This is a genomic window from Mycobacteriales bacterium (genome assembly GCA_035504215.1).
Lineage (GTDB): Bacteria > Actinomycetota > Actinomycetes > JAFAQI01 > JAFAQI01 > DATAUK01.
The window spans coordinates 1-57,671 of record DATJSI010000025.1 but is presented as its reverse complement, the minus strand read 5'-3'; the positions used below and the strand labels follow the sequence as shown (position 1 = coordinate 57,671).

General features: G+C 71.2%; 58 protein-coding genes and 1 rRNA gene (1 of these 59 running past the window's edge). All 59 read left to right on the top strand.

Annotation, left to right across the window (positions count from 1 at the left end; translation table 11 throughout):
* Window positions 1-835, top strand: partial view of a type IV pilus assembly protein PilM gene (gene pilM / locus VME70_02490; protein ID HTW19062.1) — the 3' portion only. Its footprint begins 245 nt before the window's first position; 835 of the gene's 1,080 nt are visible here — the last part of the coding sequence; its start codon lies beyond the left edge, outside the window; it ends in the stop codon at window positions 833-835.
* Window positions 832-1,518 (top strand): PilN domain-containing protein, encoded by a 687-nt coding sequence (locus VME70_02485; GenBank protein ID HTW19061.1) that lies wholly within the window; start codon window positions 832-834, stop codon window positions 1,516-1,518. Before pilM ends, VME70_02485 begins: the two co-directional genes overlap by 4 nt.
* A 1-nt stretch (window position 1,519) precedes the next feature.
* Window positions 1,520-2,335, top strand: a complete 816-nt coding sequence (gene pilO / locus VME70_02480; GenBank protein HTW19060.1) for a type 4a pilus biogenesis protein PilO — start codon at window positions 1,520-1,522, stop codon at window positions 2,333-2,335.
* Window positions 2,336-2,347: 12 nt separating this feature from the next.
* Window positions 2,348-3,073: a hypothetical protein gene (locus tag VME70_02475; GenBank protein ID HTW19059.1), complete on the top strand. Its 726-nt coding sequence runs from the start codon at window positions 2,348-2,350 to the stop codon at window positions 3,071-3,073.
* A 96-nt stretch (window positions 3,074-3,169) separates the two neighbouring features.
* Complete coding sequence (gene aroC / locus VME70_02470) at window positions 3,170-4,345, top strand: chorismate synthase (protein HTW19058.1); 1,176 nt, start codon at window positions 3,170-3,172, stop codon at window positions 4,343-4,345.
* Window positions 4,342-4,839, top strand: a complete 498-nt coding sequence (locus tag VME70_02465) for a shikimate kinase (protein HTW19057.1) — start codon at window positions 4,342-4,344, stop codon at window positions 4,837-4,839. Before aroC ends, VME70_02465 begins: the two co-directional genes overlap by 4 nt.
* Window positions 4,836-5,906, top strand: a complete 1,071-nt coding sequence (gene aroB, locus VME70_02460) for a 3-dehydroquinate synthase (protein ID HTW19056.1) — start codon at window positions 4,836-4,838, stop codon at window positions 5,904-5,906. Before VME70_02465 ends, aroB begins: the two co-directional genes overlap by 4 nt.
* Window positions 5,903-6,331: a type II 3-dehydroquinate dehydratase gene (locus tag VME70_02455; protein ID HTW19055.1), complete on the top strand. Its 429-nt coding sequence runs from the start codon at window positions 5,903-5,905 to the stop codon at window positions 6,329-6,331. The genes aroB and VME70_02455 overlap by 4 nt, the downstream gene beginning before the upstream one ends.
* A gap of 1 nt (window position 6,332) precedes the next feature.
* Entirely contained in the window at window positions 6,333-7,406 is a 1,074-nt protein-coding gene (locus VME70_02450) for a Xaa-Pro peptidase family protein (protein HTW19054.1), read from the top strand.
* Window positions 7,407-7,456: 50 nt separating this feature from the next.
* Entirely contained in the window at window positions 7,457-8,641 is a 1,185-nt protein-coding gene (locus VME70_02445; GenBank protein ID HTW19053.1) for a hypothetical protein, read from the top strand.
* Between the two features lie 75 nt (window positions 8,642-8,716).
* On the top strand, window positions 8,717-9,280 hold the full coding sequence (efp, locus tag VME70_02440) for an elongation factor P (GenBank protein ID HTW19052.1): 564 nt from the start codon (window positions 8,717-8,719) through the stop codon (window positions 9,278-9,280).
* Between the two features lie 9 nt (window positions 9,281-9,289).
* The gene (gene nusB / locus VME70_02435) at window positions 9,290-9,694 is read left to right on the top strand and encodes a transcription antitermination factor NusB (GenBank protein HTW19051.1); all 405 of its coding nucleotides are present in this window, start codon (window positions 9,290-9,292) and stop codon (window positions 9,692-9,694) included.
* Between the two features lie 118 nt (window positions 9,695-9,812).
* On the top strand, window positions 9,813-11,090 hold the full coding sequence (locus VME70_02430; protein ID HTW19050.1) for a glycosyltransferase 87 family protein: 1,278 nt from the start codon (window positions 9,813-9,815) through the stop codon (window positions 11,088-11,090).
* Between the two features lie 134 nt (window positions 11,091-11,224).
* Window positions 11,225-11,860, top strand: coding sequence for a bifunctional pyr operon transcriptional regulator/uracil phosphoribosyltransferase PyrR (gene pyrR, locus VME70_02425; GenBank protein ID HTW19049.1), 636 nt, complete (start codon window positions 11,225-11,227; stop codon window positions 11,858-11,860).
* Window positions 11,857-12,810, top strand: coding sequence for an aspartate carbamoyltransferase catalytic subunit (locus VME70_02420; GenBank protein ID HTW19048.1), 954 nt, complete (start codon window positions 11,857-11,859; stop codon window positions 12,808-12,810). Before pyrR ends, VME70_02420 begins: the two co-directional genes overlap by 4 nt.
* Window positions 12,807-14,081 carry a dihydroorotase gene (locus VME70_02415; GenBank protein HTW19047.1) on the top strand — a complete coding sequence of 425 codons (1,275 nt, stop codon included), beginning with the start codon at window positions 12,807-12,809 and terminating at the stop codon, window positions 14,079-14,081. Before VME70_02420 ends, VME70_02415 begins: the two co-directional genes overlap by 4 nt.
* Before the next feature lie 12 nt (window positions 14,082-14,093).
* The gene (locus tag VME70_02410; GenBank protein ID HTW19046.1) at window positions 14,094-14,246 is read left to right on the top strand and encodes a hypothetical protein; all 153 of its coding nucleotides are present in this window, start codon (window positions 14,094-14,096) and stop codon (window positions 14,244-14,246) included.
* Window positions 14,239-15,342 (top strand): glutamine-hydrolyzing carbamoyl-phosphate synthase small subunit, encoded by a 1,104-nt coding sequence (gene carA / locus VME70_02405; protein ID HTW19045.1) that lies wholly within the window; start codon window positions 14,239-14,241, stop codon window positions 15,340-15,342. The genes VME70_02410 and carA overlap by 8 nt, the downstream gene beginning before the upstream one ends.
* Complete coding sequence (gene carB, locus VME70_02400; protein HTW19044.1) at window positions 15,342-18,653, top strand: carbamoyl-phosphate synthase large subunit; 3,312 nt, start codon at window positions 15,342-15,344, stop codon at window positions 18,651-18,653. Before carA ends, carB begins: the two co-directional genes overlap by 1 nt.
* Entirely contained in the window at window positions 18,653-19,510 is an 858-nt protein-coding gene (locus VME70_02395) for a dihydroorotate dehydrogenase electron transfer subunit (GenBank protein ID HTW19043.1), read from the top strand. The genes carB and VME70_02395 overlap by 1 nt, the downstream gene beginning before the upstream one ends.
* Entirely contained in the window at window positions 19,507-20,616 is a 1,110-nt protein-coding gene (locus tag VME70_02390) for a dihydroorotate dehydrogenase (GenBank protein HTW19042.1), read from the top strand. Before VME70_02395 ends, VME70_02390 begins: the two co-directional genes overlap by 4 nt.
* On the top strand, window positions 20,616-21,332 hold the full coding sequence (gene pyrF / locus VME70_02385; GenBank protein HTW19041.1) for an orotidine-5'-phosphate decarboxylase: 717 nt from the start codon (window positions 20,616-20,618) through the stop codon (window positions 21,330-21,332). The genes VME70_02390 and pyrF overlap by 1 nt, the downstream gene beginning before the upstream one ends.
* Before the next feature lie 92 nt (window positions 21,333-21,424).
* On the top strand, window positions 21,425-21,763 hold the full coding sequence (mihF, locus tag VME70_02380; GenBank protein ID HTW19040.1) for an integration host factor, actinobacterial type: 339 nt from the start codon (window positions 21,425-21,427) through the stop codon (window positions 21,761-21,763).
* Window positions 21,753-22,319 carry a guanylate kinase gene (gene gmk / locus VME70_02375; GenBank protein ID HTW19039.1) on the top strand — a complete coding sequence of 189 codons (567 nt, stop codon included), beginning with the start codon at window positions 21,753-21,755 and terminating at the stop codon, window positions 22,317-22,319. The genes mihF and gmk overlap by 11 nt, the downstream gene beginning before the upstream one ends.
* Before the next feature lie 66 nt (window positions 22,320-22,385).
* Window positions 22,386-22,649 carry a DNA-directed RNA polymerase subunit omega gene (gene rpoZ, locus VME70_02370; protein HTW19038.1) on the top strand — a complete coding sequence of 88 codons (264 nt, stop codon included), beginning with the start codon at window positions 22,386-22,388 and terminating at the stop codon, window positions 22,647-22,649.
* Between the two features lie 19 nt (window positions 22,650-22,668).
* Window positions 22,669-23,892 carry a bifunctional phosphopantothenoylcysteine decarboxylase/phosphopantothenate--cysteine ligase CoaBC gene (gene coaBC, locus VME70_02365; GenBank protein HTW19037.1) on the top strand — a complete coding sequence of 408 codons (1,224 nt, stop codon included), beginning with the start codon at window positions 22,669-22,671 and terminating at the stop codon, window positions 23,890-23,892.
* Window positions 23,889-24,482, top strand: coding sequence for a GNAT family protein (locus VME70_02360; GenBank protein HTW19036.1), 594 nt, complete (start codon window positions 23,889-23,891; stop codon window positions 24,480-24,482). The genes coaBC and VME70_02360 overlap by 4 nt, the downstream gene beginning before the upstream one ends.
* A gap of 50 nt (window positions 24,483-24,532) precedes the next feature.
* Window positions 24,533-25,735 (top strand): methionine adenosyltransferase, encoded by a 1,203-nt coding sequence (gene metK, locus VME70_02355; protein ID HTW19035.1) that lies wholly within the window; start codon window positions 24,533-24,535, stop codon window positions 25,733-25,735.
* Between the two features lie 137 nt (window positions 25,736-25,872).
* Window positions 25,873-27,810 carry a primosomal protein N' gene (locus VME70_02350; GenBank protein ID HTW19034.1) on the top strand — a complete coding sequence of 646 codons (1,938 nt, stop codon included), beginning with the start codon at window positions 25,873-25,875 and terminating at the stop codon, window positions 27,808-27,810.
* A 75-nt stretch (window positions 27,811-27,885) separates the two neighbouring features.
* Window positions 27,886-28,434 carry a peptide deformylase gene (gene def / locus VME70_02345; protein ID HTW19033.1) on the top strand — a complete coding sequence of 183 codons (549 nt, stop codon included), beginning with the start codon at window positions 27,886-27,888 and terminating at the stop codon, window positions 28,432-28,434.
* A gap of 13 nt (window positions 28,435-28,447) precedes the next feature.
* Window positions 28,448-29,377: a methionyl-tRNA formyltransferase gene (locus VME70_02340; protein ID HTW19032.1), complete on the top strand. Its 930-nt coding sequence runs from the start codon at window positions 28,448-28,450 to the stop codon at window positions 29,375-29,377.
* Entirely contained in the window at window positions 29,374-30,738 is a 1,365-nt protein-coding gene (locus VME70_02335; GenBank protein ID HTW19031.1) for a transcription antitermination factor NusB, read from the top strand. The genes VME70_02340 and VME70_02335 overlap by 4 nt, the downstream gene beginning before the upstream one ends.
* A 38-nt stretch (window positions 30,739-30,776) precedes the next feature.
* Window positions 30,777-31,457: a ribulose-phosphate 3-epimerase gene (rpe, locus tag VME70_02330; GenBank protein HTW19030.1), complete on the top strand. Its 681-nt coding sequence runs from the start codon at window positions 30,777-30,779 to the stop codon at window positions 31,455-31,457.
* On the top strand, window positions 31,454-32,401 hold the full coding sequence (locus VME70_02325) for a response regulator (GenBank protein ID HTW19029.1): 948 nt from the start codon (window positions 31,454-31,456) through the stop codon (window positions 32,399-32,401). The genes rpe and VME70_02325 overlap by 4 nt, the downstream gene beginning before the upstream one ends.
* 264 nt (window positions 32,402-32,665) lie before the next feature.
* Window positions 32,666-33,850, top strand: a complete 1,185-nt coding sequence (gene ribD, locus VME70_02320; protein HTW19028.1) for a bifunctional diaminohydroxyphosphoribosylaminopyrimidine deaminase/5-amino-6-(5-phosphoribosylamino)uracil reductase RibD — start codon at window positions 32,666-32,668, stop codon at window positions 33,848-33,850.
* Window positions 33,850-34,464, top strand: coding sequence for a riboflavin synthase (locus VME70_02315; GenBank protein HTW19027.1), 615 nt, complete (start codon window positions 33,850-33,852; stop codon window positions 34,462-34,464). The genes ribD and VME70_02315 overlap by 1 nt, the downstream gene beginning before the upstream one ends.
* Complete coding sequence (locus VME70_02310) at window positions 34,461-35,873, top strand: bifunctional 3,4-dihydroxy-2-butanone-4-phosphate synthase/GTP cyclohydrolase II (protein ID HTW19026.1); 1,413 nt, start codon at window positions 34,461-34,463, stop codon at window positions 35,871-35,873. The genes VME70_02315 and VME70_02310 overlap by 4 nt, the downstream gene beginning before the upstream one ends.
* A 9-nt stretch (window positions 35,874-35,882) precedes the next feature.
* Window positions 35,883-36,389: a 6,7-dimethyl-8-ribityllumazine synthase gene (gene ribH / locus VME70_02305; protein HTW19025.1), complete on the top strand. Its 507-nt coding sequence runs from the start codon at window positions 35,883-35,885 to the stop codon at window positions 36,387-36,389.
* Window positions 36,390-36,440: 51 nt separating this feature from the next.
* Window positions 36,441-37,316 (top strand): ATP phosphoribosyltransferase, encoded by an 876-nt coding sequence (gene hisG, locus VME70_02300; protein HTW19024.1) that lies wholly within the window; start codon window positions 36,441-36,443, stop codon window positions 37,314-37,316.
* A 15-nt stretch (window positions 37,317-37,331) separates the two neighbouring features.
* Window positions 37,332-38,258, top strand: coding sequence for a DMT family transporter (locus VME70_02295; protein HTW19023.1), 927 nt, complete (start codon window positions 37,332-37,334; stop codon window positions 38,256-38,258).
* Window positions 38,255-38,629: an SseB family protein gene (locus tag VME70_02290; GenBank protein HTW19022.1), complete on the top strand. Its 375-nt coding sequence runs from the start codon at window positions 38,255-38,257 to the stop codon at window positions 38,627-38,629. The genes VME70_02295 and VME70_02290 overlap by 4 nt, the downstream gene beginning before the upstream one ends.
* A 198-nt stretch (window positions 38,630-38,827) precedes the next feature.
* On the top strand, window positions 38,828-39,505 hold the full coding sequence (infC, locus tag VME70_02285) for a translation initiation factor IF-3 (GenBank protein ID HTW19021.1): 678 nt from the start codon (window positions 38,828-38,830) through the stop codon (window positions 39,503-39,505).
* 76 nt (window positions 39,506-39,581) lie between these two features.
* Window positions 39,582-39,776 (top strand): 50S ribosomal protein L35, encoded by a 195-nt coding sequence (gene rpmI, locus VME70_02280; protein HTW19020.1) that lies wholly within the window; start codon window positions 39,582-39,584, stop codon window positions 39,774-39,776.
* A gap of 51 nt (window positions 39,777-39,827) precedes the next feature.
* Window positions 39,828-40,208, top strand: coding sequence for a 50S ribosomal protein L20 (gene rplT / locus VME70_02275; protein ID HTW19019.1), 381 nt, complete (start codon window positions 39,828-39,830; stop codon window positions 40,206-40,208).
* 32 nt (window positions 40,209-40,240) lie between these two features.
* A complete protein-coding gene (locus tag VME70_02270) occupies window positions 40,241-41,065 on the top strand; it encodes an RNA methyltransferase (protein ID HTW19018.1) in 825 nt (274 codons plus the stop codon).
* Between the two features lie 23 nt (window positions 41,066-41,088).
* The gene (locus VME70_02265; protein HTW19017.1) at window positions 41,089-42,144 is read left to right on the top strand and encodes an ATP-binding protein; all 1,056 of its coding nucleotides are present in this window, start codon (window positions 41,089-41,091) and stop codon (window positions 42,142-42,144) included.
* A 97-nt stretch (window positions 42,145-42,241) separates the two neighbouring features.
* Entirely contained in the window at window positions 42,242-43,351 is a 1,110-nt protein-coding gene (pheS, locus tag VME70_02260) for a phenylalanine--tRNA ligase subunit alpha (GenBank protein HTW19016.1), read from the top strand.
* A gap of 4 nt (window positions 43,352-43,355) precedes the next feature.
* Complete coding sequence (gene pheT / locus VME70_02255) at window positions 43,356-45,812, top strand: phenylalanine--tRNA ligase subunit beta (GenBank protein ID HTW19015.1); 2,457 nt, start codon at window positions 43,356-43,358, stop codon at window positions 45,810-45,812.
* 54 nt (window positions 45,813-45,866) lie between these two features.
* Window positions 45,867-46,895, top strand: coding sequence for an N-acetyl-gamma-glutamyl-phosphate reductase (gene argC / locus VME70_02250; GenBank protein HTW19014.1), 1,029 nt, complete (start codon window positions 45,867-45,869; stop codon window positions 46,893-46,895).
* Window positions 46,892-48,040, top strand: a complete 1,149-nt coding sequence (argJ, locus tag VME70_02245; GenBank protein ID HTW19013.1) for a bifunctional glutamate N-acetyltransferase/amino-acid acetyltransferase ArgJ — start codon at window positions 46,892-46,894, stop codon at window positions 48,038-48,040. The genes argC and argJ overlap by 4 nt, the downstream gene beginning before the upstream one ends.
* Complete coding sequence (argB, locus tag VME70_02240; protein HTW19012.1) at window positions 48,037-48,915, top strand: acetylglutamate kinase; 879 nt, start codon at window positions 48,037-48,039, stop codon at window positions 48,913-48,915. Before argJ ends, argB begins: the two co-directional genes overlap by 4 nt.
* Window positions 48,912-50,120: an acetylornithine transaminase gene (locus VME70_02235; GenBank protein ID HTW19011.1), complete on the top strand. Its 1,209-nt coding sequence runs from the start codon at window positions 48,912-48,914 to the stop codon at window positions 50,118-50,120. Before argB ends, VME70_02235 begins: the two co-directional genes overlap by 4 nt.
* 23 nt (window positions 50,121-50,143) lie before the next feature.
* Window positions 50,144-51,073 (top strand): ornithine carbamoyltransferase, encoded by a 930-nt coding sequence (gene argF, locus VME70_02230; GenBank protein ID HTW19010.1) that lies wholly within the window; start codon window positions 50,144-50,146, stop codon window positions 51,071-51,073.
* A gap of 4 nt (window positions 51,074-51,077) precedes the next feature.
* Complete coding sequence (locus tag VME70_02225) at window positions 51,078-51,587, top strand: arginine repressor (protein ID HTW19009.1); 510 nt, start codon at window positions 51,078-51,080, stop codon at window positions 51,585-51,587.
* Window positions 51,588-51,621: 34 nt separating this feature from the next.
* Complete coding sequence (locus VME70_02220; protein ID HTW19008.1) at window positions 51,622-52,827, top strand: argininosuccinate synthase; 1,206 nt, start codon at window positions 51,622-51,624, stop codon at window positions 52,825-52,827.
* Window positions 52,824-54,242: an argininosuccinate lyase gene (gene argH / locus VME70_02215; GenBank protein ID HTW19007.1), complete on the top strand. Its 1,419-nt coding sequence runs from the start codon at window positions 52,824-52,826 to the stop codon at window positions 54,240-54,242. The genes VME70_02220 and argH overlap by 4 nt, the downstream gene beginning before the upstream one ends.
* Before the next feature lie 19 nt (window positions 54,243-54,261).
* The gene (locus tag VME70_02210) at window positions 54,262-54,909 is read left to right on the top strand and encodes a DNA-3-methyladenine glycosylase (GenBank protein ID HTW19006.1); all 648 of its coding nucleotides are present in this window, start codon (window positions 54,262-54,264) and stop codon (window positions 54,907-54,909) included.
* The gene (gene tyrS, locus VME70_02205; protein ID HTW19005.1) at window positions 54,910-56,187 is read left to right on the top strand and encodes a tyrosine--tRNA ligase; all 1,278 of its coding nucleotides are present in this window, start codon (window positions 54,910-54,912) and stop codon (window positions 56,185-56,187) included. It abuts the gene before it with no gap.
* 331 nt (window positions 56,188-56,518) lie between these two features.
* A 16S ribosomal RNA gene (locus tag VME70_02200) occupies window positions 56,519-57,671 on the top strand; the annotation flags it as partial.

The window sequence follows — 57,671 nt, the reverse complement described above, 5'->3', positions numbered from 1 at the left end:
CGTCCGGCAGGTCGATCTCCCCTGGATGCAGCCGGACGAGCTGCGCAAGTCGTTGCCCCTGCAGGTCCAGGACTTCCTGCCGATCCCGATCGAGCAGGCCATCCTCGACTTCCACCCGATCTCGGAGATCATGGCCGAGGGCGGCAACCGCATGCTGCGGGTGCTCGTCGTCGCCGCCGCCCGGGACATGGTGCTCACCGCCCTCGAGTCGGTGAAGCGGGCCGGGCTGCGCGCCACCCAGGTCGACCTCACGCCGTTCGCGGTGCTGCGGGCCCTGGGCCGGGTCGACGAGATCGGCGGTGCGCCCGGGTCGCAGGCCGGCACCGAGGCCTTGATCGACGTCGGCGCCAAGGTCACCAACATCGTCATCCACGAGAACGGCAACCCGCGCTTCGTGCGCATCCTGCTGATGGGCGGCGACAACGTCACCGAGGCCGTGAGCGAGCGGCTGGGCGTTCCGTTCGACCAGGCGATCGGCGTCAAGCAGCAGGTGGGGATGTCTCCGGTTCGCGGCGAGGCGGTCAGCGACCACCCGGCCGCGCGGGTCATCGAGGCCTCTGCCGGCAGCTTCGTCGAGGAGATCCGCGGATCGCTCGACTACTACCTCGCGCAGCCATCGTCGGTGCCGCTGCAGCGAATCGTGCTTTCCGGTGGAGGCGCCCGCCTCACCGGTCTGGGTCAGCGGCTCGCCGCCGCAACCCGTCTCCCGGTCGAGCCGGGCGCCGCTACCGCGGCGCTGACCATCGGCAAGACCGGACTCACCGATGAGCAACTGAGCTACGTCGAGCCGCAGATCGCAGTGCCGGTCGGGCTCGCCCTGGGGGTGGCGTCGTGACCACGCAGACCGAGCTGGCGACCGGCGTTGCGGCGATGCCGCGCGTCAACCTCATGCCGCCGGAGATCGCGGAGGCAGAGCGGTTCCGCCGGCTGCAGCTCGCGATGGGCGCCGCCGTCCTCGCGTCGTTCGTCATCGTCGGGGCGCTGTTCGTCCACGCACGCGGCGGCATCTCATCGGCGCAGGCCGAGGTCAGTGCGGCCCAGGCTCAGCAGACCAGCCTGCAGGGCAAGCTGAACAGCCTCGCCAATGTCAAGGCGACCTTCGCCCAGGTGCAGGCCAAGCAGGGTGTGCTCCAGGAGGCGATGGGCCAGCAGGTGCTGTGGTCGTCCGTGCTGAACGACCTGTCGCTGCGGGTGCCGAGCAACGTGTGGCTGACCGCGGTCGCTGCGAACGAGAACACCGTTGGCGTCGGCGAGCCGAACTCGAGCTCGACCACGACGCTGCCTGGTGCCGCCACCAACACGATCGGGACGATCTCGTTCTCCGGCGTCGGCTTCAAGCACGACGACGTCGCGGCTTGGCTCGACTCGATCGCCAAGGAGAACTCGTTCTCGCAGCCGGTCTTCACCTCGTCGGTCGAGGGTGTGATCGGAACCCGTCCCATCGTGACCTTCGGCAGCAGCGCCAACCTCACGACCAAGGCCTACTCAAACCGATTCGTCCAGAAGGCGGGCAGCTGACATGACCAAGACGCGCCAATGGACTGTGTTCACAGCGATCGCTGTGCTCGCCGTCCTCGTCGTGGGCTGGTTCCTGCTGGTGAAGCCGCAGAACTCGAAGGTCTCGACCCTCAAGTCGCAGGCGGCGACTCAGCAGTCCTCCAACGCGGTCCTGCAGTCGCAGATCGCCTCTCTGGAGAGCGAGCAGCGCCAGCTCCCGCAGCAACAGGCAGCTCTGCAGAAGTTCGCCAGCGAAGTGCCGCCGAACGCCTCCGAGCCGATGCTCATCCGCCAGCTGTCCGCGGCGGCGGCGGGCGCCGGCGTCGACCTGGTCTCCATCACGCCTGGAGCACCGACGGTGGTGTCCGGTACATCCACGACGAGCGGTGGCACCACGAGCCTCGCGCCGGCGACGAGCACGGCGAACCAGCTGGTCCAGCTGCCGGTCTCGCTGGCCATCACCGGCACGTTCCCGAACGTCGAGTCGTTCTTCCAGGCGCTGGAGAAGCTACGCCGGTCCACGCTGGTGACCAACTGGTCGCTCTGCCCGGACCCGGCGGTGGCCGGCTCGAGCGGGTCGGTCAGCTGCGCGCTGCCGGCGACGCCGAGCACCGACGTGCTGCCGCCCAACGCCATCGGCGGAACGCTGTCGGCGTACGTCTTCTACTCGCCGCCCGCCGGCACGTCGACGACGACCACGCCGACGACCGCGACGGCACCGGCTCCGACCACGACGCCGAGCGCGACCACCACGCCGGCTCCGGGCACGTCCACCCCGGCCACGTCGACCGCGACCACGCCATCAACCACTGGGGCCTCCTCGGCCCCGGCGAGCTAGGAGCAGGGCGCCATGACTGAGTCCACAACGATGCCCCCGGCCGGCGCGGCAACCGACGAAGGCGTCGGGATGCTTCCGGTGCAGCCGGACGGTGACGGTCCTGAGGGCGGCAACCGGCGTCGGCTGCTGATCCTCGGTGGTGCGGCGGGTGTCATCGTGCTTGCCGCGGCAGCCTTCCTGCTCCTGCACAAGGGCGGCTCCTCCACGCCGACCGCCGCGGTCGTTCCCCACGCGACCGTCTCGGCACAGGCCTCGTCGCAGCCGTCCTCGACCGGCAAGACCCACAAGGGCGGTACGACGACGCTGCCGAAGGTCAACAAGCACCCCGCCGCACGCGACCCGTTCATCCCGCTGATCACCGCACCGGTCGACACCGGCGGCTCGCCCGTGTCGCAGTCCACGGTGCCGGCGAGCAGCCCGTCGTCGACCCCCTCGAGCGGCACCTCGCCGAGCCCCAACCCGTCGTCGTCCCACTCGGGTGGCGGCACCAAGGCTGCCGGTGGCCCGCTCTGGATCGAGCTGACCGGGACCAAGGGTCAGACCGCGAAGTTCAAGGTCGGCTATGCCCACCACAAGTTCCGCGAGTACACCGTCCAGGCGCCGGGTCCGAGCAGCGACCAGGGCACGGTCTTCGACAAGATCTTCGCGCTGATCTCGGTCCAGAACGGCGAGGCAACCGTGCAGATCGGTGACGCCGCCCCGTTCGTCCTCACCACAGGTGTCGCCCACGCTGCGTGATCCCCGTTTGCTTCGACCCCGCCGCGGCCATCCCGTGGCGGGGTCGTTGCATGTCGCGATCGGTCGCCGTGATCACCGGACCGGCAGAATGGACGGGTGTTGCGGTGGCTGACGGCAGGGGAGTCGCACGGGCCGGCGCTGGTCGCCGTCCTTGACGGGCTCCCGGCCGGCACCCGGGTCAGCACCGCCGACCTGGCCGACGAGCTCGGGCGCAGGCGGGCCGGCTACGGGCGGGGCGCGCGGATGTCGTTCGAGCAGGACGCGGTAGAGATCCTCGGCGGCGTGCGGCATGGGCAGACGCTCGGCTCGCCGATCGCCGTACTCGTGCGCAACACCGAGTGGCCGAAGTGGGAGGCCGTGATGTCGGCCGACCCGGTCGACCCGGCCGAGCTCGAAGGGTTGGCCCGCGCCGCACCGCTCACCCGCCCGCGACCCGGGCACGCAGACCTGGTCGGCATGCAGAAGTACGGCTTCGACGACGCCCGGCCGGTGCTCGAGCGAGCGAGCGCGCGAGAGACCGCGGCGAGGGTCGCGATCGGCGCGGTCGCGAAGGCATTCCTGGAGCAAGCGCTGGGGGTCACGGTGCTCAGCCACGTCGTCGCGATCGGCAGTGTGACCGCGCCTGCAGCCGTGCCTACGCCCGGTGACCGGGACCGCATCGACGCAGATCCCGTGCGCTGCTTCGACGCGAACGCGAGCGCCGCGATGGTGGCCGAGATCGATGCCGCCCGCGCCGATGCCGACACCCTGGGCGGGGTGGTCGAGGTGGTCGTCCACGGGCTGCCGCCGGGACTCGGCAGCCACACCCACTGGGACCGCCGGCTGGACTCGCGGCTGGCCGGTGCCTTGATGGGCATCCAGGCGATCAAAGGTGTGGAGGTGGGCGACGGTTTCGCGACCGCGGCCAGCCGGGGCAGCCGCGCGCATGACGAGATCGAGCAGACCGCGGACGGGCTGCACCGGCGCACGGGTCGCTCCGGTGGCACCGAGGGTGGCATGAGCACAGGCGAGGTGCTGCGGGTGCGGGCCGCGATGAAGCCGATCTCCACCGTGCCGCGGGCGCTCGACACCGTCGACGTGCGCACCGGCGAGCCCGCGAAGGCGATCAACCAGCGCTCCGACGTCTGCGCGGTGCCCGCATCGGGCGTCGTCGCAGAGGCGATGGTCGCGCTCGTGCTCGCCGACGCCGCGCTCGAGAAGTTCGGTGGCGACTCGACCGAGGAGACCCGGCGCAACCACGCGGCCTACCTCGACGCACTGGTCGTGCGGTGACGCCGTTGGTCGTCCTGGTCGGACCGCCCGGCGCCGGCAAGTCAACCGTCGGTCGGCTGGTCGCGGAGCGACGTGGCGCAGAGTTCCGCGACACCGATGCCGATGTGGAGGCAGCGGCGAGCATGCCGATCGCGGACCTGTTCGTGGAGCGCGGCGAGCCGGTGTTTCGCGAGCTCGAGCGAACCGCGGTGAAACGGGCGGTTGCCGAGCACGCGGGCGTTCTTGCCGTCGGGGGCGGCGCAGTCGTCGACCCGGAGACCCGGGCGTTGCTCAAGGGCGAGCGGGTCGTGTTCCTCGACGTCGGGCTGACGGATGCGGTCGCACGGATCGGGTTGAACCGAGACCGGCCGCTGTTGATCGGCAACCTGCGGTCGCAGCTGCGGTCGATGCTCGAGGAACGCCGGCCGTGGTACGCCGAGGTCGCGAGTGCAACCATCCGGACCGACGGCCGCACACCGGACGAGGTCGCTTCCGAGGTAGAGGCCGCGCTGTGAGCACCGTCGTCCCGGTCGGTGGGGCAACGCCGTACGACGTCGTCGTCGGGCATGGGCTCGCATCGGAGCTCCCCGCTCTGGTGTCGGGCGCGACGACGGTCGCGATCGTCGTCGACCCGACGGTGCGCGACCGGATCGCCGGCCTGGTCGCGGCGTTGCACGCCGCGGGCCACCGCGTCGAACGCCTCGACATCGCGGCCGGCGAGGCGGCCAAGTCCGTCGCCAGTGTCGAGACGTTGTGGGTAGAGCTGGCTGCACTGCGCATGACGAGATCCGATGCATTGGTGGCGGTGGGCGGCGGTGCAACGACCGACGCGGCCGGCTTTGCCGCCGCGACCTGGCTGCGCGGCATTCGCGTCGTGCACGTGCCGACCACGTTGCTGGGCATGGTCGACGCGGCCATCGGTGGCAAGACCGCGATCAACATCGCCGCCGGAAAGAACCTGGTAGGGGCATTTCACGCACCGGCCGGCGTTCTCGTCGACCTGGATCTGCTTGCGACCCTGCCCGATGCGCAATGGGTCAACGGGATGGCGGAAGTCGTGAAGACCGGCTTCATCGCGGATCCTGCGATCCTCGACCTGATCGATCGCGATCCGGCCGCAGCGACCAGCCCGCGCGGTCCGAGTGCCCGCGAGCTGGTCGAGCGGTCGATCGTCGTGAAGGCCGCGGTCGTGTCGAAGGACCTTCGCGAGTCGGGACCGAGAGAGTTTCTCAACTACGGGCACACATTGGGCCACGCGATCGAACAGGTCGAAGGATTCCGCATCCCGCACGGGCACGCCGTGTCGATCGGCCTGGTCTTCGCCGCAGCGCTCGGGCGGTTGTCCGGCCGGCTCGACGAGGCAACGGCGACCCGGCACGCCACCGTGTTGAGGGCACTCGGGCTGCCGGTCAGCTATCGTCCCGACGCGCTGGCCGAGCTCACCGCGGCGATGCGGATCGACAAGAAGGCGCGCGGTGACCATCAGCGGTTCGTCGTGCTCGACGGTCTCGGATCGCCTGGCATCCTTGAAGATCCGGAGCCCGCGCTGGTGGCTGCGGCATACTCGGAGGTGGCCGCATGACCACGCGTGTGCTGGTTCTCAACGGGCCGAACATCGCCCAGCTCGGATCGCGCGAACCCGCGATTTACGGAACCGCGACGTACGACGACCTCGTGACGACGTGTGTCGAGGCGGCCGGAGCTCTCGGCATCGAGGTGGACGTTCGGCAAACCGATGACGAGTCGACGTACCTCGACTGGCTGCACGGCGCGGACGCGGCCGGACTGATCCTGAACCCCGGCGCGTGGACGCACACCAGCGTTGCCGTTCGTGACGCGGCGGCCGCCTTGACGGTGCCGTTCGTGGAAGTGCATCTGTCGAACCCGCTCGCTCGCGAGGAGTTCCGCCATACCTCGTTCACCGCCGGGCTGGCGCTCGGTCTGGTCGCCGGTTTCGGGCTCGACTCCTACCGGCTGGCGTTGCTGGCCATCGCGACGAGGATCTGACATGACGTCGTATGCCGATCGGCGTTCCGCGGCGGGTGCCGCACTTCCCGACGACGTGGACGCGTTGCTGGTGAGCCTGGTCGTCAACGTCCGCTACCTCACCGGCTTCACCGGGTCGAACGCCGCGCTACTGGTCCGCCCGGACGGCTCCGCGACGTTTGCGACCGACGGCCGCTACCTGACGCAGGCGGCGGAGGAGGTCCCCGACCTGGAGTGCGTGGATGCGCGCTCGAGTGCTGCGGCGCTGGTCGGCCGCGCGGCTGCGGACGGTGCGCACCGGCTCGGCATCGAACGATCGGCGGTCACCCTCGCCGAAGCGGAGCAGTTCCGCGCCGCAGCCGACGGCCGGCTCGACCTGGTCGAGACCGAGTCGGTGGTCGAGCGCCTACGAGCGGTCAAGGACGAGGCCGAGATCGAGCACCTGCAACGAGCCTGCGCAATCACTGATGCGGCCTTCGCTGCCGTGCTCGGCCGGTTGCGCCCCGGGGTGACCGAGCGCGAGATCGCCTGGTTCCTCCACGGCTGCATGCGCGAGAACGGCGCGGACGGCCTCGCCTTCGACACGATCGTGGCGTTCGGATCGCACAGCGCGATCCCGCATCACCGGCCCACCGACCGGGCGCTCGAGGCGGGTGATCTCGTCAAGCTCGACTTCGGCGCTCGCAGCGGCGGCTATCACGCCGACATGACGCGCACGGTCGTGGTCGGGCCGGCGGCCGACTGGCAGCGCGAGCTGCACGCATCGGTGCAGGCGATCCAGGCCGAGTGCCGTGCCGCAGCGGTGGCAGGGGCGAGCCCGCGCGAGCTTGACGGCCTCGCCCGGTCGGGCATCGAGGCGGCCGGCAGCCACGCCGCGCACGGGCTGGGGCACGGCGTAGGGCTCGAGGTTCACGAGCTGCCGTTCCTGTCCGCGAGCTCGCACGACACCCCGCTTGTCGACCGAACGGCGGTCACCATCGAGCCCGGCATCTACCTGCCCGGCCGCGGGGGCGTCCGGATCGAGGACAGCATCGTGATCGACGGCGCTGCGCCACGCTCGCTGACCGCCTCCGACCGTTCGTTGCTGGAGTGCTGAGACCACCCGTTCGGCTCAAGCGAGGACGGCTTCGGTTCGACATTTCCTAGGTGGACGCACTGCGCCGGCTCGCCCATGCTGCCCAGCGCCACCGGTACGCCGTGCTCTTCGGCTGGGGCGCCGGAGCATTCGTGGTCGCCTATCTCACCCGGCCGAAGGGCGTCCTCACCGACTGGGCGTTCTTCGAGTTCAGCGCCCGCACGCTGATCCATCTCAACGCGCACTACGACACGGGGGCGCTCGGGCTTTACGCACACAACCCGCAGATCCAGATCGGCCCTCCACCGATCGTGCTCGTGGCCGCACTTCAATGGCTGCCGCCCTCGGTCGTCGACCTGCTGATGACCGCCCTCATGACGCTGGCGGGTCTGTGGTGCCTGCGGTGCGGCGAGCAGATCGCCCGCCGGCTGCACCTGGTGGGCGGCGCCGAGCCGACGGGGTTCGGGGCGAATGCGGCCTCGGTCGTGTTGCTTTCCGGGCTGGTCATCCTGCCGATCTGGGCCGCCGAGGCCGCCCGATGGGCGCACCTCGACGACGTCATGGCGATCACCGGCACGCTGACCGCGATGGCGATCATCGCCCGTGGGCGGCGATGGTGGCTCGCCGGCCTCGTCCTCGGGATCGCGATCGCGTCCAAGCCTTGGGCGATCGTCGCCGCACCCGTTGTGCTCGGGCTGCCACGCGAGGATCGTGCGCGGGCGACGCTCGTGGCGATCATCACGGCCGGCCTGTGCTGGGCGCCGTTCGTCATCGGCGACCCGCAGACCGTACACGCGCTGAGCAGCTTCCAGTTCCCCGTCGTAGCAGGCTCGACCATGCACTTGCTGGGAATGGGGCTCGGCGACGCACCGCGATGGGTCCGGCCGGTCCAGTTCATCGGCGGCATCGCGCTCTCGATCCTCGCCGCCCGGCAACGCCGGTGGATGGCGATCCCGCTGGTCGGCTTCGGCTTCCGGGTCGTCACCGATCCGCAGGCCTGGCTGTACTACGGGCTCGGTCCGATCGTCGGAGCGATGGTGTGGGACGCGTCCTCCGGCCGGCGGCTGCCGGTATGGACGGGACTCACCACGATCGTGGAGTTCGGAGTGCCGAAGGTCCTCCCGTCATGGGAGGGCCCGATCCGGTTGTTGTGGTTCCTCGTCGTGGCGGTGGCCGTCCTTCGCCCGAACCGCGAACCGGTGCCGCAACTCCCTGATCCCGCACTCGGAAGCGCCGCGGTCGCCGTACCGGCCTGAGCTTCGAGCGGGACGGGTCCGGGCGCGCGGCCCGTAGGATGAAGGCCCATCCCTCTCAGGAGTCTGTGTTCCGCCGTGGCAACCACCAACGACCTGAAGAACGGCATGACGCTCGACCTCGACGGCGTGCTGTGGAACGTGGTCGACTTCCAGCACGTCAAGCCCGGCAAGGGTGGCGCGTTCGTCCGCAGCAAGCTGAAGAACGTCCTCACCGGTCAGGTCGTGGACCGGACCTTCAACGCCGGCGTGAAGGTCGACGTCGCGACCGTCGACAAGCGCGAGATGACCTACCTGTACCAGGACGGCACGGACTACGTCTTCATGGATGCGGAGACCTACGACCAGATCCACGTCCCGGACTCGGCGGTGGGCGACGCGAAGGACTACCTGCTAGAGAACACCAACGCGACCGTTGCGATGCACGAGGACACCGTGCTGTACGTCGAGCTTCCCGCGTCGGTCGAGTTGCTCGTCACTTACACCGAACCCGGCATGCAGGGCGACCGTTCGACCGGCGGGACGAAGCCCGCGACGCTCGAGACCGGCGTGACCGTGCAGGTCCCTCTCTTCGTCACGCAGGGCGAGCGGGTGAAGGTCGACACCCGCGACGGGCGGTACATCTCCCGCGTGTCCAGCTGACCGTCGCAGATGGCGGCTCGGAGCAAGGCACGCAAGCGGGCCGTCGACGTGCTGTTCGAGGCCGATGTCCGCGAGACCGACCCGCTGGCGACGTTGGCGGCCTGGGTGGGACGTGCGGACCCGCCCGTCCCGGCCTACTCCCGAGAGCTGGTCGAGGGGGTCGTCGCGCACCGCGAGCGGATCGACGAGGTGTTGGCGTCCTACGTCGAGGACTGGACGCTCGACCGGATGCCACCGGTCGACCGGGCCGTGCTGCGCCTTGCTCTCTACGAGCTGCTCTGGTCCGCCGAGGTTCCTGACGCCGTCGCGATCGACGAGGCGGTCGAGCTGGCGAAGTCGCTGTCCACCGACGCCTCGCCCGGGTTGGTCAACGGGGTCCTGTCGCGAGTGCTGCGGGACGGCGTTCCGGCCTAAGACCGACACTGTCCGATTCCTTCGGTTCTGCCCGACTTCATCGCCTCGGCTTCGCCGACCCGCCGGCGCGCGCCGTCCGCTGCCTCAAGCGGGTAGTTGGGCCGTCGATGCTCAGAAGGTGACCACCCCTCCCGGCCCGCGTCCGCGCTCCGACCGGCGCGGCCGGCAGCTGGCCGCTGCCTGGCTGGTGGTCCGGGCTGCCGGCATTGCGGTGCTCGCCGGCTGGTGCGGCTACCCGTGGGTCGGCCACGCCGTGGTGGTGAGTCGCGATGTCGCCGAGTACCACAGCTGGGCGCAGCAGCTCTACGCCGGAGCGCTGCCCTGGCACGGGTTCAACGTCGAGTATCCGCCGGGTGTCCTTGCGGTCATGCTGCTACCGGCAAAGACGGCGGGGTGGTTCGAGGCCGAGTTCGTCGCGCTGGCCCTGGTCGCCGACGCCCTGGTCGCACGGGGTCTTTGGCGGTTGCACCGAGTCGGCCTCGGCAGCTGGTTGTGGGTGGCCGTCCCTGTCCTGCTGGGTCCGGTCATGTGGCTCCGGCTGGACGTCTTCGTCGCCGCCGCTCTGGTCGGCTTCCTGGTTGCGGTCCGGGAACGGCACTGGCGGGCCGCCGGCTGCTGTGTCGGCGCTGCCACGCTGCTCAAGCTTTGGCCGGTTCTCCTACTGGTTGTGCTGTGGCGGCTGCTGCCCGGGGAGGGCCGTCGCAAGGTGGCGGGCTGGTCGCTCGGCGTAGTCGCCGCGGTGACCCTGCCGGTCCTCGCCTGGGGCGGCGGATCCGGCCTGTGGTGGATGCTGCACTACCAGGGCGCGCGCGGTCTGGAGGTCGAGTCGGTCTGGGCCTGGCCGGTGCTCGTCGCGCACTACTTCGGCGCGGCGACCCGGCCGTTGCCCGGCCACGGCGGGATCGAGGTTCCGGTCAGGGGATGGGCGTCGTTGCTCGGGTTGGGGCTTGCGATCGGCGTCGTCGCGCTCACGGTCGCCGTGTGGCGGGACCGTCACCGGCGGGTAGCTCTCGAGTCGGCAGCGCTCGCGGGTGTCGCCGTCGTCCTCGTGGGATCCAAGGTGCTCTCACCGCAGTACGTCGTGTGGGCTTGCGCCGTCACGGCCATAGTCGTCGACGCACCAGCGCTGGTCGGACGCGACCGGCGCCGGCTCGCCGTTGCGACCGTCGTGCTCGCGGCGAGCACTCAGCTGCTCTATCCGTTCGGGTTCTGGTGGTTGTACTTCGACACCAGAGCCGGCGTGCTCGCGGCGACGGTTCACGCCCTCGCCGTGCTCGGCTGGCTCGCCGTGGTTCTCCAGGTGGCGTTCCGGTCGACGGCGCCGACCGGTCCCGGCCCTCGAGCCGCTGCAGAGACGCCGCGCCTCGGCTCCGCCGAGCCCGTGCTGCAGCGCTGAGGTCGGCGGCGAAGCGTTCTCGCGTCGTCCGGCGCGGCCGGTGAAAAACCGGTGGCGCTCGCTGCTAGCCTCGCCCGCAGCAAGACCTGCCGTCCTTTAACCCCGTCCCGTGAGGCGGAGAAGGAGGTGCCGCAATGACGGCTGCCCAGGGGAGCCCGACCGGCCCGGAGCTCGGTGCCGGTGCCGCTTCGCCCACTCTCTCCCGATCCATCCTCGACGCGACCGATGTCGGCCGCGCCCTGACCCGGATCGCCCATGAGGTCGTCGAGCGCAACCACGGCGCGCGCGACCTCGTCATCCTCGGTATCCCCACGCGCGGGGTGCCGCTCGCGCGCCGGATCGCCGAGCAGATCGCCACGATCGAAGCTCCGGTTCCGTACGGCGCGCTCGACACCACCATGTACCGCGACGACCTCCGGCTGCGTGGCGTCCGCGCGCTGGAGCTGACCGAGATCCCCGCCGAAGGAGTCGACGGCAAGACCGTCGTGCTGGTCGACGACGTCCTGTTCTCCGGGCGGACGATCCGGGCGGCGCTGGACGCGCTGTCAGACCTCGGCCGGCCGCGGGCGGTGCAGCTCGCCGTACTCGTCGACCGCGGCCACCGGGAGCTGCCCATCCGGGCGGACTACGTCGGGAAGAACCTGCCGACCTCCCTCGCCGAGAAGGTGCAGGTGCGGGTGGCCGAGCACGACGGCCAGGACGAGGTCGTGGTCACTGTTGCGGAGGGCGGCGCCGACTCGTCAGCGACCAGCAAGGGAGGCCAGCGATGAACCGCCACCTGCTCTCGGCCGGAGATCTCTCGCGCGACGACGCGCTGCTCGTCCTCGACACGGCGGCCGAGATGGACACCGCGCTTGCGGGTCGCAGCATCAAGAAGCTGCCGACCTTGCGGGGCCGGACGGTGGTCAACCTGTTCTTCGAGGACTCGACGCGGACTCGGACGTCCTTCGAGGTGGCGGCGAAGCGGCTGTCCGCCGATGTCATCAACTTCGCGGCGAAGGGCTCGAGCGTCAGCAAAGGTGAGTCGCTGAAGGACACCGCGCTCACCCTCGAAGCCATGGGCACCGACGCCGTCGTGATCCGGCACCCGGCAAGCGGCGCACCGCACCGGCTCGCGCACTGGGTGCGAGGCAGCGTCCTGAACGCCGGCGACGGCACCCACGAGCATCCGACCCAGGCGCTGCTCGACAGCTACACCATGCGCCGGCGGACCGGCCGGCTCGAAGGGCTCAACGTCGTCATCGTCGGCGACGTGCTGCACTCGCGGGTTGCCCGCAGCAACGTGCTGTTGCTCTCGACGCTGGGCGCCGACGTCACCCTCGTTGCTCCGCCCACGTTGCTCCCCGTCGGGGTGCCCAGCTGGCCGTGCGCGGTGTCCTACGACCTCGACTCGGTGCTGCCCAAGGCGGACGTCGTGATGATGCTGCGGGTGCAGCACGAGCGGATGCACGGGGGCTTCTTCCCGACGACGAGGGAGTACTCCCGCCGCTACGGGCTCGACGCTCAGCGGATGGCCGCGTTGCCGGACGCCGCGATCGTCATGCACCCGGGCCCGATGAACCGCGGAGTGGAGATCGCGGCCGAGGTCGCGGACAGCGTGCGCTCGACCATTGTCGAGCAGGTTGCCAACGGGGTGTCCGTGCGGATGGCCGTGCTGTACCTCTTGCTGGCCGGCCAGACCGGCTTCGACGTGGCGCCCGGCGAAGGGAGCGCGGCATGAGCGCCTGGGTGATCGAAGGGGTTCGGCCGGTCGGCGGCGAGCCGGTTGACCTGTACGTCGACGACGGCCGGCTGGTGGACGAGCGGCCGGTGCACGCACAGGTCATCGACGCCGACGGGCTGATCGCGCTGCCGGGCCTGGTCGACCTGCACACCCACCTGCGCGAACCCGGCCGCGAGGATGCGGAGACGGTCGAGACCGGCACCAGAGCCGCCGCGCTCGGCGGCTTCACCGCGGTGCACGCGATGGCCAACACCGAGCCGGTCGCCGATGTCGCCGGGGTCGTCGAGCAGGTCTGGCGGCTGGGCGAAGCCGCCGGGCACTGCGACGTCCGTCCCGTCGGCGCGGTCACCGTGGGGATCGCGGGGGAACGGCTGGCCGAGCTGGGCGCGATGGCCGAGTCGGCCGCGCGGGTGCGGGTGTTCTCCGACGACGGACATTGTGTCCATGACCCGCTGCTCATGCGCCGCGCGCTCGAGTACGTCAAGGCGTTCGACGGCGTGATCGCACAGCACGCGCAGGAGCCGCGCCTCACCGAGGGAGCGCAGATGAACGAGGGCGACTGGTCCGGCGTTCTCGGGCTGGCCGGGTGGCCGGCGGTGGCCGAGGAGGCGATCATCGCCCGGGACTGCCTGCTGGCCGCGCACGTCGGCTCGCGGGTGCACTTCTGCCATGTGTCGACGGCGGGTTCGGTGGAGCTGGTCCGCTGGGCGAAGGCGAAGGGCTGGAACGTCACCGCCGAGGTCACGCCGCACCATCTCCTGCTCACCGACGACCTCGTCCAGAGCTACGACCCGGTCTTCAAGGTGAACCCTCCGCTGCGCACGGCTGCGGACGTGGCGGCGCTGCGCGACGGCCTCGCCGACGGCACGATCGACGCGGTCGCGACCGACCATGCTCCGCACGCGTTGGAGGACAAGGAAAGCGAGTGGTCGGCGGCCGCCTTCGGCATGACCGGGCTGGAGACCGCGCTGTCGGTGGTGGCCGCGAGCATGGTCGAGACGGGCCGGCTCGACTGGGCCGGCGTCGCCGACCGGATGAGCGTCCGGCCGGCTCGGATCGGCCGGCTGGCCGGGCACGGTCAACCGCTGCAGCCCGGGACCGCGGCGAACCTCGTTGTGGTCGACCCGCAGGCGCGGTGGACGGTCGACCCCACGACATCGGCCAGCCGCAGCCGCAACACGCCGTACGCCGGACGCGAGCTGCCGGTGCGGGTGGTCGCGACTTTCTTGAGGGGCCGGCCGACAGTGCTCGACGGCAAGTCGGTATGACGGTTGGTGGAGATGTTGCTCGCGACCAAGACCGTTCTCGTCGACCCGCACCCGTTCTGGGGCGGGTGGGTGGTCGCCGTGATCGCTGCGGTCATCTTCGTGAGCTTCGCCGCCTGGATCGTCGTCCAGCGGGTTCGGCACGGTCGGGACGGCGACGATGACTGAGCCCGCCATCCTGGTCCTCGAGGACGGCCGGACCTTTCGCGGCCAGGCCTACGGCGCGCGCGGCGAGACCTTCGGCGAGGCGGTCTTCACGACCGGCATGACCGGTTACCAGGAGACGCTGACCGATCCGTCGTTCCACCGCCAGGTCGTGGTCCAGACCGCGCCGCACATCGGCAACACCGGAGTCAACGACGACGACCCGGAGTCCCGGCGGATCTGGGTCTCCGGCTACGTGGTCCGTGACCCGGCGCGGGTGGCGAGCAGCTGGCGCGCCCGGCGCACGCTCGACGACGAACTAGCCGCGAGCGGTGTCGTCGGCATCAGCGGCATCGACACCCGTGCGCTGACCAGGCACCTGCGCGAGCGCGGTGCGATGCGCGTGGGCGTCAGCAGCGCCGCCACCGATCCGGACTCACTGCTCGAGCGCGTCCTCGCCAGTCCGGGCATGGCCGGCGCCGACCTCGCCGGTGAGGTCACCACGGCACGGCCGTACGTCGTCCCCGCGGTCGGCACCCGGCGCTTCACGGTTGCGGCCGTCGACCTCGGGATCAAGGCGTCGACGCCGCGCTACCTCGCGCGGCTGGGCTGCGACGTGCACGTGCTGCCGACGTCATCGACCGCAGCCGAGCTGCTGGCGGTCGACCCGGACGGTGTCTTCTTCTCCAACGGACCCGGCGACCCGGCGACCGCCGACGGACCGGTCGCCGCGATGCGCGGCGTACTCGGCGTGAAGCCGGTGTTCGGCATCTGCTTCGGCAACCAGGTGCTCGGTCGGGCGCTCGGCTTCGGCACCTACAAGCTGCTGTTCGGCCACCGCGGGGTCAACCAGCCGGTCCAGGACCGCGCCACCGGGAGGATCGCGATCACGAGTCACAACCACGGCTTCGCCGTAGCCGCGCCGACCGACGGTCCGGTGGACACCGAGTTCGGCCGGGTCGAGGTCAGCCACGTCGATCTCAACGACGGTGTGGTGGAAGGGATTCGCTGCCTGGACGTGCCCGCGTTCTCGGTGCAGTACCACCCGGAGGCGGCACCCGGCCCCCATGACGCGACCGATCTGTTCGCCGGCTTCGTCGACCTGATGGCCGGCGCCTGATGCCGCGGCGTACCGACCTGTCCAGCGTGTTGGTGATCGGTTCGGGTCCGATCGTCATCGGGCAGGCCTGCGAGTTCGACTACTCGGGGACGCAGGCCTGCCGGGTGCTGCGCGCCGAGGGTCTGCGGGTGAGCCTGATCAACTCGAACCCGGCGACGATCATGACCGACCCCGAGTTCGCCGACGCGACGTACGTCGAGCCGATCACGCCGGAGTTCGTCGAGAAGGTCATCGCCCAGGAGCGGCCGGACGGGTTGCTCGCGACTCTCGGCGGACAGACCGCGCTGAACGTCACCGTCGCGCTGCACAAGCGCGGCGTGCTCGAACGCTACGGCGTCGAGCTGCTCGGGGCGTCGATCGACGCGATCCATGCCGGTGAGGACCGCGAGCGGTTCAAAGAGGTGTGCCGGTCCATCGATGCCGACCACGCGCGCAGCACGCTCGTGCGCTCGATCGGCGACGCGGTCGGCGTCGCGGCCGATCTCGGGTACCCGGTCGTGTTGCGGCCGTCGTTCACCCTCGGGGGAGCCGGTTCCGGGTTCGCACACGACGAGACCGAGCTGCGCGCGATGGTCGCGGTCGGTCTCGACGCGAGCCCGGTGCACGAAGTCCTCGTCGAGGAGAGCGTCCTCGGCTGGAAGGAGTTCGAGCTCGAGGTCATGCGTGACCGCAAGGACAACTGCGTCGTCGTGTGCTCGATCGAGAACCTCGACCCGATGGGCGTGCACACCGGCGACAGCATCACGGTCGCCCCCGCGATGACGTTGACCGACCGCGAGTACCAGCGGATGCGGGACACTGCGTTCGCCGTCATTCGCGCCGTCGGCGTCGAGACCGGCGGGTCCAACATCCAGTTCGCGGTCGACCCGCGTACCGGCCGCCAGGTCGTCATCGAGATGAACCCACGGGTCTCCCGGTCGAGTGCGCTCGCCAGCAAGGCGACCGGCTTCCCGATCGCGAAGATCGCGGCGAAGCTCGCGCTCGGCTACACCCTCGACGAGATCCCCAACGACATCACCGAGCAGACGCCCGCGAGCTTCGAGCCGAGCCTCGACTACGTCGTCGTCAAGATTCCGCGGTTCGCGTTCGAGAAGTTCCCGGGTGCGGACACGACGCTGACCACGCACATGAAGAGCGTGGGCGAGGTCATGGCGTTGGGTCGCAGCTTTCCCGAAGCGCTGCAGAAGGCGGCACGGTCGCTCGAGGCCAAGGGTGCGGAGCTCGACTTCGGGTCGCCGGTCGGCGTGCGCGACGAGCTGATGCCGCGCGCGGCGCGACCGCACGATCGGCGTTTGCAGGCAGTCGTGCAAGCAGTTCGCGCCGGCGCGGCCGTCGACGAGCTGCACCGCCGGACCGGCATCGACCCGTGGTTCCTCGACCAGCTGGTTCTGCTCAGTGACGTTGCCGACGACGTCCGTCGCGCGAGTCAGCTGGATGCCGAGCTGTTGCGCCACGCGAAGCGGCACGGCTTCTCCGACCTGCAGATCGCCGGCATCCGCGCAGACATCGGTGAGGACGACGTCCGGCGCTTGCGTCACGCGCTCGGGGTGCGGCCGGTCTTCAAGACGGTGGACACGTGCGCCGCTGAGTTCGAAGCCCGGACGCCGTACCACTACTCGTCGTACGACGAAGAGGACGAGGTCGAGCCGAGCGACCGGCCCAAGGTTCTGATCCTCGGCAGCGGTCCCAACCGGATCGGACAGGGCGTCGAGTTCGACTACTCGTGCGTGCACGCGTGCTATGCGTTGCACGACGCCGGCTTCGACACCGTGATGGTCAACTGCAACCCCGAGACTGTGTCCACCGACTACGACACGTCCGACCGGCTGTACTTCGAGCCGCTGACGGCGGAGGACGTGCTCGAGGTCGTCGCGGCCGAGCAGCGCTCCGGCCAGGTGGCCGGCGTCGTGGTGCAGCTCGGTGGGCAGACGCCGCTCGGTCTCGCGCAGCGGTTGAAGGATGCCGGCGTCCCCATCGTCGGCACGCCGCCGGAGGCGATCCATCTGGCTGAGGAACGCGGCGCGTTCGGCCAGGTCCTTGCCGATGCCGGACTGGTCGCGCCGAAGCACGGGACGGCGCGGTCCTACGACGAGGCGAAGGCGATCGCCGAGCGGATCGGTTACCCGGTGCTGGTCCGGCCGTCGTACGTCCTCGGCGGGCGGGGCATGGAGATCGTGTACGACGACGACACGCTGCGGTCCTACATCGACCGCGCCACCGAGGTCAGCCCCGAGCATCCGGTGCTCGTCGACCGGTTCCTCGACGACGCGATCGAGGTGGACGTCGACGCGCTGTTCGACGGGGACGAGCTGTTCCTCGGCGGGGTCATGGAGCACATCGAAGAGGCCGGGATCCATTCCGGCGACTCGGCGTGCGCGCTCCCGCCGATCACCCTCGGCCGGTCCGATGTCACGCGCATCCGCGAGGCGACCGAGGCGATCGCCCGCGGGGTCGGCGTCCGCGGGCTGCTGAACGTGCAGTTCGCGCTGACCGGCGATGTCCTCTACGTGCTGGAGGCAAACCCGCGGGCCAGCCGCACGGTGCCGTTCGTCGCCAAGGCGACCGCGGTGCCGCTCGCCAAGGCCGCCGCGCGGGTGATGCTGGGCGCGACGATCGCGGAGCTCCGGGCCGAAGGGGTGCTGCCCGCGGGCGACGGCGCCGACCTGCCGCTGGACGCGCCGATCTGCGTTAAGGAGGCAGTGCTCCCGTGGAACCGCTTCCGTGGCGTCGACACCGTGCTCGGCCCCGAGATGAAGTCGACCGGAGAGGTCATGGGTGTCGACGCCGGCTTCGGCACCGCGTTCGCGAAGTCACAAGAGGCGGCGTACGGCGGGCTGCCCACCAAGGGCCGGGTGTTCGTCTCGGTCGCCGACCGTGACAAGCGGCACCTGATCTTCCCGGTCAAGCGGCTCGCGGACCTCGGCTTCGAGGTGCTCGCCACCGAGGGAACCGCCGAGGTGCTGGGCCGCAACGGGGTGGGGGCGACCATCGTCCGCAAGGTCTCGGACCCGGGCTCGGACGACGACCCGGACGTTGTCGACCTGATCCTGGCAGGCGAGGTCGACCTGATCGTCAACACGCCGTTCGGCAATTCGGGACCTCGGCTGGACGGCTACGAGATCCGGACCGCCGCCGTGGTGCGCGGCATACCGTGTCTGACGACGATCCAGGCGCTGGGCGCCGCGGTGCAGGGGATCGAGGCCCTGCGCGGGGGCGAGGTTGGCGTCGCGCCACTGCAGCGACATCATGCAGTGATCAGCGCGGCCCGAGCCGGCCGGCCGGCGCCCGACGAGCCGAGGAGTGGAAGCTGATGCCGGTCCAGGTCAAGGGTGAGGTGCTGAGCCTCAAGCCGATCGGCGACTACTACTCGATGACGATCGTCGCCTCCGGCATCGCCGAGAACGCCCGTCCCGGGCAGTTCGTCGCGGTCGCGGTCGGCGGCCCCGACGGCAGCACCCTCTTGCGACGCGCGTTCTCGATCTACCAGGTGCGCGAGACCGGCGTTTACGGCGGCACGGTGGAGTTCATCTTCTCCGTCACCGGCAGGGGCACGGGATGGCTCGCACGCCAGCGGGCATACGACCCGATCGATGTGGTCGGGCCGCTCGGCCGGCCGTTCGCGCTGCCGCGGGAGCCGGCCAACTGCGTGCTCGTCGGCGGCGGTTACGGCTCGGCGCCGCTGTTCATGCTCGCGGACTCGCTGCGCACGAGGGGCTGTCGCATCGATGCGGTGCTCGGCGCGTCGACCGGCGACCGGATGTTCGGCGCGCTGGATGCGAAGCGGATGGCCGCGAGCGTCGCCTTCACGACCGACGACGGCTCGTACGGCGAGAAGGGCAAGGTTTCCGACGTGCTTCCCGAGGTGATCGACCGCGTGCATGCGGACGTGGTCTATGCCTGCGGGCCGATGCCGATGCTCGAAGCGGTGCAGCGGATCGCCGGCGCGGCCTACGGCGGGGCCGGCATCCCGACGCAGCTTCTCGTCGAGGAGTCGATGGCCTGTGGCGTCGGTGTCTGCATGACCTGCGTGCTCCCCGTGGTCGGCAGCGACGACCAGACCCGGATGATGCGGGCCTGCGTCGACGGGCCGGTCTTCGCCGGCGACCGGATCCGGTGGGATGCGCTCGGCACCGTTCCTGACGACGCCGTCGGTGCGGGGCAGAAATGACCGACTACAGGAGCGACCGGCCGATGGGGATCACCCTGCGCCGCGGTGGCGAGCCCACCCGGCACGCGGCGGTCGACATGACGACGACGCTCGGTCCGCTCACGGTGCCCGACCCCGTGTTCACCGCCTCCGGCTGCGCGGCGTCCGGTCGCGAGCTCGCGCCGTTCAACGACCTCACCGCGATCGGCGGGGTCGTGACCAAGTCGATCCAGCTCACTGCGCGGGCCGGGCGACCGACGCCGCGGATGGCGGAGACCCCCAGCGGCATGCTCAACTCGATCGGCCTGCAGGGGCCCGGGGTCGAGGTCTTCGTCAATCGCGACCTGGCGTGGCTGGAGGAGCACGGCGTCCGTGTCGTCGTCTCCATTGCCGGCTCGAGCATCGAGGACTACGGCAAGCTCGCGAGCAAGCTGCGCGGCAAGCCGCTGGCCATGATCGAGGTCAACATCTCCTGTCCCAACGTCGAAGACCGCGGGCAGGTGTTCGCGTGCGACCCGCACGCGGCCGCCTCCGTGGTCGGCGCCGTCCGCCGGGCAACGGCGTCGGCGGTTCCGGTCTTCGCGAAGCTGTCGCCCGACGTCACGAACCTCGTCGAGATCGCCGGCGCGTGCGTCGATGCCGGTGCGACCGGCCTGTCGCTGATCAACACGACGCTGGGCATGGAGATCGACACCCAGACTCTCCGGCCGACCCTCGCCGGCGTCACCGGTGGCCTGTCGGGGCCGGCGATCCGGCCGCTCGCGCTGCGCTGCGTCTGGCAGGTGCACGAGGCGCTTCCGGAGGTGCCGCTGTTCGGAATCGGCGGCATCCGCACCGGCCTCGACGCGCTCCAGTTCATCCTGGCGGGGGCCAGCGCGGTGCAGGTGGGCACGGTGATCTTCCACGACCCCGGCGCACCCGCGCGGGTCTCGCGCGAGCTCCGGGAGGTGCTCGCGGCGCGCGGGATGACCCGGCTGGACCAGGCGATCGGCCTCGGCCACCGCCCGCCCGACATGGTGATCCCCGAGGCGCCGGAGCCGATGGGTGCCGCCGCCGACCCGCCTGCGGAGGACACCTACGACACGACCTACGAGGACGAGGCGCTGCGACTGACGGAGGACGCCTGATGAGCGACCCCACGGCGGCGGCGGTCGCGCCGATCGCCGTGGCGTTGGACACCGCTGACCTCGACACTGCGCTGCGATGGGCGCACGCCGTCGCGCCGCACGTTCGGTGCCTCAAGGTCGGCCTCGAGCTGTTCAGCGCCCACGGCGCTCGCGCGGTGCACGCAATCCAGGACGGAACCGGACGCGAGCTGTTCCTCGACCTCAAGCTGCACGACATCCCGGCGACCGTTGCCGGGGCCGCTCGCGCGCTGGCCCCGCTCGCTCCGACGTACCTCACCGTCCACGCCGCTGGCGGCCCGGCGATGATCGCCTCCGCCGCCGAGGCGCTGCCGGACACGCGGATCGCCGGGGTCACCGTGCTCACCTCACTGTCCGCCGGCCAGCTCGACGAGATCGGCCTCGCCGGGCCGCCGGTCGACGCCGTCGCCCGGTTGGCCCGGCTGGCCGCCGGAGCCGGCGCACGGGCCATCGTCTGCTCGCCGCACGAGGTCGCGACCGTCCGCGCTGCGCTGGGGCCGGAGGTCGTGCTCCTCGTCCCTGGTGTGCGCCCCGCAGGTGTCGCCTCGAACGACCAGGCCCGTACCGCGACACCCGCGACCGCGCTCGCGGATGGTGCCGATCTCGTGGTGATCGGCCGCCCGATCACCGGCGCTGATGATCCTGGTGAGGCGGCTGCGGCGATTGCTGCCACGCTCGCGCCCGCCGAGGTTGCCTAACCCCGCCCTGCTCGCTAGGTTCGCCGCGACTGTGAGCGCAGTGGCTCCCGGCTCGCTTTCGGGGCCGATCCTGACGGAGAGGTGAACGCATCGTGGCCCTCCCGCCGCTGACCCCCGAACAACGGGCCGCCGCGCTGGCAAAGGCAACGGCCGCTCGCAAGGCGCGCGCCGACCTGCGGGAGCGGCTCAAGCACTCCGGCGCCACCCTCGACGATGTCTTCCGCGCCGGTGACTCCGACGAGGCGGTCGGCAAGATGCGCGTGAGTGCCGTGCTCGAGTCGATGCCGGGCGTGGGCAAGGTTCGCGCGGCACGGATCATGGAAAAGATCGGGATCTCACCGACCCGCCGGGTCCGCGGGCTCGGTGCCCACCAGCGAGCCGCCCTCGAGCGCGAGTTCTCGGCTGGGTCCGCCGCCCCGAATGGGAACTGACGCGGCTGCGAACCGGCTCACCGTCCTGTCCGGTCCGGCCGGCGTCGGCAAGAGCACGGTCGTCGAGCACCTTCGGCGTACCGAGCCGAGGATCTGGCACTCGGTCAGCGCGACCACCCGGCCGATCCGACCGGGGGAGGTCGACGGCGCGAGCTATCACTTCGTGACGCCCGAACAGTTCGCGCGCCTGGTCGAGCGCGGAGAGTTGCTCGAGCACGCGGTGTACGCCGGCAACCTCTACGGCACGCCGCGGACGCCGGTCGACGAGCACCTCGCGGCCGGGGATCTCGTCCTGCTCGAGATCGAGATCCAGGGGGCTCGCCAGATCCGGGCACTGGTGCCGGACGCGCTGCTGATCTTCCTCAAGCCGCCGTCGTGGGAAGAGCTGGAACGGCGGCTGCGCGGGCGCGGCACCGAGCCGCCCGAGGTGATCAGCCGGCGGCTCGACCAGGCCAGGGTCGAGCTGGCCGCCGAGGACGAGTTCGACGAGGTGGTGGTCGCCCGCTCGGTGCAGGCCGCGGCGGACCGGATCGTGGAGCTCATGACCGGTTCATGAGCCGGGTCGCCGCGCTTGCGACTGCTAGCCTGGAGCGCGAATCCCCCGAACGATGAGAGGCGCCACGTGTCCGGCACTGCCGCGCGACCCGAGGGCATTACGAACCCGCCGATCGACGAGCTGCTCGACAAGGTCGAGAGCAAGTACGCGCTCGTCATCTACTCCGCGAAGCGGGCCCGCCAGATCAACGCCTACTACTCCCAGCTCGGCGAGGGTCTGCTCGAGTACGTCGGCCCGCTCGTTCCTGCGCACGTGCAGGAGAAGCCGCTGTCGGTGGCACTGCGCGAGGCCAACGAGGACCTGCTGACCTTCGAGCAGGTCGAGGCCTGACCGCTCGCGCGGGGCATCGATGAGCCCGCAGCCGGCGGCGGGATCCGGTCGGCGCGTCGTGCTCGGCGTGTGCGGCGGAATCGCCGCCTACAAGGCCTGCGAGCTGCTCCGGCGGTTCACCGAGAGCGGCCATGACGTGCGCGTCGTCCCCACCGGCTCGGCGCTGCGGTTCGTCGGCGCGCCGACCTGGGCGGCGTTGTCCGGCAACCCCGTGACGACCGAGGTGTGGAGCGATGTCCACGAGGTCCCGCACGTCGCGATCGGGCGCGGCGCCGACCTGGTCGTCGTCGCACCGGCAACCGCCGACCTGCTGGCCCGGATGGCGGCCGGTCGCGCCGACGACCTGTTGACCGCGACGCTGCTCACCGCTGCTTGCCCGGTGGTCGTGGCGCCCGCCATGCACACCGAGATGTGGGAGCACGCCGCCACCCGGGCGAACGTCGCGCTGCTGCGCGAGCGGGGCGTCGTCGTGCTCGAGCCGGCGGTGGGGCGGTTAACCGGCGCTGACAGCGGGATCGGGCGGTTGCCGGAGCCGGATGAGATCTATGCGGTTGCGCGTATCGTCCTCGCCCGCGGCGTGACGTCGCCCGATCTGCGCGGCCGGCACGTCGTCGTATCGGCCGGCGGCACCCGCGAGCCACTCGACCCGGTGCGTTTCCTCGGCAACCGCTCCAGCGGGCGGCAGGGTTACGCCCTCGCGCGGACCGCGGTGGCGCGGGGCGCCGAAGTCACCCTCGTTGCGGCGAACACCGCGCTCGCCGACCCGGCCGGCGCGAAGGTCGTGAGGGTGGGGACCGCGGAAGAGCTTCGGGATGCCGTCCTCGAGGCGGCCGGCCAGGCCGACGCGGTGGTGATGGCGGCGGCGGTGGCGGACTTCCGGCCGGTGCGGCGCTCGGCGTCGAAGCTGAAGAAGACCGATACGGACCCGGAGCCGGTGGTGCTGACCCGAACCGCCGACGTGCTGGCCGAGCTGTCCGCCAACCGGCGCCGCGCCGGCCAGGTGGTCGTGGGGTTCGCGGCCGAGACCGATGACGCGCTGGAGAACGGCCGGGCCAAGCTGGCCGCGAAGGGCTGCGACTACATCGTGGTGAACGAGGTGGGAGAGCGTCGTACGTTCGACGCCGACGACAACGCCGCGACCATCCTCGGCTCGGACGGGAGCACGACCGTCGTGCCGATGGGCAGCAAGGACCTGCTCGGCCACGCGGTCTGGGACCTGGTCGCCGCGCGGCTCGCGCAGTGACCGGTCGCCCGCTGCTGCCGATCGAGCTGGACGGCGGCGTGACCCTGACCGCGACGAGCGCACGCGATGCCGACGAGGCGTTCGCCGTCATCGACGTCGAGCGCGAGCGGTTGCGGGAGTGGCTGCCGTGGGTGGACGCGACGGTTGATCTCGAGACCGAGCGCGGGTTCCTGGAGTCCCTGGACCTCGTCAACCAGACCGGCACCGGCCTGCACGCAACTGTTCGCGAGGACGGTGAGTTCCGAGGGCTGGTCGGTTTGCGCCTCGATGCGCTGCGACGCTCGGCGGAGGTGGGGTACTGGCTCGCCAGTGGCGCAGTCGGCCGCGGGTTGATGACCCGTACGGTCGCGGCGATGTTCGACCTGGCGTTCGAGCAGATCGGGATGCACCGGGTCGAGCTGCTCGCGGCGACCGGCAATGTGCGCAGCCGGGCGATTGCGGAGCGGCTCGGCATGACGATGGAAGGCATCCGCCGCGAGGCCGAGGAGCTGCCGCAGGGGTTCGTCGACCTCGCGATGTACGCGATCCTGGCGCAGGACTGGCCGGGTGCCCGGGTGGCCGTTTCCGACGTACGCCGGACCGGCCACTAAACTCGACCGCGCCTGCCGGGACCGGCCCGGGACCGGCGAGTCGAAGGGGACTGTGCGTGTCTGGTCGGCTGTTCACCTCCGAGTCGGTGACCGAGGGCCATCCGGACAAGATCGCCGACCAGATCAGCGACGCGATCCTCGATGCGATGGTCAAGGACGACCCGTCCAGCCGGGTCGCGGTCGAGACGCTGATCACGACCGGCCAGGTCCACATCGCGGGAGAGGTCAAGACCGACACCTACGTTGACATCCCCGCCATCGTGCGCGAGACCATCCTCGGGATCGGCTACGACTCCTCACGCAAGGGCTTCGACGGCGAGTCCTGCGGGGTGAGCGTCTCGATCGGCAGCCAGTCCAAGGACATCGCCCAGGGCGTCGACGACGCCTACGAACACCGCATGGGCCTGGACACCCCGGACCCACTGGACCGCCAGGGCGCCGGCGACCAGGGCCTGATGTTCGGCTACGCGTGCGACGACACCCCCGAGCTGATGCCGCTGCCGATCGCCCTGGCGCACCGGCTGGCACGCCGGCTGGCCGCCGTCCGCAAGAGCGGGCTGGTTCCCTACCTGCGCCCGGACGGCAAGACCCAGGTGACGATCGAGTACTCCGACGACCGGCCGGTCCGGCTGGACACCGTGGTCGTGTCGAGCCAGCACGCCTCCGACATCGACATCGACACCCTGCTCGCACCCGACATCCAGGAGCACGTGGTCGCGCCCGAGGTGGACGGGCTCGACATCGACTGCGCCGCCTACCGACTGTTGGTGAACCCCACCGGCCGGTTCGAGATCGGCGGCCCGATGGGCGACGCCGGGCTGACCGGCCGCAAGATCATCGTTGACACCTACGGCGGGATGGCCCGCCACGGCGGCGGCGCGTTCTCGGGCAAGGACCCGTCCAAGGTCGACCGCTCGGGCGCCTACGCCATGCGCTGGGTCGCGAAGAACGTCGTCGCGGCCGGCTTGGCCCGCCGTTGCGAGGTGCAGGTCGCGTACGCCATCGGCAAGGCCCGTCCGGTCGGCACATTCGTGGACACCTTCGGGACCGGGGTCGTCCCGGACCAGAAGATCCAGGACGCCATCTTGTCGGTGTTCGACCTGCGCCCGGCCGCGATCATCCGGGACCTCGACCTGTTGCGGCCGATCTACGCACAGACGGCGGCGTACGGACACTTCGGCCGGCCGGACATGGACTTCACCTGGGAGGCCACGACCAGGACCGACGCCCTGCGGACCGCCGCCGGGCTCTGACCCCGCGCCGCTGGGGACGGTGGTGCACCGGCGTCCGGTCCCGCTGCTAGACCTGTGACGTGACCAGCGCGACCCGGCGCGGTCAGGGAAGCCGGTCGGCTGCCCGGACGCCGCGCGAGCCGGCCGCCACCCTTCCGGTGGCGCGCGTCGCGGTCGATGTCCCGTTGGCCCACCTCGACCGCCCGTTCGACTACCTGCTCACCGCCGCGCAGGCCGACGCGGCCCAGCCCGGTGTCCGGCTTCGGGTCCGCTTTGCCGGCCAGCTGGTCGACGGCATCGTGCTCGAACGCGCCGAGCGCTCCGACCACGATGGCAAGCTGGCCTTCGTCGAGCGCGTGCTCGGCAGCGAGCCGGTCCTGACCGCGGACGTCGCCGGGCTGGCGCGGGCGGTCGCCGACCGCTATGCAGGAACGCTCGCTGACGTGTTGCGGCTCGCCGTCCCGCCGCGACACGCGACCGCCGAGCGGGCTAGCCGCCCGGACCCGACGACCGCCGTGCCGCAGCCCGCGGCTCACCCCGGTCTCGATCGGTACCCGGGCGGCGAGCAGCTGATCGCCGAGCTCGCGGCCGGACGGCCGCGGCGGGTGTGGGAGGTCCTGCCGGGTGACTGGCCGGCCGAGCTCGCCCGCGCCGCCGGTGCGACCGTGCGCGGTGGTCGGGGAGTGCTGGTGGTCGTGCCCGACGCGCGCGACGTCGCCCGAGTCGAGGCCGCGCTCGTCGCCGAGCTCGGCGCGGCGGTCGTGGTGTCCCTGACCGCCGATCTCGGTCCCGCCGAGCGCTATCGGCGCTTCCTTGCGGTGAGCCGCGGGGTCGCCCGCGCGGTTGTCGGCACCCGGGCGGCCGTGTGGGCGCCGGTGCAGCGGCTCGGCCTGGTGATCGTGTGGGACGACGGTGACGACCTGCACGCGGAGCCGCGCGCGCCGTACTGCCACGTGCGCGAGGTTGCCGTCCTGCGCTCCCACCGGGTGGGCGCCGGGCTGCTCCTGGCCGGGCACGCGGTGACCGCGGAGGCGGCGCAGCTGGTCGAGTCGGGCTGGGCGGCCTACCTGGAGCCAGATGCCGGCGCGCGACGGCGAGCCGTTGCGTCGATCCGCGCCACGGGCACTGACGACGAGCTGGCGGACGATCCGGCGGCGCGCGCTGCCCGGCTGCCGACCATCGCCTGGCGGGCGGCGCGGGACGGCTTGCGGGATGGTCCGGTTCTCGTCCAGGTGCCGCGCCGCGGCTACCTACCCGGCCTGGCCTGCGAGCGGTGCCGCACCCCTGCGCGTTGCACGGCGTGCGGCGGGCCGCTGACCCTCGGGCCCGGCGACCGTGCGCCCGCCTGCCGCTGGTGCGGCGTCGTCGCGACCGCGTGGTCGTGCCGGGTCTGCGGCGGGGAGGCGTTGCGCGCCGTCGTCGTCGGGGTGCGGCGTACGGCGGAGGAGCTGGGCCGGGCCTTTCCGGGCGTGCCGGTCAAGACCTCGGGGGGCAGCACCGTGCTCGATCGCGTGGACGAGCGGCCCGCGCTGGTGATTGCCACCCCGGGCGCCGAGCCGCTTGCCCCTGGCGGGTACTCCGCAGCGGTCCTGCTCGACGGTTGGTTGCTCGTCTCGCGGCCGGACCTGCGGGCCGGCGAGGAGGCGGTCCGCCGCTGGATGGGCGCGGCCGCGCTGGTGCGGGGAGCTGCCGCGGGTGGCCGCGTCGTGGTCGTCGCGCCCGGCGAGCTGCGGCCGGTGCAGGCACTCGTGCGGTGGCAGCCGAGATGGCACGCGGAGCGCGAGCTCGAGGACCGGCGCTCGCTGCACCTGCCCCCGATCGCGCGGATGGCGGCGCTGACCGGCGTGCCGGCCGCGGTGAGCGAGCTGTTGTCGGCCCTCGACTTGCCTCCTGGCGCCGAGCGGTTCGGGCCGGTCCCGGCGCTACGCCCGACCGCCGGCTCGGACGGCGAGGCGGAGGAGCGGATGCTGGTCCGGGTGCCCCGCGGGAGCGGTGCGCAGCTGTCCGCCACCCTCAAGGCGGCGCAAGCCGGTCGAAGCGCCCGGAAGGCACCGGGGGTGGTTCGCGTCGAGATCGACCCGGTGGTCCTTGCCTGAGCGCGGGCGGTCCGCCGACCTAGCATGGAGGCCGGTGCGGATCGGGTCGCGGATCGGGTAGCAGGGAGTGCAGCTGTGGCGGTTCAGTCCATTCGTCTGTTCGGCGATCCGGTGCTGACCACGCCTGCTGAGCCGGTCACGACCTTCGACAAGGAGCTGCGCGGGCTGGTCAAGGACCTCGCGGACACGATGATCGACGCCCCCGGGGTCGGGCTGGCGGCACCGCAGATCGGGGTGGGTCTGCGGGTGTTCACCTACGACGTCGACGGCGAGCTCGGCCATCTCGTCAACCCCGTGATCGGCGTCGTCGGCGACGAGGACCAGGACGGCGACGAAGGCTGCCTGTCCTTTCCCGGGCTGTCGTTCCCGACCAAGCGCAAGCAGCGGGTCGTCGCGACCGGAATGAACATGCACGGTGACCCGGTGACCGTCGACGGCAGTGACCTGCTGGCGCGTTGCATCCAGCACGAGGTCGACCATCTCGACGGCATCCTGTTCATCGACCGCCTGGACCGCGAGCAGCGCAAGGCGGCGATGAGGGCGATCCGTGAGGCGGAGTGGTCGGGCCTGACCCCGCCCGCGATCAAGGCTTCTCCGCACGCCACCAGCGGCCTCGCGCTGTAGCGGCGGCACCCTGATGCGGCTGGTGCTGGCCGGTACCCCGGCCGCGGCGCTGCCGTCCTTCGACGCGTTGCTGGCCTCGCCGCGGCACGAGCTGGTGGCGGTGGTCACCAGGCCCGACGCGCGTGCAGGCCGCGGCCACGGCGTGTCCGAGAGCCCGCTCAAGCAGCGCGCCAGAGCCGCCGGGATCGAGGTGCTGAGTCCGGTCCGGCCGTCCGAGCCCGAGTTCCTCGCCCGGCTGCGCGAGATCGCGCCGGACTGCTGCCCGGTCGTCGCGTACGGCGCTCTCGTGCCGCCGGCCGCGCTCGACGTACCCGCCGCCGGGTGGGTCAACCTGCACTTCTCGCTGCTGCCGGCGTGGCGGGGCGCGGCGCCGGTCCAGCACGCGATCCTCGCGGGCGACGACATCACCGGCGCGACGACGTTCCGGCTCGAGGCCGGGCTCGACACCGGCCCGGTGTACGGCGTCATGACGACCGAGATCGGAGCGAGGGAGACCGCGGGAGAGCTCGTGACGCGGCTTGCGGCCGACGGCGCAGCGCTTCTGGTGGCCACCCTGGACGGCATCGAGGACGGCACTGTTGTTCCGCTGCCGCAGGCTGCGGAAGGCGTCAGCCTGGCGCCGAAGATCACGGCCGACGACGCGCGCGTCGGGTGGGGCGCTGCCGCGATTGCGGTGGACCGCCAGGTGCGGGCGTGCACGCCGGTGCCGGGAGCCTGGACGCAGCTGCGCGGACGCCGGTTGCGGCTCGGCCCGGTCGAGCCGCTCGGCGAGGACGCCGGGCTCGGCCCGGGCGAGCTCAGTGCCCGCCGCGACGAGGTGTTGGTGGGCACGGGCAGCGGACCGGTCCGGCTCCAGGAGGTTCGACCGGAGGGCCGGGGCCCGATGGCCGCGGCGGACTGGGCCCGCGGCTTGCGGCTGGCTGAGGGCGAGCGGTTCGGGTGAGCGCTGCGGCCCGGAGCAGCACCGATCCAGCACGCCGGGCTGCTGCGGACGTCGTCCTCGCGGTCGACCGCGACCAGGCGTTCGCCAACCTCCTGCTGCCGAGGATCTTGCGCGAGCGCTCGATCAGCGGCACCGAAGCGGCATTTGCCACCGAGCTCGCCTACGGCACCCTTCGCCGGCAGGGCAGCCTCGACGCCGTGCTCGCGGTGGCCGCGCGACGGCCGCCGGCCGACCTCGACCCGCCGGTCCGTGCCGTCGTACGGCTCGGCGCCTACCAGCTGTTGCACACCCGGGTTCCGCCGCACGCGGCCGTCTCGACGACGGTCGAGCTCGGCCGCGAGCTGGCCGGTCCGCGCACCAGCGGCCTGGTCAATGCCGTGTTGCGGCGGGTGGCCGAACGTGACTGGGCGGGCTGGGTCGAGCGGCTGGCGCCGGCGGATCCGGTCGGGCGGCTCGGGTTCGAGCGCGGCTACCCGGAGTGGATCGCGACCGCGCTGCTCGACGCGCTCGACGGGGATCTCGGCGAGCTGGACCGGGCCCTCACCGACGAGCGACCGGTGACGCACCTGGTCGCCCGGCCCGGGCGGATCGAGCGTGCCGAGCTGCTCGGGCTGGCCGGCCCGGCGGCGAGCGCGGGGCCGTGGTCGCCCTACGCGGTCCGGCTCGCCGGCGGTGACCCGGCCGGCATCGCAGCGGTGCGGGACGGACGGGCGGCGGTCCAGGACGAAGGCAGCCAGCTGGCCGCCCTGGCACTCGCGCGCGCTCCGCTCGAGGGCGGCGACGAGCGCTGGCTCGACGCGTGCGCGGGACCCGGCGGCAAGGCGAGCCTGCTCGCCGGCCTGCTGCCGGCGGACGGCCGCCTGCTGGCGGTCGACCGCTCAGCGCACCGGGCCCGCCTGACCGCGCAGGCGCTCGGCCCGGGGCGCGGCCGGGTCGTGGTCGCCGACGCCACGCGGCCGGGCTGGCCGGAAGGCGGTTTCGACCGGGTGCTGGTTGACGCGCCGTGCACGGGGCTCGGCGCGCTTCGCCGCCGCCCCGAGGTGCGCTGGCGCCGGCAGCCTGCGGACGTGGAACGTCTGCACCCGCTCCAGCGAGCGCTGCTCGAGCGAGCGATCGACGCCGTGCGACCGGGCGGACTGGTCGGCTACGTGACCTGCTCGCCGCACCGGCGCGAAACCACCGATGTCGTGGCGGCGGTCACCGCGGGCCGCGGCGATGTCGAGGCCGTCGACGTCCCCCCGCTGTTTCCCGAGCTGCCCGCCGGGGGAGTCGGCCGGACGCTGCAGCTATGGCCGCACCGGCATGGCACAGACGCCATGTTCGTCGCGCTGTTGCGGCGTAAACTGGACGAACTCCCGTGACCTACGCAGCTTCGAGCTGCACCTCCCGAGGCGGCCGAATGCAGATTGCGCCGAGCATCCTCTCGGCCGACTTCGCCCGGCTCGCCGATGAGGTCGCGGTCATCGGTTCCGACGCGGACTGGATCCACGTCGACGTGATGGACAACCACTTCGTGCCCAACCTCACGATCGGGCTTCCGGTCGTCGAGGCGTTGCTGAAGCACACGCCGCTCCCGCTCGACTGCCACCTGATGATCGACGACCCCGACCGCTGGGCCACGGCGTACGCCGAGGCGGGCGCGCGGAGTGTCACGTTCCATGCCGAGGCCGCACATGCCCCGGTGCGGCTGGCTCGGGCGCTGCGATCGGCCGGAGCCCGGGCCGGCCTCGGGCTGAAGCCGGCGACCCCGATCGAGGCGTACGCCGACCTGCTGCCGGAGATCGACACCGTGCTCATCATGTCGGTCGAGCCGGGCTTCGGTGGTCAGGCGTTTCTCGATCTGGTGGTCCCGAAGATTCGCCGCGCTCGCGAGCTGGTACGCGACGGCGCACATTCGGTCTGGATCCAGATGGACGGCGGCATCGACGACGACACCATCGAGCGTTGTGCCGAGGCGGGCGCAGACGTGTTCGTCGCCGGCTCGGCGGTGTACGGCACGGATGACCCGGCCGAAGCGGTCCGGCGGCTGCGGGCAAGGGCCGAGGCAGCCGGCCGCTCGGCATGGTGGTGCGGACCGTGAGCACGGTTCTCGTCGTCGACGACGATGCCGCGGTCGCCGACTTCATCGAGCGCAACCTGGTCGCCGAGGGCTTCGACGTCGTCGTCGCACGGGACGGGCTCGGCGCCCTGCGGCTGATCGGGACGGCGCTGCCGGACCTTGCGCTGGTCGACGTGATGATGCCGACCATCGACGGGATCGAGCTGGTTCGCCAGCTGCGGTCGAGCACTGCAACGGCGAACCTTCCGGTCATCATGCTGACCGGCACCAGCCTCTCGTCCGACAAGGTGCGCGGGTTGAGCGCGGGCGCGGACGACTATCTCGTCAAGCCGTTCGACACGCTCGAGCTGATCGCGAGGGTTCGCTCGACGCTGCGACGCAACGCAGACATGCGCGCGGTCTCGCCGCTGACCGGCCTGCCCGGCAACCACCAGATCAACGAGGAGATCGAGCGGCGTACCGCGAGTGACGAAGGGTTCGCGGTCTGCCATGTCGATCTCGACAACTTCAAGGCGTTCAACGACCGGTACGGCTGGATGCGGGGCGACGAGGTCATCGAGCTGCTCGCGACCTGCCTGAAGCTCTCCGCGGCCGAGACCGCGCCACCACCCGCCTTCATCGGTCACGTGGGCGGCGACGACTTCGTCGTGGTGTGCACCCCCGACCAAGTAGAACCGTTGTGCCTCGGAGCGCTCGAGCGCTTCGACGACGGGGTGCTCGACCTGCATGAAGCCGACGACGTCGAGCGTGGCTACCTTGCCGTCGTCGATCGGCAGGGGCACGAGCGGCACTACCCGATCACCTCGGTGTCGATCGGCGTCGCCACCACGGAACGGCGTCATTACACCGACCGGCGCGATGTCGTCGCGGTCGCGAACGAGATGAAGGCGGTGGCGAAGGGCCGCTCCGGCTCGATCGTCGCCATCGACCGGCGGGCCAATGGCGAGGAGCTGCAACCCACGTAGCCGTCCCGGATCCCGATGCCCGGTTCCCGGTGCACAATGGAGGCGAACGCCCCGCGCGCTCCGGGATCGGTGAAACCCCGAACCGGCGGTGAACGGCCCGCCTTGCGGCGGGTCCGCAGTCCGCGACCCGGCCGACGCCATCGGCCGGTGGACCTGGTGTGAGTCCAGGACCGACGGTGAGAGTCCGGATGAGAGGCAGCGCGCGAGCGGTGGTCGCGCGACCGGCGCCGGTGCCATCGCCAGCCCGGTCCTCGCATCCGTGCGATGCGGCGACACCCGTTCGTGCCCAACCTCCTGCTCCCGATCGACGCGGACCGTGTTCGCGCGACGCAGAGCGGAGGCGAGATGACCGGCCCGGCCGAGACCACGGCGATGCAGCGTGCGATCGCGCTCGCCGCGTCGGTCCTCGGTACGACGAACCCCAACCCGGCAGTCGGTGCCGTCGTCCTCGGCCCGTCCGGTGATGTGGTCGGCGTCGGTGCGACCGAGCCGGTGGGCGGCCGGCACGCGGAGGTGGTCGCTCTGGCCGACGCCGGAGCCCGCGCCCGCGGCGGCACGTTGGTCGTCACCCTCGAGCCGTGCCGGCACACCGGGCGGACCGGGCCGTGCACGGACGCCGTGCTCGCGGCCGGCATCGCGAGGGTGATCTTTGCGGCGCCGGACCCGAGCCCGGCCGCCGGCGGCGGGGGAGCGATCCTCCGCGAGCGCGGCATCGACGTGACCGCCGGCCTGCTTGCCGAACCGGCGCGTGCGCTGATGCAGCCGTGGCTCACCAGCGTCGAGCGCGGCCGGCCGCACATCACCTGGAAGTACGCCGCCACCCTCGACGGACGTACCGCCGCGGCCGACGGAACCAGCAGGTGGATCACCGGTGCCGCCGCCCGCACCGACGCGCACCGGGAGCGGTCACTGGTCGACGCCGTACTCGTCGGGGTGGGAACCGTGCTCGCGGACGATCCTTCGCTCACCGTGCGGGACCACCCGGCCACCCGGCAGCCGGTCCGCGTGGTAGCGGACTCGGCGGCGCGCACCCCGTCGACCGCGCGGATCCTTGACCGGTCGGCTCCGACAGTGATCGCGGTGACGGCCGCCGCACCCACCGAGCGGCTTGATGCACTGCGTGCCTGCGGCGCCGAGGTCATCGTTGTCCCGGCCACGGACAACGGCGTGGATCCGGTCGCCTTGGTCTCGTTGATGTTCGCGCGCGAGGTGCACAGCGTCCTGCTGGAGGGTGGAGCGCGGCTCGCGGCCTCGTTCGGTCGCTGCGGTCTGGTCGACCGGGTGGTCGGATACCACGCGCCCATGCTGCTCGGGGCTGGTGCGCCCGTCGTCGCGCCGCTCGACCGCGAGTCGATCGACGCTGCGCTGCGACTGCAGCTCGACGATGTGGTTCGCCTGGACGACGACGTCAAGATCGTGGCTCGGATCGGTGCAGGCGAGGAGGCCTGATGTTCACGGGAATCGTCGAATCCCTCGGCGCGGTCGTCATGCTCGAACGGCTGCCGGACGCCGCGCGGCTCACGATCGGAGCCTCGCTCGACGGCCTGCACGCGGGCGACTCGGTTGCGGTGAACGGGGTTTGCCTGACGGTGGTGGGTGAGCCCGGCGAACAGTTCACCGCCGATGTGATGAACGAGACGCTCCGGCGCTCGACCCTCGGTGAGCTCTCGCCGGGGGACGCGGTCAACCTCGAGCAGGCAGTGACGCCCACGACCCGGCTCGGGGGTCACATCGTGCAGGGCCACGTCGACGGCGTGGGCAGAGTCGTCGCGCGCTGCCCGTCCGAGCACTGGGACGACGTCGACATCGAGATTCCGGCCGGCCTGTCGAGGTACGTCGTCGAGAAGGGGTCGATCGCGTTCGACGGCGTCAGCCTCACCGTCGCCGGGATAGCGGACGACACGGTGCGGGTCAGCCTGATCCCGGAGACGCTGCGCCGCACGACCTTCGGCAAACGCGAGGTCGGCTCGGCGGTCAATGTCGAAGTCGACCTGTTCGCAAAACACATCGAGAGGTTGCTGGCCGCGAACCGCGCGGCGGACCAGGGGACGCAGACACCATGAGTGGATTCAGCGAGGTCGAACGAGCGATCGCCGACATTGCGGCCGGCAAGCCGGTCATCGTCGTTGACGATGCCGATCGCGAGAACGAAGGCGACCTGATCTTCGCCGCGGAGATGGCGACACCCGAGCTCGTGGCGTTCATGGTGCGCTACACGTCGGGCTACATCTGCGTCCCGCTGACCGAAGCCGACTGCGACCGGCTCGAGCTCCCGCCGATGTACCACACCAACCAGGACCGCAGAGGTACGGCGTACACGGTCTCGGTGGATGCTCGCGACGGAACGAGCACCGGCATCTCTGCACACGACCGCTCACTGACGATGCGACTGCTCGCCGATCCGACGGCGAGCGCAGCCGACTTCACGCGACCCGGGCATGTCGTGCCCCTGCGTGCGAAGAACGGCGGCGTCCTGCGTCGCCCCGGGCACACCGAGGCCGCAGTCGACCTGTGCCGGCTGGCCGGCCTGCGCCCGGCCGGCGTGCTCTGCGAGATCGTCAGTGAGAAGGACGTCGAGGACATGGCCCGCCTCGACGAGCTCGAGCTGTTCGCCGCCGTACACGAGCTGTCGTTGATCTCGATCGCGGACCTGATCGCGTACCGGAGACGCAGCGAGCGGCAGATCGAGCGCGTGGCCGAGGCGCGCATCCCGACCGCGCACGGGGAGTTCCGCGCGGTCGGCTACCGCAGCCTGGTCGACGGCCTCGACCACATCGCGCTGGTACGCGGAGAGATCGGCGACGGCCAGGACGTGCTCGTCCGGGTGCACTCCGAGTGCCTCACCGGGGACGTGTTCGGCAGCCGGCGCTGTGACTGCGGTCCGCAGCTTGATGCGGCGCTTGCTGCTGTCGCCGCCGAGGGACGAGGCGTGGTCCTCTACGTGCGTGGCCATGAGGGCCGGGGAATCGGACTGATGCACAAACTGCAGGCCTACCAGCTGCAGGACCAGGGCGAGGACACCGTTGACGCCAACACCTCGCTCGGCCTGCCGGCCGACGCCCGCGACTACGGCACCGGCGCGCAGATCCTCGCCGACCTAGGGGTCCGCTCGATGCGGCTGCTCACCAACAACCCGTCGAAACGGGCCGGCCTCGAGGGCTACGACCTCTCGATCGTCGGCCGGGTCCCGCTCCCGGTCCGGGTGACCCCGGACAACCTGCGCTACCTCACCACCAAGCGCGACCGCATGGGTCACGACCTGCCGAACCTGCCGGCCTCGGTGGATGACGAGGCGACCGAGGCCAGCGCGGACAGCCTGCCCGCGGCCGTCGTCGAGCGGGCGGCGCGGCTGGAGCCGGAGGCGGTCCGCAGCGCGTTGCGGCTGGCCGAGGCGCGCGCGCTCTCGCCGTTCGCCGTACCCGTCCTGGACGGGGACGCGGATCCCGATGACGCCCGCATCGGCGCCGAATAGGGTGCGGCGATGAGCAAGCACGGCGCGCCCGACGAGGCCGACCTCGACGCACACGGGCTGAGGGTCGCGGTCGTCGCGGCCCGCTGGCACCACGAGCTGAGCGACGCCCTGCTGGAAGGCGCCGAGCGCGCGCTCAAGGGCTGCCGGATCGAGGACGTCGCGGTCGTCCGGGTGGCCGGCGCCTTCGAGCTGCCGGTCGTTGCCAAGGCGCTCGCAGCCCAGCGTTACGACGCGGTCGTTGCGTTGGGCGTCGTGATCAAGGGCGGGACCCCACATTTCGAGTACGTCTGCCGGGCCGCGACCGACGGGTTGTCCCGAGTCGCGATCGAGACCGGCGTGCCGGTAGGGTTCGGGCTGCTCACCTGCGACACCGTCGAGCAGGCCCGCCAGCGTTGCGGCCTGCCCGACTCGGGTGAGGACAAGGGACGGGAGGCGGCCGTGGCCGCGGTCGAGACCGCGCTGCTCTTGCGCAAGGTGCGCCGCGGCGAGGCGCATCGGGAGGCGGACGCGCACTGACGCGCGACCGCCACCGACCGACTCCGCCCGATCGCTCAGGAAGGTCTCGCCGTGCTCTCCCTCGTGCTTCCGAAGGGATCCCTCGAAGCCCAGGTCATGGACCTGTTCGACGCGGCCGACCTGACCGTGGTCCGCGGCAGTGATCGCGACTACCACGCCCGCATCGACGACCCACGGATCTCCAAGGTGCGCTTCCTGCGGCCGCAGGAGATCCCGACCTACGTCGAGCAGGGCATCTTCGACCTGGGCATCTCCGGGCGCGACTGGGTCGCCGAGACCGGTGCCGACGTCGTCAGCCTGGGTGAGATCGGCGGCGGTCGCTCGGGCACGTCCGACGTACGCGTCGTGCTCGCGGTGCCTCGCGACTCGCCGTGGGAGTCGGTCCGCGACCTACCGGCCGGTGTTCGCATCTCGACCGAGCTCCCCGAGCTGACCAAGCGGTTCTGCACGGAGCACGGCGTCGACGCGCTGGTGTTCACGTCACACGGCGCGACCGAGGCCAAGATTCCCGACATCGTCGATGCGGTCGTCGACGTCTCCGAGACCGGCTCGTCGCTGCGCCGTGCGGGCCTGAAAGTGATCGAGACACTGCTGACCAGCCGCACCGAGCTGCTCGCCAACCGCGAGTCGTACGCCGACCCGGCGCGACGGGCGGCGATGGAGGACATCGTGCTGCTGGTCCGTGGCGCGCTGGTCGCTCACGGCCGGGTGCTGCTGAAGCTCAACGTCGCGGACGCCGATCTCGACGCGGTGGTCGAGGTGCTGCCGGCGATGGCGTCGCCCACCGTGATGCCGCTCGCCGCGCACGGCCTGTGTGCGGTGGAGGCGGTGGTGGCTAAGCAGGGCGTCAACAGGCTGATCCCTGCGTTGAAGGCGGCCGGTGCCCGCGACATCCTCGAGCTGCCGATCTCGAAGATCGTCGACTAGCGACCACCCCTCGCGATGCAGGCGCCCAAGACCGTCGTCGCCCTGGTGGCTGCGTTCGTCGCCGGTGTGATGGTCGGCGTGCAGTCGCGGATCAACGGCGACCTCGCGGTCCGCACGCATTCCGCGCTCGAAGCGGCGATGGCGTCGTTCCTCGTCGGCTTGGTGCTGACGGGAGCGATCCTCGCGGTGCGGCCCGCGGGCGCCCGGCGGCTGTTGCGCGCCCGCGTGCAGCCGTGGTGGTGGTTCGGTGGTCTCGGCGGTGCGCTGGCGGTGGCGGCGACCGCGCACGGGGTCCCGGAGATCGGGGTAGCGCTCGTCACGGTGTGCATCGTTGCGGGCAACTCGGCGGGTGCGGCGTTCAGCGACCAGCTCGGCCTCGGGCCGGGAGGCCGCCACCCACTCTCGCGGTGGCGGCTGGCCGGGATCGCGGTCGTAATCGCTGCCGTGACGATCGGAGCGGTCGGGGACCGGTCAGCGTCGCTCAAGCCGTTGCTGTTCCTCGTGATCTTTCTGGGCGGCGCGACCTCAGCCGTCCAGCAGGCGGCGAACGGCCAGCTCCGGCTTGCGGCGCACGACGTCGTCGTCGCGTCGTTCGTCTCCTTCCTGGGCGGCGCAATCGGATTGGTCGTGGTGACCGCGGCTGCCGGTGAGCTGTCGCTGCATGAGTGGCCGGCCGCGCCGTGGTTGTACCTCGGCGGTCCGCTCGGCGCGTGCTACGTCTTCGCCGGGGCCACGACGGTGCGCGTGCTCGGCGTGCTCCGCTTCGTCCTTGCCGCGCTGTCGGGGCAGCTGCTCTGCGCGGTGGTCATCGATGCCGTGTGGCCGTCGCCGGGGACCCACCTTCGGGCGACGACAGTGATCGGCGCGATCGTGACCGTCGTCGGTGTCTGGCTGAGCGGGTTGGGCCGAAGCGGCGATGTCGCACCCGAGGTCGTCCGATGAGCGACGACCTCGGTGCTCCCGACCCGGCGTTGGTGGCGGCGCTGGCCGGCGGTGACCCGGTGGCGATCCGGACCATCCTGCTCGACATCCGGGTCCTGGTGCCGGTCGTCGCCACCGGATCGGACGGTGCCGGGCACGCGGCCGAGCTGGCGGTGCCCACGCTGGTCGGAGCGGACGGCCGGCGCGCGCTGCCGGTCTTCTCCGGGGTGGCAGCCCTGGCCGCCTGGCGGCCCGGCGCGCGACCGGTCCCGATGACCGGGCGGCAGGCGGTCGAGGCCGCCGCGGACGAAGGGTGTGCCGCGATCGTCCTGGACGTCGCCGGCCCGATCCCGCACACCGTGGAGATCCGCGAGGGGCGGCTTCGCTGGTAGCCTGGCAGGGCGACCGGCGAGCGCTCATCCGCTCGTCGAGCAAGCGGAGCCCGACTCCCACCCGCGCGAGCCGATCCGGTGCCGGCACCGGAACGCCCGACGGGTCCTCAGTCGCCTCGGCACCGGCCCCGGCCGGTGGTCGAAGCGGCCGTTGTCGTCGAGGCCCCGCATGCGTGTCGTGCGGGGCCTTTACCGTGCCTGGGGCAGGTTTGGCGCCGCGCGGCACGCGGCAAAGGCAAACGAGACAGTGGAGGTCCCATCAGCGTCGAACCCCGTATCAACGACCGGATCCGCGTCCCCGAGGTGCGGTTGGTCGGTCCGAACGGAGAGCAGGTCGGAATCGTCGCGATCGGCGATGCGCTCCGGCTGGCCCAGGAGGCAGACCTCGACCTGGTCGAGGTCGCGGCGGAAGCCAGGCCCCCGGTGGCCAAGCTCATGGACTACGGCAAGTGGAAGTACGAGAACGCCCAGAAGGCGCGGGAGGCGCGGCGCAACCAGTCGCACACCGTCATCAAGGAGATGAAGCTTCGGCCGAAGATCGACCCGCACGACTACGAGACCAAGAAGGGTCACGTGGTGCGGTTCCTCAAAGCCGGTGACAAGGTCAAGATCACGATCATGTTCCGCGGGCGCGAGCAGTCCCGTCCCGAGCTCGGGTTCAGGTTGCTGCAGCGGCTCGCGGCCGATGTCGAGGAGCTCGGCTATGTCGAGTCGGCGCCGAAACAGGACGGCCGCAACATGATCATGGTCATGGCCCCGCACCGAGGTCAGCAGCCGCAACCGGCGCGCGCCCGGCGGGCCGCGCAGGAGCGGGCCGCCAAGGATGCCGAGGTGGCCGCGGCCGCAGACCAGCCACCTGCGCAGGCCAGCGCCTGACGACGTACGACCGCACCGCCCGCACGACCCGACAGACCGCACAGCACCGCACGCGACCACGAGGAGAACGGCAGCGATGCCCAAGATGAAGACCCATAGCGGCGCGAAGAAGAGCTACCGGGTGACCGGAAGCGGCAAGCTCATGCACGACCGCGCGGGCCGCAAGCACAAGTTCGAGCGCAAGCCGTCGACGCTCACCCGTCGGCTGGCCAACGAGGCCGTGATCGCTCCGGCCGATGTCAAGAAGGCCAAGCGGCTGCTCGGTCGCTAACCGTTCCTCGTCCTCCGGCTCGGCCGGGGCAACCAGCAAGGAGAGATTCCCGTGGCACGCGTGAAGCGGGCGGTCAACGCCCACAAGAAGCGCCGAGTCGTCCTCGAGCGGGCGAGTGGCTATCGAGGCCAGCGTTCGCGGCTGTACCGCAAGGCCAAGGAGCAGATGCTCCACTCGATGAACTACGCCTACCGCGACCGGCGTGATCGCAAGGGCGAGTTCCGCTCGCTGTGGATCCAGCGGATCAACGCGGCGGCCCGCGCGCACGGCATGACCTACAACCGCTTCATCCAGGGCCTCAAGGCGGCCGAGATCGACGTCGACCGCAAGCAGCTCGCCGAGCTCGCCGTCTCCGACGAGGCGGCGTTCGTCGGATTGGTAGAGGCGGCCCGCGCCGCGCTTGCCGCGGCCGGCTCCGAATCGGCGGCCTGACAACGGCAAAGTCGCCCGGCTCGGGCCGGGCGATGCGCGAGCCGGCGGCGATCGACTCGCTGCACAACGCGCGGGTCCGCGCGGCACGGGCGTTGCGCACGCGCAAGGGCCGGCTGGCAGCGCAGGCCTGCCTCGTCGAAGGGCCGCACGCAGTGGCCGCGGCGATCGACGCCGGCCACGCGGTCCAAGAGCTGTTCGTTACCGCCGACCGCGCGGCCGCGGTTGCCGACCTCGGGTCTCATGCGTCGGGCCGGCCGGTTGCGGTGCGGCTGGTCACCGAGCGGGTGCTCGACGCGCTCGCGGAGACCGTGACGCCGCAGGGGGTCGTGGCGGTCGTCGCGATCCCGGTCGTCTCGGTCGGGGAGGTTTACGCGACCCGCCCGCGGCTGACGGTGGTTCTCGACCAGGTGGCCGATCCGGGGAACGCCGGAACGGTGGTGCGGACCGCCGATGCAGCCGGCGCCGGCGGCGTGGTCCTCACCGCGGGATCGACCGACGTCTGGTCCGGCAAGGCGGTGCGCGCCAGCGCAGGCAGCGTGTTCCACCTCCCGATCGTCACGGGCGTTCCCGCCGCCGCCGCGATTGCCTGCGCCGCCGGCGCCGGAGTCACCGTCCTCGCGACCGCGGCTGACGGCGACGCCGATCTCGACGACCTGATCGACGACGGCAGCCTGGCCGGGCCCTGCGCGTGGGTCTTCGGCGGGGAAGCGCGCGGCGTACCCGACGAGGTACGCCGGCTCGCCGACCGGGTGGTTCGGATTCCCCTTCACGGTCGGGCCGAGAGCCTGAACCTCGCCACCGCAGCGGCAGTCTGCCTCTACGCGTCGGCGCACGCCGGCCGGCGGGCGCTCCCGTAGGCTCGCCGCTCGAGGAGGCTGCGGTGCCGGATCAGCTCGACGGTGGTTACGACGGGCTTCCGGACGGCGTCGTCGTCTGCGATCCCTCGGGCACGGTACGACGCGTCAACCCTTCGGCCGAGCGCATTCTCGGCCGGCCGGCTGCCGAGCTCGTCGGTCACCCGCTGACGGACGTCATCCCGCTCTGCGACCCCATGGGACACGACTGGTGGGCCTGCACCCGGCCGTTCGACGGGCTCTCGACGCGGGTTCGCCAGCCGGAGCGGCTCCTGACGTTCACCCGGCCAGGGCACCCGGATCGGGATCTGCTCGTCACGGCCGCCTACCTGCGCGACGAGGGGCACCGGCTCATGTCGTTCGTGATCTGTTTGCGTGACACGTCGGCCCGAGATCGCCGCGAGCGGTCGGCCGCGGAGCTCGTGACCGTGGTGGCACACGAGCTGAGGTCACCGCTCACCAGCGTGAAAGGCTTCACCGCGACGCTGCTCGCGAAGTGGGATCGGTTCACCGACGAGCAGAAGCTGCACATGCTGAACACCGTGAGCTCCGACGCCGACCGGTTGAGCCGGCTGATCACCGAACTGCTCGACGTGTCGCGGATCGAAACCGGCTACCTCGAGCTGCGCAAGCAGGTCGTCGACCTTCCGGAGATCGTGCGCGGGGATGTCGCCGGACGGGTCGCCGCTGGCGAGCCGGAGAGCCGGTTCGTCGTACGGGACCGCAGCGCGCTGCCGGAGATCTGGGCCGATCGCGACAAGGTGTCGCAGGTGATCGGCAACGTCGTCGAAAACGCGTTGCGCCACGGTGCGGGCACGGTCACCATCACGATCGAACCGGCTGACGACGGAGTGGCGGTGGAGGTCGTGGACGAAGGCGAAGGCATCGCCGTCGAGGCGATGCCCCGGATCTTCACCAAGTTCTGGCACGACCCGCGCCGCGGCGGCACCGGTCTCGGCCTGTTCATCGCGAAGGGCATCGTCGACGCCCACGGCGGCGACATCTCGGCCAGCGCGGCCGCCTCGGGCGGCGCGGCGGTGCGATTTAGGCTGCCCGCGGGCCAGCCGGAGTTCCTTAACTAGCCTCGCGGGCAAGCCACCCGGACACGCCACCGCAGACGGCACCGGACCCGGCGCGGTCTGCGCGCACCCCCCTAGACTTCGCGAGCGAGGATTTCGCATGGCCGGACCCAGTGACAGCTATGACCCCAAGGAGGTGGCGGCGCTGTCGGACGACGAGCTCGCCGGCGCCGTCGCGTCCGGGCGCACGGCGTTCGCGGCGGCCGCGGACCTCGGTGCGCTGGCCGCGGCGCACACGCTGCACCTCGGCAACCGCTCGCCGGTGGCACTGGCCCGTCGCGAGCTGGGCGCACTGCCACCCCAGGCCCGGGCCGACGCGGGGCGGCGGGTCAACGAAGCCCTGACCGCCCTGACCGCGGCGTACGACGAGCGGCGAGCCGCGCTCGAGCGGGAGCGCGACGAGCGTGTTCTCGTCGCCGAGAGGGTGGATGTCACTCTGCCGCTGGACCCGACCCCCCCGGGCGGTCGGCATCCGCTGACTCTCGTCCAGGAGCGGGTCGCCGACATCTTCGTCGGGATGGGATGGGAGGTCGCCGAAGGCCCCGAGGTCGAGGCGGAGTGGCTCAACTTCGACGCGCTCAACATCCCGCCCGCCCATCCGGCCCGGGAGACCCAGGACACGCTCTGGGTGGAGCCGCGCAGCAGTGGCGTGGTCCTGCGCACCCACACCTCGCCGGTCCAGATCCGCGCCTTGCTGGAGCGCGGCGTGCCCTGCTACGTGATCGCGCCCGGCCGGGTGTTCCGCCAGGAGACGCTCGACGCCACCCACAGCCCGGTCTTTCACCAGGTCGAGGGGCTGGCGGTCGACGAAGGGCTCACGATGGGCCACCTGCGCGGCACGCTCGACCTGTTCGCGGAGTCGATGTTCGGCTCGGGCGTCCGTACGCGGATCCGCCCCGACCATTACCCGTTCACCGAACCGTCCGCCGACGTCGACCTCCTCTGCTGGGTGTGCCACGGCACGTCGACCGATCCTGGTGCTCCGTTCTGTCGCACCTGCCGGTCGGAGGGCTGGATCGAGTGGGGTGGCAGCGGCATGGTGCACCCCGTCGTCCTCGCATCGGCCGGGATCGACCCGGATCGTTACACCGGCTTCGCCTTCGGCATCGGTCTCGAACGCACGCTGATGTCGCGGCACGACCTGGCTGACATCCGTGACCTGGTCGAAGGTGACGTGCGCGTGACGACCGCGCTGGGCCTGGAGGCCTGAGGTCATGCGGGTTCCCGTCTCCTGGTTGCTCGACCACGTCGAGCTCGATCCGGTCGATCCACGCGACATCGCCAACCGGCTGACCGCGGCCGGCCTGCAGGTCGAGCGGGTCGAGGCGGTCGGGTCCGACATCGCCAACGTCGTCGTCGGCCGGGTGCTGGCGATCGAGGAGCTGACCGGGCACAAGAAGCCGATCCGCTGGGTCGGCCTCACCGACGGCGCTGACGAACGCCATGTCATCTGCGGCGCGACGAACTTCGCCGTGGGCGACCTCGTTGCGTATGCCCGCCCGCCCGCGGTGCTGCCGGGCGGGTTCGAGATCGCCGCTCGCAAGGCCTACGGCCACGTGTCGGACGGCATGATCTGCTCGGGGCGGGAGCTCGGCATCTCCGACGACCACGACGGCATCCTCGTGCTCGATGCCGGGCTCGAGCTCGGCTCCGATGTCGTCGCGGCGCTCGGCCTTCGTGACGATGTCCTCGACATCGCCGTCAACCCGGACCGCGGCTATGCCCTGTCCGTTCGGGGTGTGGCCCGCGAGGTCGCGACGGCGTACGCCGTGGACTTCCGGGACCCGGCGGAGCTTCCGCTCACGGCGACCCCCGGCAGTGGGTACCCGGTGCGGATCGATGCAGCGGACGGGTGTCGCCGGTACGTCGCTCGCGGCCTCACCGCGTTGCGTCGCGATGCCGCCAGCCCGGCCTGGCTCGCACGGCGGCTGGTGCTCGCGGGAATGCGGCCGATCTCGTTGATGGTCGACGTGACCAACTACGTGATGCTCGATCTCGGCCAGCCGTTGCACGCGTTCGACCGCGATCGCCTGCAGGGCCCGATCGTGGTCCGGTGGGCGGCGCCGGGGGAGACGTTGCGGACCCTCGATGACATCGACCGAGTGCTCGACCCGGAAGACCTCGTCATCGCCGACGACAGCGGGCCGATCGCGCTCGCCGGTGTGATGGGCGGTGCCTCCACCGAAATCCGGGACGACACGACCGACGTCGTACTGGAAGCCGCGAGCTTCGACCCGGTGCGCGTCGCCTACACCTCGCGTCGGCATCGGTTGGGCTCCGAAGCGTCTCGCCGCTTCGAACGCGGGGTGGACGACGGGTTGTGCGCGGCGGCGGCTCAGGCGGCGCTGGACCTGGTCGGGAAGCTCGGCGGCGGGTCCGGCGTGCCGGAGTCAACCGACCTCGACCTGCGCGAGCCGCGGGCACCCATCGTGATCCGCGCCGACCTGCCGGGCACGGTCGCCGGCGTGCCGTACCCCGCCGAGGCCGTGGTCGGCCGGCTGCGCGACGTCGGTTGCGTGGTCGACGTCGACGGGCCCGCCCTCACCGTCACGCCGCCGTCCTGGCGCCCCGACCTTCGGATTCCTTCCGACCTGGTCGAGGAGGTGGTCCGGCTCGAGGGTTACGCGGCGCTGCCGTCGCTCGTGCCGACCGCGCCCGCCGGGCGCGGCCTGACCCGGGCGCAGCGACTGCGCCGCCGGATCGGCCGGTCGCTGGCCGATGCGGGCTTCGTCGAGGTCCTCACGACGCCGTTCGTGGACGCCGGCATCAGCGAGCGCATGCTTCTGGACCCGGACGACCCTCGCCGTCCGTCGGTCCGGATCGCCAACCCGGTGTCCGACGAGGAGCCGTTCCTTCGCACCTCGCTGTTGCCGGGCCTGTTCGCGGCGGTGTCCCGCAACGTCGGACGCGGCCTGACCGATATCGCGCTGTTCGAGACCGGTCCGGTCTTCCGCCGCGGCGCGGACCTCGGTACGCCGCCGGCGCTTCCCGCGGGCCGGCGTCCCTCCGACGACGAGCTCACCGCGATCGACGCTGCGCTGCCCGAGCAGCCCGGGCGGGTGGCGGCGGTGCTGACCGGCGCCCGCGAGCGGACCGGTTGGTGGGGACCGGGGCGAGCCGCGAGCTGGGCCGACGCGATCGCGGCGCCGGTCCTGCTGGGGGATGCGCTGGGCATCGAGGTGCGGGTGAGCGCCGACCGGCATGCGCCGTTCCATCCCGGTCGGTGCGCCGCCCTACACGTCGGCGAGGTGCTGCTCGGGCATGCCGGCGAGTTGCATCCGCGGGTGGTCGAGGCCAACGACCTTCCGCCGCGGACCTGTGCCATGGAGATCTCGCTCGACGTCCTGGTGGACGCGGCGCCCGAGCTGGCCGCGGCCCCCGCGGTGTCGGCCTACCCGCCGGCGACGATCGACATCGCGGTCGTCGTGCCGGACGAGACTCCCAGTGCGGACGTCGCGGGCGCGCTGCGCGATGGCGCCGGCGAGCTGCTCGAAGCCCTGCGGCTCTTCGACGTCTATGAGGGCGACCAGGTCGGCGCCGGGCGCAAGTCGCTGGCTTTCACGCTGCGCCTGCGCGCGCCGGATCGCACCCTCACTGCCGCCGAGGTGAGTGCGGTCCGCGACGCCGCGGTCGCTGAAGCCGCCCGCCGCTACGGAGCCGAGCTCCGCTGAGACTACCTGTATAGTTACTCGCTTAGACGAATGTTCATGCGGTAGCATGGGCAGATGGGCGTCCGGACCGCGGTTGTTGGTGCGAGCGGGTATGCCGGCGGCGAGCTGCTCCGGCTGCTCGACCTGCATCCGACCCTCGAGCTCACGACTCTGGTCGCGGCCGGCAACGCGGGCCGGCCGGTCGGAGCGGTTCATCCGCAGCTCGCGACGCTGGCCGACCTGCCCCTCGCCGACATCGACGACGCCGATCTCGGCGGCACCGAGGTGGTTTTCCTCGCCCTGCCGCACGGCGCATCCGCGGCGCTGGTCGACCGGCTGGACCCGGACGCCGTCGTCATCGACCTCGGTGCGGACTTCCGTCTGTCCGACGCTGCGGACTGGCAGCGGTGGTATCCGGGCGACCATGCCGGCACCTGGCCGTACGGGCTTGCCGAGCTGCCCGGCGCCCGCGAGCAGCTGAGCGGCGCGCGGCGGATCGCCAACCCTGGGTGCTACGCGACCGCGATCGCGCTGGCGTACGCGCCCTTGCTCGCAGCCGGACTGGTCGCGCCGAGCGACCTGGTCGTCGTGGCGGCCAGCGGCACGACCGGTGCGGGACGCGGACCGGCGGTCAACCTGCTGGCCAGTGAGGTGCTCGGCGGCGTCACGGCGTACAAGGTCGCGGGTGCCCACCAGCATCTGGGTGAGGTGCGGCAGACCCTGCAGGCGCTGGACGGTGGCGAGGTGTCGCTCTCGTTCACCCCATTGCTCGTACCGATGTCGCGCGGGATTCTCGCGACCTGCACCGCGAGTCTCAGCCCGGATGCCGGCGCCGAGCAGATCAGGTCCGCGTTCGCCGGGTACGCCGACGAGCCGTTCGTGCACCTGCTTCCCGAGGGCCAATGGCCACGTACCGCCGCAACGACCGGGTCCAACAGCGCCCACTTGCAGGTCGGAGTCGACGAGGACGCGAATCGCGCGGTGGTGATCGTCGCGCTCGACAACCTGGGCAAGGGTGCGGCCGGCCAGGCGATCCAGAACGCGAACCTCGCGCTCGGCTTCGACGAGACCACCGGCCTGCCGGTCAACGGGATCGGTCAGTGAGCGTCACGACGCCGGCCGGCTTCCGCGCGGCCGGGGTGGCCTGCGGACTCAAGGCGGACGCGCTCGACCTCGCCCTGGTCGTCAACGACGGGCCACTCGATGCGGCCGCGGGCGTCTTCACCGCCAACCGCGTGAAAGCGGCGCCGGTGCTGTGGTCCGAGCAGGTGCTTGCCGACGGGCGGTTGCGGGCCGTCGTACTGAACGCCAAGTACGCCAACGCGTGCACCGGCCCGGAGGGTTTCGCGATCGCGCACTCGACCGCGGAGTCGGTGGCGGGCGCGCTCGGGGTGGGCGCCGGTGAGGTCGCGGTCTGCTCTACCGGCAAGATCGGCGAGCCGCCACCACTCGCCAACCTGATCGAAGGAGTCGGTGCAGCGGCTGCAGCGCTGTCGCGCGCCGGTGGCGACGACGCGGCGGTCGCGATCCTCACCACCGACACGGTCACGAAGCACGTGGTCATCGACGGCGGCGGCTGGCAGGTCGGCGGCATGGCCAAAGGTGCGGCGATGCTCGCGCCTGCGCTCGCGACGATGCTCTGCGTGCTGACGACGGATGCGGTTGTCGACCCGTCAACACTCGACGCGGCGTTGCGCGAAGCGACCCGGCTCACCTTCGACCGGGTCGACTCCGACGGCTGCATGTCGACCAACGACACCGTTCTGCTGCTGGCCAGTGGTGCGTCGGGAGTCACGCCTGATGAGCATGACCTGACGGTGGCCGTGACGGCTGCCTGTGCCGAGCTCGCGGCCCAGATGCTTGCGGACGCGGAAGGGTCGACGAAGGACATCGTGATCGAGGTGCGAGGCGCCGCGACCGAGGACGACGCCATCACCGTGGCCCGGGCGATCTCGCGGAGCAACCTGCTCAAGTGCGCGCTGCACGGCGAGGACCCGAACTGGGGCCGGATCCTCGCAGCGGTCGGTACGACGGACGCGCGCTTCGATGCACTGGCCCTCGACACGGCCATCAACGGTGTGTGGGTGTGCCGCGACAGCGCACCGGGCGAGGACGTCGCGAAGGTGGACCTGAGCGCTCGGCGGATCGACCTGACCGTGGACCTGCGCTCCGGCGAAGCGAGCGCGACGGTGTGGAGCAACGACCTCACAGCGGCCTACGTGCACGAGAACTCGGCGTACTCGACATGAGCCGGCTGACCGAGAGCACCGCGAGAGCGACCGCGCTCGTGGAGGCGTTGCCGTGGCTCGAGCGATTCCATGGCCGCACGGTTGTCGTGAAGTACGGCGGTCATGCGATGACCGACGAGGCGCTGCGGATCGCGTTCGCCGAGGACGTGGTGTTCCTGCGCTACGCCGGCATCCGTGTGGTCGTCGTGCACGGCGGCGGCCCGCAGATCGATGCACACCTGGACCGGCTCGGCATCGAGTCGACCTTCGCCGGCGGCTTGCGGGTGACGACCCCGGAGACGATGACGGTCGTCCGGATGGTGCTGGTCGGACAGGTGCAGCGCGAGATCGTCGGCTTGATCAACGCGCATGGTGCGTTCGCGGTCGGGCTGTCGGGCGAGGATGCCCGGCTGATGACCGCCGAACGCCGTCCCGGAACGGTCGACGGCGAGGAGATCGACATCGGTCTGGTCGGTGACGTGGTGCACGTCGATGCCGGTCTGGTCGAAGGGTTGCTGGCGGATGGCCGGATCCCCGTGGTGGCGAGCGTGTGCCGGGGCGCGGACGGCGAGGTCTACAACGTCAATGCGGACACTGCGGCGGCTGCCGTCGCGGTCGGGCTGGCCGCCGAGAAGCTGGTTGTCCTCACCGATGTCGAAGGGTTGTACGTCGACTGGCCGGCGAGCAACGAGGTGGTGAGCCGGCTCACCGCGAGCGAGCTCGAGGCGAAGCTGCCGACGCTCGCCGACGGGATGGCGCCGAAGATGGAAGCCTGCCTGCGAGCGGTGCACGGTGGGGTGCCGAGCGCGCACGTCGTCGACGGACGCGTGGCCCATGCGTTGCTGCTCGAGGTGCTGACCGACTCCGGGGTCGGGACGATGGTGAGTGCGGGATGAGCGAGACCGCTGAGCTGCAGCGGCGGTGGGACGCCGTCATGATGCGCAACTACGGCACCCCGCCGGTCGCGATCGCCGGCGGCCGCGGGTGCACCGTCGTCGACGTCGAAGGCCGGACGTACCTCGACCTGATCGCAGGCATCGCCGTGTCCTCGCTCGGCCATGCGCATCCGGCCGTCGTCACCGCGGTCAGCGAACAGGTCGGTCGGCTGGCCCATTCATCGAACCTTGCTATCAACACGCCCGCGCTGACCCTCGCCGAGCGCCTGGCCGGCCTGGTCGATCCCGGCGGCCGCGGCGCCAGGGTGTTCCTGTGCAACGACGGTGCGACCGCCAACGAAGCCGCCCTGAAGACGGTCATGCGGGCGCGGCCGGGCCGGCGCACGTTCATCGCGGCTGACGGCGCGTTCCACGGCCGCACCCTCGGCATCCTGGCGCTCACCAGCAAGGCGGCCTACCGCAAGCCGTTCGGCCCGCTCGGGATCCCCACCACGTTCGTCCCGTACGGCGATGCGGATGCGCTCACCGCCGCGGTCGACGAGCAAACCGCCGCGGTCTTCCTCGAGCCGATCCTCGGTGAGGCCGGGGTCGTGCCGCCGCCGCCCGGCTACCTCGCCGCGGCCCGCGAGGCGTGCGACCGGACCGGCGCTCTGCTCGTCATCGACGAGGTCCAGGGCGGGTTCGGCCGGACCGGGCGCTGGTTCGCCCATCAACACGACGGCGTGACCCCCGACCTCGTGACCATGGCGAAGGGTCTCGGCGGCGGGCTCCCGATCGGCGCCTGCGTCGCCGTCGGCGCAGCCGCCGACGCGCTGCAGAAGGGTGATCACGGCTCGACCTTCGGCGGCAACCCGGTGTGTGCAGCGGCTGCCCTCGCGGTCATCGAGACGATCGAGGCTGAAGGTCTGCTCGAGCACGTGGAATACCTCGGAGCGCAGTGGTCCGCCGAGCTCGCCGCCGCGGGTGCGCCGGTCGTCGAGCAGGTGCGGGGACGCGGCCTGTGGCTCGCGCTCGTGGTCGAGCCGGGCCTCGCACCGGCGATCGAGGCGGTCGCGCGGGACCGCGGCTTTCTCGTCAACGCGACCGGCCCGGACGCGGTCCGGCTCGCGCCGCCGCTGGTGCTGTCGGCGGAGGAAGCGGCCTCGTTCACCGCGGCGTTGCCGGGCATCCTCGAGGCGGCGACCGCGGCTAGGTTGAGCGCGTGACGAGCGTCAACCCGAGGAGCCCCATGCCACGCCACTTCCTTGCCGATGACGAGCTGACCGCAGCCGAGCAGACCACGATCCTCGACCTGGCCGACCGGATGAAGGCGGACCGCCACGGCTTCCGGACGCTGGCCGGTCCGCGGTCGGTCGCGGTCGTGTTCGAGAAGCCGTCGACGCGCACCCGGCTGTCGTTCGAGGTGGGCATCGCCGAGCTCGGCGGCCATCCCGTCATCCTCGACGCCCGGTCCACCCAGCTCGGTCGCGGCGAGACCATCGAGGACACCGCGCGGGTGCTGTCCCGCTACGTCGACGCCATCGTCATCCGCACGTTCGGCCAGGACCGGATCGAGGCGCTCGCGGCCGCATCCGACGTACCCGTGGTCAACGCGCTCACCGACTACGCGCATCCGTGCCAGGCGCTCGCCGACCTGCAGACGATTCGCGAGCAGAAGGGGAAGCTGGCCGGCCTGACCCTTGCGTATCTCGGTGACGGCAACAACATGGCGCACTCCCTGCTGCTGGCCGGTTCGCTGGCCGGTCTGCACGTACGGGTCGCGTCGCCCGCGGAGTACGAGCCGCTCGCTCAGGTCGTGAAGCGGGCCGAAGAGCTTGCCGATGCGCACGGCGGCAGCGTTGCGGTCACCAACGACCCGCTCGAAGCGGCCGAGGACGCTGACGTCCTCTACACCGACGTCTGGGCGTCGATGGGGCAGGAGGCCGAGGCGGCAGAGCGGATCGAGCCCCTGCGGCCGTACGCCATCGACGACCGCATCGTTGCGGCCGCGTCATCCGATGTCGTCGTGATGCATTGCCTGCCGGCACACCGTGGCGAGGAGATCGCGGCAGACGTCATCGACGGCCCGCACAGCATCGTCTTCGACCAGGCGGAGAACCGGCTGCACGCGCAGAAGGCGCTGCTCGCGTTCCTGCTCACGCCCTCGGGCTCGGGGTGAGGTGATGACGTCGCGCCCGGCCACGACCGCGCTGCACAGCAAGGCCGCGAGACAGGCCCGGATCGCCGAGCTGATCACGACCGGAGCCGTTCACTCGCAGAGCCAGCTGGCGGAGCTGCTGGCTGCGGACCAGGTCGAGGTCACCCAGGCGACGCTGTCGCGCGACCTGGAGGAGATGGGCGCGGTCAAGGTACGCCGGCCGGGGATCGGCACGGTCTACGCCGTCGGCGACGAGGCGCCCGGGCCGGTGCTTCGCGCGTTTGCGGACGCGAGCGAAGGTCGGGTGTCGAGACTCGCGACGGAGTTGGTCGTGTCGGTCGAGTCCAGCGCGAACCTCGTGGTGGTGCGGACCCCGCCGGGCGGCGCGCACCTGCTCGCGTCGGCGATCGATCGCGCCGGCCTCGACGACGTGATCGGGACCGTCGCCGGCGACGACACGGTCCTGCTGGTGACCAGGGACCCGAAGGGCGGCCGGAGCGTGGCGGCCCGGTTGCGTGACATGGCCGGCGCCTGAGCGGCGCCAACGAAAGGACAGGAGCAGTACAGAGATGACCGAACGCGTGGTGCTCGCGTATTCCGGCGGGCTCGACACCTCAGTGGCGATCGGCTGGATTGCCGCCGAGACCGGAGCCGAGGTGATCGCGGTCGCAGCGGACGTCGGGCAGGGCGGTGAGGACCTCGAGGTGATCAGGCAGCGCGCCCTTGCCTGCGGTGCGGTCGAGGCCGAGGTCATCGACGCGCGAGAAGAGTTCGCCGACGACTTCTGCCTGCCGGCCCTGCGCGCGAACGCGCTGTACATGAACCGCTACCCGCTGGTGTCGGCGCTGTCGCGGCCGGTCATCGTCAAGCATCTGGTCGCGGCCGCGCACAAGCACGGCGCGTCGGTGGTGGCCCACGGTTGCACCGGCAAGGGCAACGACCAGGTGCGGTTCGAGGTCGGCGTTGGTGCGCTCGCGCCCGAGCTGCGGGTGATCGCGCCGGTGCGGGACTCGGGAATGACGCGCGACAAGGCGATCGCGTTCGCGGAGGAACGCGGTCTTCCGATCGACGTGACGAAGAAGTCGCCGTACTCGATCGACCAGAACGTCTGGGGCCGCGCGGTTGAGACCGGCTTCCTAGAAGACGTGTGGAACGCTCCGATCGAGGACGTGTACTCCTACACGCAGGATCCGACGGTGCAGCGGGCGCCCGATGAGGTGCTGATCAGCTTCGTCGACGGTGTCCCGACCGCGATCGACGGCCGACCGGTCACGATGCTGGCGGCGATCGAGGAGCTCAACCAGCGCGCGGGTGCGCAGGGGATCGGGCGGCTGGACATGATCGAGGACCGTTTGGTCGGCATCAAGAGCCGCGAGGTCTACGAGGCGCCCGGTGCGCTCACGCTGATCGAGGCACATCGCCATCTCGAGGACCTGACCATGGAGAAGGACACGGCCCGGTTCAAGCGGCCGGTGGAGCAGCGCTGGTCCGAGCTCGCGTACGACGGCCTGTGGTTCTCACCGCTCAAGCGTGCACTCGACGCGTTCGTCGCGGAAGCCTCGCGCCACGTCTCGGGCGACATTCGGATGACCTTGCACGGCGGCCGTGCGGTCGTGACCGGCCGGCGCAGCGAGGCGGCTCTCTACGAGTACAGCCTGGCGACCTACGACGCCGAGGACACCTTCGACCAGCGCTTGGCGAAGGGCTTCGTCGAGCTGTGGGGGATGCCGGCGAGGTTGGCCGCCGCGCGGGACAAGCGCGTGGCGGGCGAATGACCGACGGGACCCCGCCCGTCCGGCTGTGGGGCGGACGCTTCGCCGGCGGGCCGGCGGACGCCGTCGCGCGGCTGTCGATGAGCGTGCAGTTCGACTGGCGGCTCGCGCCCTACGACCTGCTCGCATCGCGTGCGCACGCCCGGGTGTTGCACGAGGCCGGCCTGCTCGACGACGAGGAGCTGGCCCGGCTGCTGGCCGCGCTCGACGACCTCGACGCTGACGCGCGGGCCGGCCGGTTCCGTCCCTCCGCCGAGGACGAGGACGTGCACACGGCGCTCGAGCGCGGCCTGCTCGAGCGGGTCGGCGCGCTCGGCGGAAAGCTGCGAGCCGGCCGCAGTCGCAACGACCAGGTGGCGACCGACCTTCGCCTGTATCTGCGTGATCACGTGCGACAAGTGGTGGCCCGGCTCGCCGAGCTCGAGTCGGCGCTGCTGGCGCAGGCCGAGCGCATGATGAACGCACCCGCCCCGGGGTTCACGCACATGCAGCACGCGCAGCCGGTGCTGTTCGCCCACCAACTGCTGGCGCACGTGCATCCGCTCGCGCGCGACATTTCGCGGCTGACCGACTGGGATACCCGCGCTGCGGTGAGCTCGCTCGGCGCCGGCGCCCTGGCCGGCTCCTCGCTGCCGCTCGATCCCGGATCGGTTGCGAAGGAGCTGGGCTTCGACAGTGCGTTCGCGAACTCGATCGACGCGGTCAGCGACCGCGACTTCGCGGCCGAGTTCCTCTTCTGCGCGGCATTGATCGGCGTACATCTCTCGCGGCTCGGCGAGGAGGTCGTCCTCTGGGCCACGTCCGAGTTCCACTGGGTCGAGCTCGACGATGCATTCAGCACGGGATCGTCGATCATGCCGCAGAAGAAAAACCCCGATGTGGCCGAGCTCGCACGGGGCAAGGCCGGCCGCTTGATCGGCGACCTCACCGCGGTGCTCGTCGTCCTCAAAGGCCTCCCGCTGGCGTACGACCGTGATCTGCAGGAGGACAAGGAACCGGTCTTCGATGCGGTCGACAGCCTGCTGCTGCTGCTGCCTGCGTTGACCGGCATGCTCGCCACCATGTCCGTCGACACCGACCGGATGGCAGCGACGGCGTCCGGTGGCTTCGCGCTCGCGACCGACGTCGCCGAGCATCTGGTCCGCCGCGGCGTCCCCTTTCGCGAGGCGCACGAGGCGGTCGGGCGGCTGGTGGCCTGGTGTGCGCGCGAGGGATGTGACCTCGACCAGGTCTCCGACGCCGTGCTGGCAAGCGTGAGCGAACATCTCGGGCCCGAGGTGCGGGAGGTGCTGTCGGTCGCCGGTGCGCTCGCCGCCCGATCCAGCCCGGGCGGCACCGCGCCCGAGCGGGTTCGCGAACAGCTCGACGAGCTCACCGGCCTTGTAGCGTCGCATCACCGATGGGCAAGCCAGGACTGATCGCTGCGGACCGCGGACGATGACCGCACGCGGGTCCGGCCGGCTGCTGCCGGCCGGCTTCTACGCCCGGCCGGTCCTGGAGGTGGCACCGGCTCTGCTCGGCAGCGTGCTCGAGCACGCCGGCGTCCGCGTGCGGCTGACTGAGGTCGAGGCGTACGACGGAGCGAATGATCCGGCGTCGCACGCCTACCGCGGGTCGACCGCACGCAACGCGGTGATGTTCGGGGCGCCGGGACACGCTTACGTGTACTTCTCTTACGGCATGCACTTCTGCGTCAACGTCGTGTGCGGGCCGGTCGGTACGGCGTCGGCGGTGCTGCTGCGGGCCGGCGAGGTCGTCGCCGGCCTGGACGTCGCACGCGCCCGACGTCCGGGCGCCGGTGACAGGGACCTTGCCCGCGGTCCGGCCCGGCTGACGCTCGCGCTCGCGATCGACCGCGCGCAGAACGGCGTCGATGTCACCTGCGCCGGGTCGGAGCTGCGGCTTCTGCGCGGCTCCGCACCGGATCCGGAGACGGTGCGCAGCGGCCCCCGGGTCGGCATCGCGGCGGCGGCGGATCGGCCGTGGCGGTTCTGGATCGACGGCGAGCGCTCGGTGTCGGCGTACCGTGCTCATGTGCCGCGTCGCCGACCGGGCGCGGCCGCTGTCGTGCGAGAGGATGAATAGGTGAGCGCCGAGGTCCTCGACGAGCTGGCCTGGCGTGGGCTGATCGCCGACTCCACCGACCCGGACGCCCTTCGCGCGCAGCTCAGCGCCGGACCGGTCACGCTCTACTACGGCTGCGACCCGAGCGCGCCGAGCCTGCACATCGGCAACCTGATCGGCCTGATCGTGCTGCGCTGGTTCGAGCGGTCGGGGCACCGTCCGATCGGGTTGGCCGGTGGCGCCACCGGGTTCATCGGCGACCCCGGCGGACGGTCGAGCGAGCGCAACCTGCTGACCGTCGACGAGGTCGAGCACAACGTCGAACGGATCCAGGCCCAGATCGCCCGGTTCATCGACATCGGCGAGGGCAAGGGCCGGCTGGTCAACAACATCGAGTGGACCGCGGGGCTGTCGGTGATCGACTTCCTGCGCGACATCGGCAAGCACTTCCCGGTCAACGTCATGCTCGGCAAGGAGTCGGTGAAGGCCCGGCTCGAAAGCGGCGGGATCAGCTACACCGAGTTCAGCTACATGCTGCTGCAGTCCATGGACTACCTCGAGCTGTTCCGTCGTTACGACTGCCGGCTGCAGATCGGCGGCAGCGACCAGTGGGGGAACCTCACGTCGGGCATCGACCTGATCCGCCGGGTGGAGGGCGCGAACGTCGCGGCGCTCAGCTGGCCGCTGGTGACGACGGCGACCGGCGAGAAGTTCGGCAAGTCGACGGGGGGCGGCAGCCTGTGGCTGGATCCCGAGCTGACCTCGCCGTATGCGATGTACCAGTACTGGGTGAACGTCGACGACGCCGATGTCGGTCGTTACCTGCGGTTTTTCACCTTCCTGCCGCACGAGGAGATCGAGGCGCTCGACCAGGAGACGGCGCAACGCCCGGCCGCTCGCACGGCCGCCCGTCGGCTGGCCGAGGAGGTCACGACGCTGGTGCACGGCGCCGAGGAGACCGCCAAGGCACAGGCGGCGAGCCGGGCGCTGTTCGGCCAGGGCGAGCTACGCGACCTCGATCCGTCGACGCTGCGGGCGGCGCTGGCCGAGGCCGGCCTGCACGAGGTTGACGGCTCGATGCCGAATGTCGTGAACCTGCTCGAGGTGACCGGTTTGTGCGGGAGCCGGTCCGAGGCCCGCCGCACGGTCGAGCAGGGCGGCGCGTACCTCAACAACGTCAAGGTCAGCGAGACCGACTACGTGCCGAACCAGGCCGACCTGCTGCCCGGTGGGTTCCTCGTCGTACGGCGGGGGAAGCGCGCGGTGGCCGGGGTATCGTCGCCCGGGAGTCACGCGTAGCCCACGCTCGTTCTGCTTTGACACGGTGAGCGGGCTGACATAGCGTGGCTCGGTTGCCCCGAGACGGGTCGAGAGACCCCGACCGGTGCGCATCCGTCCCTTGAGAACTCAACAGCGTGCCAAAAGTCAGCGCCAAACGCCCGGTTTGGGCCACTTCGGTGACCCCTGAAACCGGGGCAAGATTGGCGATGACAGACGTACAGCGAAGTTTGTAAGTCTGATCAACGTCAGGTGACGGTTCGGCTCGGACCCCCGTAGCCGTAACCGATCTCCTTCGATGCTGGTGACCGGATCGACTCCTTGCGAGTCGCCGCCGGCTCATCGACAGACATCAACGGAGAGTTTGATCCTGGCTCAGGACGAACGCTGGCGGCGTGCTTAACACATGCAAGTCGAGCGAAGCCCATCCCTTCGGGGATGGTGACTGAGCGGCGAACGGGTGAGTAACACGTGGGCAACCTACCCTCAGCTCTGGGATAACCCCGGGAAACCGGAGCTAATACCGGATATGACCTCGAACGACATCGCTCGAGGTGGAAAGTTTTTCGGCTGAGGATGGGCCCGCGGCCTATCAGCTTGTTGGTGGGGTAATGGCCTACCAAGGCGACGACGGGTAGCCGGCCTGAGAGGGCGATCGGCCACACTGGGACTGAGACACGGCCCAGACTCCTACGGGAGGCAGCAGTGGGGAATATTGCGCAATGGGCGGAAGCCTGACGCAGCGACGCCGCGTGAGGGACGAAGGCCTTCGGGTTGTAAACCTCTTTCAGCAGGGACGAAGCGAAAGTGACGGTACCTGCAGAAGAAGCACCGGCCAACTACGTGCCAGCAGCCGCGGTAATACGTAGGGTGCAAGCGTTGTCCGGAATTATTGGGCGTAAAGAGCTCGTAGGCGGTCTGTCGCGTCGGCTGTGAAAACTCGGGGCTCAACCCCGAGCCTGCAGTCGATACGGGCAGACTAGAGTGTGGTAGGGGAGACTGGAATTCCTGGTGTAGCGGTGAAATGCGCAGATATCAGGAGGAACACCGGCGGCGAAGGCGGGTCTCTGGGCCATAACTGACGCTGAGGAGCGAAAGCGTGGGGAGCGAACAGGATTAGATACCCTGGTAGTCCACGCCGTAAACGTTGGGCGCTAGGTGTCGGGGACCTTCCACGTCCTCGGTGCCGCAGCTAACGCATTAAGCGCCCCGCCTGGGGAGTACGGCCGCAAGGCTAAAACTCAAAGGAATTGACGGGGGCCCGCACAAGCGGCGGAGCATGTGGCTTAATTCGAGGCAACGCGAAGAACCTTACCTGGGTTTGACATGCAAGGAAATCCCATAGAGATATGGGGTCCGCAAGGGTCTTGCACAGGTGGTGCATGGCTGTCGTCAGCTCGTGTCGTGAGATGTTGGGTTAAGTCCCGCAACGAGCGCAACCCTCGTTCTATGTTGCCAGCGGATAATGCCGGGGACTCATAGAAGACTGCCGGGGTCAACTCGGA

Coding starts and splice junctions, on each gene's coding strand:
- VME70_02390 (HTW19042.1), top strand. CDS start 19,507: ATGACCGACTACAGGAGCGACCGGCCGATGGGGATCACCCTGCGCCGC.
- VME70_02420 (HTW19048.1), top strand. CDS start 11,857: ATGAACCGCCACCTGCTCTCGGCCGGAGATCTCTCGCGCGACGACGCG.
- argC (HTW19014.1), top strand. CDS start 45,867: ATGGGCGTCCGGACCGCGGTTGTTGGTGCGAGCGGGTATGCCGGCGGC.
- ribH (HTW19025.1), top strand. CDS start 35,883: ATGAGCAAGCACGGCGCGCCCGACGAGGCCGACCTCGACGCACACGGG.
- VME70_02295 (HTW19023.1), top strand. CDS start 37,332: ATGCAGGCGCCCAAGACCGTCGTCGCCCTGGTGGCTGCGTTCGTCGCC.
- pheS (HTW19016.1), top strand. CDS start 42,242: ATGGCCGGACCCAGTGACAGCTATGACCCCAAGGAGGTGGCGGCGCTG.
- VME70_02410 (HTW19046.1), top strand. CDS start 14,094: ATGTTGCTCGCGACCAAGACCGTTCTCGTCGACCCGCACCCGTTCTGG.
- VME70_02310 (HTW19026.1), top strand. CDS start 34,461: ATGAGTGGATTCAGCGAGGTCGAACGAGCGATCGCCGACATTGCGGCC.
- argB (HTW19012.1), top strand. CDS start 48,037: ATGAGCCGGCTGACCGAGAGCACCGCGAGAGCGACCGCGCTCGTGGAG.
- VME70_02235 (HTW19011.1), top strand. CDS start 48,912: ATGAGCGAGACCGCTGAGCTGCAGCGGCGGTGGGACGCCGTCATGATG.
- coaBC (HTW19037.1), top strand. CDS start 22,669: ATGAGCCCGCAGCCGGCGGCGGGATCCGGTCGGCGCGTCGTGCTCGGC.
- VME70_02315 (HTW19027.1), top strand. CDS start 33,850: ATGTTCACGGGAATCGTCGAATCCCTCGGCGCGGTCGTCATGCTCGAA.
- rpmI (HTW19020.1), top strand. CDS start 39,582: ATGCCCAAGATGAAGACCCATAGCGGCGCGAAGAAGAGCTACCGGGTG.
- VME70_02225 (HTW19009.1), top strand. CDS start 51,078: ATGACGTCGCGCCCGGCCACGACCGCGCTGCACAGCAAGGCCGCGAGA.
- VME70_02455 (HTW19055.1), top strand. CDS start 5,903: ATGACCACGCGTGTGCTGGTTCTCAACGGGCCGAACATCGCCCAGCTC.
- VME70_02340 (HTW19032.1), top strand. CDS start 28,448: ATGCGGCTGGTGCTGGCCGGTACCCCGGCCGCGGCGCTGCCGTCCTTC.
- gmk (HTW19039.1), top strand. CDS start 21,753: ATGGGAACTGACGCGGCTGCGAACCGGCTCACCGTCCTGTCCGGTCCG.
- pyrR (HTW19049.1), top strand. CDS start 11,225: ATGACGGCTGCCCAGGGGAGCCCGACCGGCCCGGAGCTCGGTGCCGGT.
- pyrF (HTW19041.1), top strand. CDS start 20,616: ATGAGCGACCCCACGGCGGCGGCGGTCGCGCCGATCGCCGTGGCGTTG.
- VME70_02450 (HTW19054.1), top strand. CDS start 6,333: ATGACGTCGTATGCCGATCGGCGTTCCGCGGCGGGTGCCGCACTTCCC.
- carB (HTW19044.1), top strand. CDS start 15,342: ATGCCGCGGCGTACCGACCTGTCCAGCGTGTTGGTGATCGGTTCGGGT.
- VME70_02210 (HTW19006.1), top strand. CDS start 54,262: ATGACCGCACGCGGGTCCGGCCGGCTGCTGCCGGCCGGCTTCTACGCC.
- VME70_02475 (HTW19059.1), top strand. CDS start 2,348: ATGACTGAGTCCACAACGATGCCCCCGGCCGGCGCGGCAACCGACGAA.
- pheT (HTW19015.1), top strand. CDS start 43,356: ATGCGGGTTCCCGTCTCCTGGTTGCTCGACCACGTCGAGCTCGATCCG.
- VME70_02290 (HTW19022.1), top strand. CDS start 38,255: ATGAGCGACGACCTCGGTGCTCCCGACCCGGCGTTGGTGGCGGCGCTG.
- carA (HTW19045.1), top strand. CDS start 14,239: ATGACTGAGCCCGCCATCCTGGTCCTCGAGGACGGCCGGACCTTTCGC.
- ribD (HTW19028.1), top strand. CDS start 32,666: ATGCGGCGACACCCGTTCGTGCCCAACCTCCTGCTCCCGATCGACGCG.
- argF (HTW19010.1), top strand. CDS start 50,144: ATGCCACGCCACTTCCTTGCCGATGACGAGCTGACCGCAGCCGAGCAG.
- VME70_02395 (HTW19043.1), top strand. CDS start 18,653: ATGCCGGTCCAGGTCAAGGGTGAGGTGCTGAGCCTCAAGCCGATCGGC.
- rpe (HTW19030.1), top strand. CDS start 30,777: ATGCAGATTGCGCCGAGCATCCTCTCGGCCGACTTCGCCCGGCTCGCC.
- pilO (HTW19060.1), top strand. CDS start 1,520: ATGACCAAGACGCGCCAATGGACTGTGTTCACAGCGATCGCTGTGCTC.
- VME70_02270 (HTW19018.1), top strand. CDS start 40,241: ATGCGCGAGCCGGCGGCGATCGACTCGCTGCACAACGCGCGGGTCCGC.
- VME70_02220 (HTW19008.1), top strand. CDS start 51,622: ATGACCGAACGCGTGGTGCTCGCGTATTCCGGCGGGCTCGACACCTCA.
- nusB (HTW19051.1), top strand. CDS start 9,290: ATGGCGGCTCGGAGCAAGGCACGCAAGCGGGCCGTCGACGTGCTGTTC.
- argH (HTW19007.1), top strand. CDS start 52,824: ATGACCGACGGGACCCCGCCCGTCCGGCTGTGGGGCGGACGCTTCGCC.
- VME70_02415 (HTW19047.1), top strand. CDS start 12,807: ATGAGCGCCTGGGTGATCGAAGGGGTTCGGCCGGTCGGCGGCGAGCCG.